Below are 56,612 nucleotides of genomic sequence, written 5' to 3' on the forward strand. Positions count from 1 at the left end.
CACCGCCTGGACCGCGCCACCAGCGGCTGCCTGCTGCTGGCCTTTGATCGCGAAAGTGCCAGCGTGCTGGGCAAATCGCTGATGGGCGGCGACGTCACCAAGGATTACCTGGCGATCTGCCGCGGTTGGCCGGCCGAAGATGCCTTCACCGTCGACCACGACCTCGATGGCGGCCCCGGCAAGCCGGTCAAGAAGCAGGCGATTACCCACTTCCAGCGCGTCGCCGCGGGCGAGATCGCCATTCCGATGGGCGGGTTCGAGACCTCACGCTACGCCCTGCTGCGTTGCCAGCCGCAGACCGGCCGCTTCCGCCAGATCCGCCGCCACCTCAAGCACCTCTCGCATCACCTGATCGGCGACACCAGCCACGGCGATGGCCGCCACAACCGCAGCTTCCGCATGCAGGGCATCCACCGCATGCTCCTGCACGCCGAGCGCCTGCGCTTCCCGCACCCGGACGGCACGCCGATGGACATCAGCGCGCCGGTGGACGGCGAGTTCCGCAAGGCCATGGATCTGTTTGGCTGGGAATTGGGCTGACGGCGCACGCCGCACGCCTCGCGACAGCCGACCAACGGTCGGCTCTACTTTTTTGCTGGTGTTGGCTCATTCACGATCGCCTCCAGGTCCTTCTGCAGATCCACGAACAGTGGCTGCATCTTGGCCTGGATCGCCACCATCACGTTCTGCATCAGCGCCGGCGTCTTGTCCAACAGGCTCTGCCCGGCCGAGCTCTCATAGAACTCCGCCATCGCCAGCACGTCTTCCTTGCTGAAGGTCTGCTTGTACAGATCCACATACATCGGCCGCAGCTCCTTCCAGGACAGCGCCTGGCGCACTGTCTGGCTGGTCCGCTGCTCGATCCGCTGCAGCTGCGCCTGCTGTGTCGCATCCAGCTGACGCTGCTGGGCCACCTGCTGGAACTGCTGGCGCTGCATCGCCTCGATCTGCGGCAGCATCGTATCGAGCGTGCTCTGCGCGCGCGAGGCGGCCAGCAGGCGGTTGATGTCGGCATCCGACGGCGGTGCGGCCACGGCCGGCGCGATCGCGCCCAGGCCCAGCGCCAGGGCGAATGTCATGCGGATCAGGCCACGGCGGGCCATCGGGCGGATCGGGAACATTGCGGAGCATCCTGCGTTGCGGGACACCGGAGAATACCTGCGATGACGTCATCAGGCCGTATTTGAGGACGTTATCGGCGACATCCACGCACGTTGCAGTCACCCGGCCGGCGGGTCCTCCCCTTACAATGCCGCCCATGGGCAACGGGCCAGTCACCATCAGCGCGCACCTGACGATTCCGGATACGGAACTCGTCGAGCGGTTCGTGCGCGCCAGCGGCGCCGGTGGCCAGAACGTCAACAAGGTCTCCACCGCCGTCGAACTGCGCTTCGACGTGGCCGGCTCGCCCTCGTTGCCCGAGCCGTTGCGTGCGCGCCTGCTGGCCCGCCGCGACCGGCGCATGACCGGCGAAGGCGTGCTGGTCATCGATGCACAGCGTTTCCGTACCCAGGACCGTAACCGCGAGGACGCGCGCGATCGACTGGCCGCCTTCATCCAGGCGGGGCTGAGCGTGCCCAAGGCACGCGTGGCCACCAAGCCGACCCATGGGTCGAAACTGCGTCGTCTGGACGCCAAAAAGGGGCGCGCGCAGATCAAGCGCGGGCGCACCACACGCAATTGGGAGTGATTGCTTGAACAACCGAAGTCCGTTGCTGCCGGTGGTTCCGCCGAACATGCCGCAGGTCAAACCGAACCGCTTCCTCCGCTGGCTGGCCCGCTGCACGTTGCGCCTGGGCGGCTGGAAAGTGACCGGCACCCTGCCGGACGTACCCAAGCTGGTCTTCATCATCGCCCCGCATTCCTCCAACTGGGACGGCTTCTGGGGCATGGCGGCGAAGATCGCGCTGGGCATGCAGGTCAAGGTGCTGGGCAAGGCCTCGCTGTTCTGGTGGCCACTGGGCCCGCTGCTGCGCAGGCTCGGCGTCATCCCGCTGGACCGCAGCTCGCCGCAGGGCACCGTGGAGCAGGCGGTCAGCCTGATCCGTGGCTCGGACCGCCTGTGGTATGCGATCACCCCGGAGGGCACGCGCAAGGCGGTGCAGCACTGGAAGGCCGGCTTCCTCAAGATCGCGCGCATGGCCGACGTGCCGGTGCTGGCCGCGTATTTCCACTACCCGGAAAAGACCATCGGCATCGGCCCGCTGTTCCATCCCACCGGCAACGACGTGGCCGACATGGCCGCGATCCGCGAGTACTACCGCCCCTGGCAGGGCAAGACCCGCGGCACCGTCTGAGCGCCGCCGGGCGGGCCGCATGGGGTAGCCCCCACGGCCCGCACAGCCACGCGCCACGTCCGGCACATGCCGCCTGCGGGCTTTGGGAGTAGGGTGACCGGCTGCGGGATTTTCCGTCCCGCGCCCTCATCCAAGGAGCCCGTTTCATGTCGCGTACCGTAGTTTTGGCCGCTGCCATCAGCCTGGCGCTGGCGGCCTGTTCCGGCAAGGAGTCCACCCCCGTGACCGATACCCAGCCCGCCCCGACCCAGCAGCCGGCCGATGCGTCCGCCAACCCCCTGTTGAGCGCCAGCACGCTGCCGTTCCAGGCGCCGCCGTTCGACAAGATCAAGGACAGTGACTACCTGCCGGCCTTCAACGAAGGCATGAAGCAGCACCTGGCCGAAGTCCGCAAGATCGCCGACAACCCCGAGCCGGCCACCTTCGACAACACCATCGAAGCGCTGGAGCGCAGCGGCGAGACCCTGACCCGCGTGTCGCGCATCTTCTTCGGCCTGGTCCAGGCCGACACCAACGATGCACGCCAGAAGGTGCAGGAAGAAGTCGCCCCGAAGCTGGCCGAGCACCAGGACGAGATCAACCTCGACCCGAAGCTGTTCGCCCGCATCAAGACCATCTACGACCAGCGCGACGCGCTGGGCCTGGACCCGGTGCAGAAGCGCCTGGTCGAGCGTGACTACCAGGAGTTCGTGCGCGCCGGCGCGCAGTTGAAGGATGCCGACAAGGCCTCGCTGCGCAAGCTCAACGTGGAAGAAACCACGCTGGCCACGCAGTTCCACACCCGTCTGGTGGCCGCGACCGCTGCCGGTGCCGTGGTCGTCGATGACAAGGCCAAGCTGGCCGGCCTGGACGAGGATGCGATCAACACCGCCGCCGCCGATGCCAAGGCCCGCAACCTCGAGGGCAAGTACCTGCTGCCGCTGCAGAACACCACCCAGCAGCCGGTGCTCGGCTCGCTGAGCGACCGCGAGCAGCGCGCCGCCGTGCTCAAGGCCTCGGAAACCCGTGCCGAAAAGGGCGACGCCAACGATACCCGCCAGACCATCCAGCGCCTGGCCCAGCTGCGCGCGCAGAAGGCCAAGCTGCTCGGCTTCGAGAATTACGCCGCCTACAGCCTGGCCGACCAGATGGCCAAGACCCCGGCCGCCGCGCTCAAGCTGCTGACCGACACCGTGCCGGCCGCGACCGCCAAGGCGCGTGGCGAGATCAGCGAAATGCAGAAGGTGATCGACGCACAGAAGGGCGGTTTCAAGCTGGCCGCATCGGATTGGGATTTCTACGCCGAACAGGTGCGCAAGGCCCAGTACGACCTGGACGAATCGCAGATCAAGCCGTACTTCGAGATGGACAACGTGCTGCAGAACGGCGTCTTCTACGCCGCCACGCAGCTGTACGGCATCACTTTCAAGCCGCGTACCGACATCCCGACCTACCACCCGGACATGAAGGTCTACGAAGTATTCGACAAGGACGGCACCTCGCTGGCCCTGTTCTACACCGACTACTTCAAGCGTGACAGCAAGTCCGGTGGCGCCTGGATGGACGTGTTCGTCGAACAGGACGGCCTGACCGGTGCCAAGCCGGTGGTCTACAACGTGTGCAACTTCACCAAGCCCGCCGCCGGCCAGCCCGCGCTGCTGAGCTTCGATGACGTGACCACGATGTTCCATGAGTTCGGCCATGCGCTGCACGGCATGTTCTCGAAGGTGAAGTACCCGTCCATCGCCGGTACCAGCACCTCGCGTGACTTCGTCGAGTTCCCCTCGCAGTTCAACGAGCATTGGGCGCTGGACCCGAAGGTCTTCGCCAACTACGCCAAGAACTACAAGACCGGCGAGCCGATGCCGCAGGCGCTGGTCGACAAGATCCTCAAGGCCCGCACCTTCAACCAGGGCTATGCGACCACCGAGTACCTCTCGGCGGCCCTGCTCGACCTGGCCTGGCACACCCAGCCGGCCGACGCCAAGCTGCAGGACGTGGCCCCGTTCGAAGCGGCCGCGCTGAAGAAGTTCAAGGTCGACCTGCCGCAGGTGCCGCCGCGCTACCGCACCAGCTACTTCGATCACATCTGGGGCGGCGGGTATTCGTCCGGCTATTACGCCTACTTCTGGGCCGAAGTGCTGGACCATGACGCCTTCGAGTGGTTCAAGGAGAACGGCGGCCTGACCCCGGAGAACGGCCAGGTGTTCCGCGACAAGATCCTCTCGCGCGGCAACAGCGTGGAGCTGGCCGATCTCTACCGCGAGTTCCGCGGCAAGGACCCGTCGGTGGAGCCGCTGCTGGTCAATCGTGGCCTAAAGTAATCGCGGCATCCCGGTAGGTACCGACCGTTGGTCGGTACGCCTGCCACCGGTACACGCTGAAACGAAAACGGCAGGGGAGACCCTGCCGTTTTTCTTGGATTGCCGCCCCAGCGACCCGGCGCATCACGTCCCCACGTGCACGCCTTCGGCGATCTCACTGCACCCCAGGTGATCCAGCGCGATCTCCAGCGCGTGCATGTAACTCTGCGCGCAGTAGCCGCGCGCCACCCCGATGCGCTGGCCCACATCCGCCGGCAGGCAGGCCTCCGGGGCGCGCGCATCATCGTCGTGCACTTCCACGTAAGCATTGTGCAGATGCGGCAGCAGGCGCTGCAGGCGCGCGCTGTCCACGCATGCACCGGGATCGAGCAGGGTGACTTCGCCGCGGCTGTGGTCGGCCACGCGCAGGGCATCCAGCAGTTCCTGCTCCGAGCCACAGGCGCGGATCGCCACCGTGGTGCCCGCATCGATCGCACGGTGCACGAGGGATTTGAGAACGAGCGGAGGCAGCGGCTGCGCCGTACGGATCAGCTGTCCGGCCGCTTCCGGCCCCCGGATGATGAAGATCGACATGGCTCAGCCCTCCACGGCCTGCAGGCGATGGGCGGCGATCGCCAGCGACAGGCGACACGCATCCTGGCGGCCGCTGCTGCATACCACCCGCGCGGCCGGGGCGTGCTGCGGATGCAGGTGCTCGTCCAGCGCGTCGTCGTCGTTGCTGGCCATCTCGATGTACGGCACCGGCAGGTCCTCCAGCGCGGTGCGCAGCGCCTGGCCGTAGCGCGCCCACTGTGGTGCATCAACCGCTGCGGTGGCGATCAGGACCAGCGCCGGGCGGCTGCGCTGGGCACGCTGCAGGCAGCGCACCAGCGCCGGCAGGGAGTCGCAGTCGCGGCAGGCCAGACGGTGCCCGGCGACCCGCGCAGGCAGCGGCGACGCGTCCGGCACGGCGTTCGACGGTGTGTGCCGGATCAGCAGGATGGTCATGGAACGTCTCTTCGAAGCGCCCTTCGGCGCGGTGTCGCCATGATGCGGCCGCGCCCCGTAAAACCGCGATGCCGGCCGGGCCGGCCCGGCGTAAACAGTGCGTAGCTTTTTCAGGCCCGGGCAGGGAACTTGCCCATCGCCTGCCCGGTCACAGCCCCACCCTCCCTGGAGCGCCCGTATGGACACCCCCGCCGCCGCTGCCCCCGCCGACCACCGCCTGCTGCGCTGGCTGAAGAAGGAGGCCCTGCCGCTGCTGGTGATGCTCGGCCTGCTTGCCGCGGCGCGCGACACCCTGGCCAACCACTACCAGGTGCCCAGCGGCTCGATGCAGCACACGCTGATGCCGGGCGACCGGGTGGTGGTGGACATGCGCGCCTATGGCGTGCGCCTGCCGTTCACCTCGCTGGAGCTGCTGCACACCGGCCAACCGCAGCGCGGTGACGTGGCGATCTTCGATTCACCGCAGGACGGCACCCGCCTGATCAAGCGCATCGCGGCGGTTGGCGGGGATCGGGTCGAGCTGCACGACGGTCACCTGAGCATCAACGGCCATCCACTGGCCCAGGCCGGCGTGGGTGAGATCGAAGACTTCGGCCAGCATCTGGCCCAGCTGGATCTGGGTCAGGGCGGCGGTCCGGACATCACCGGCCTGACCGTGCCGGCCGGGCAGGTGCTGATGCTCGGCGACCACCGCGGCAACAGTGCCGACGGCCGCTTCTTCGGCCTGGTCCAGGCCAGCGCGCTGTACGGCAAGGCCTCGCATGTCTACTACCGGCGCGGTGAAGGCCTGACCTGGCAGGCGCTGTAATCTCGCCCGCGAACTGAATCGATATCTGAAACGTCTCGATCAAGACCTATCAGGTTATAGATCGACCTGTCGGCGCTGCTTATCTTGAGCGCTGACTCCTCGCTCCGGCCCATCCACGCGGGCCTTACCGGCATGAATGGCGACACCGCAGCGGTTCTTGACCGCAGCTCCCCGGCGACCACCACCGCAGTGGCGGCCGGCGACCAGATCCAGCAGGGCACCCCGGCCTTCCGGCGCACGGCGGCCGCGCTCTTCCTGGCCGGCTTCTCCACCTTCGGGCTGCTCTACACGGTGCAGCCGTTGCTACCGGAATTCAGTCGCCACTTCGGCGTCTCCGCGGCCAACAGTGCGCTGACCCTGTCACTGAGCACCGGTCTGCTGGCGGTCTCCATGCTGATCGCGGGATTGATCTCCGACCGCGTCGGCCGCCGCAGCGTCATGGTCGCGGCGCTGCTGGCGTCCAGCGTGTTGTCTGTGGCCACCGCGATGGTGGATGACTGGACCACGTTGCTGGTGCTGCGCACGCTGCTCGGCATTGCGCTCAGTGGCGTACCGGCGGTGGGCATGACCTACCTCGCCGAGGAAATGGACAGCCGCGCGCTGGGCCTGGCGATGGGCCTGTACATCGGCGGCAACGCGATCGGCGGCATGAGCGGCCGCCTCATCGCAGGCATCGTCGCCGACCATTGGGGCTGGCGCTGGGGCATCGGCGTGGTCTCGCTGATCGCGCTGCTCAGCACCGTGCTGCTGTGGATCCAGCTGCCGCCCTCGCGCCACTTCCAGAGCCGCCGTGGTGGCCTGCGAGAACTGCCCGCGCGCTGGCGCAGCCTGTTCGGCGACCCCGGTCTGCCGTGGCTGTTCGCTACCGCCTTCGTGCTGATGGGCGTGTTCGTCACCCTCTACAACTACCTCGGCTTCCACCTGCTCGCGCCGCCGTATGGCCTCAGCCAGACCGTAGTCGGGCTGATCTTCAGCGTGTATCTGGTCGGCACCTTCAGCTCGGCCTGGATGGGGCAGCAGGCCAATCGCCATGGCCGCAGCCGTGTGCTGGCGATCTGCTACGGGCTGATCGCGCTGGGTATCGTGCTGCTGGCGATGCCATGGCTGGGCTGCATGGCGGCCGGCATCGCCTTGGTGACCTTCGGCTTCTTCGGCGGCCACTCGGTGGCCAGCAGCTGGGTCGGCAGCCGCGCCGGTGCGATGCGTGCCGAAGCGTCCGCGCTGTACCTGTTCGCCTACTACCTGGGTTCCAGCGTGGCCGGCGTGCTCGGCGGCGTGTTCTACACCCGCTGGGACTGGCTGGGCGTGTGCGGCTTCGTCGGCGTACTGACCGTGGCCGGTGGCGTGATCGCCTGGCGCCTGGGCCAGCGCGTGCAACCGGCCGCCGCGCTCGCGCTCAGCCGCTGACGCCCTGCAGCAGCCGGGTGAAGTGACCGATCAGCGGCGACGCCGCACCGCGTCGGCAGGCCACGTGTACCTCCGAACTGGCGGCACGATCACTGAGTGCGACGAAGCGCGCGCCGTCCACCTGGATATGGCTGCACGAGGCGGGCAGCACCGTCACGCCCAGGCCCGAGGCCGCCAGGCTGATCAGTGTCGAGGCTTCCCCGGCTTCCTGCACGATGCGCGGCGTGAAGCCGGCGCCCCGGCACAACGCGATGAAGTGATCGTGGATGCCCGCACCGACCTCGCGCAGGAACCCGACGAACGGCTCATGCGCGAACAGCCGCAGCGCCACCGCCGCATCGGCCGGCAACTCACGCACCAGCGGATGCTGATCGTGCACCACCAGCGCGAGTGGATCACTGAACAGTTTGCGTGACATCAGCGGCGCGGGCAGGGCACGTTTGCGGATCAACCCGACATCCAGCTCGCCGGCCATCAGCGCATCGATCTGCTGCAGGGTGTTCATCTCGCGCAGCGTCAACTGCACCTGCGGAAACTGCTGGCGGTAGGCGAAGATCGCACGCGGAATCTGCGTGGACAGCGGCGTCGCCCGGGTCAGCCCGATGCGCAGCTCACCGGTTTCCCCGCGCTGCGCGCGCTGGGTCAGATCGATCGCGGTATCCACCCGCGCCAGCACCTCGCGCGCCTGTTCCTGCAGTACGCGCCCGGCATCGGTGAGTTCCACGCGGCGGTTCGCGCGCAGGAACAACCGCGCGCCGAGCAGTGTTTCCAGCTGGCGGATCTGCTGGCTGAGCGGCGGCTGCGACATCCCCAGCCGCTCGGCCGCGCGGCCGAAGTGCAGCGTCTCGGCGACGGCCAGGAAGTAGCGCAGGTGGCGGAGTTCGATGGACATGGGGGGATTATGACCCTGCCAGGGTCTGAGGGGGCCAAGAGAACCTATGGCTGGCAGGTAGGCGGACATCGGAAAAATTGCTGTACGTGCTTAACGTGAGTGAATATGGTCCTGGAGTGTGACTTCACTGCTCCCGTCAGTGAGCAGAAAATCAGAAATACTTCGAAGGCAGTCAACGAGGAGATTACAGATTGTGGACTCAACCAGGTGCTTTGTTGCGCTAGCGTTGGCGGTTCTTTCTGGGTGCCACGCTGATCAAAGCGTCACTACCCTCAGCGAGCGCTATCGTGTTTGTGCAAACCTTCCGCTCACTACTTCTTTCCTGCCTGCCGCGCCTGGCCCGGACTTCGATATGGGTGAGTTGAAGGCAGAAGGGTTGACTGTTGATGTCTTTATTGGCGGTCACCCAAGCTTCTCTCACCGGGTTATCAAGACGGGCGTGGCGGCAAGAGGTGGGTTCAAGCTGCTGGGCAGGGAGACAAGCGATGAGCAGGACAAAGTGCTGTTCGCCAATGAGCGGGGTGACAGGGAGGGGCCGATGTATGTGATGTTCATGGCGCCCGATCTGGGGCCAGTTGAGCAGGTTTTGAAGATGGAAAACTTGCTTGTTAGCTGCAAATAGGGCAAACCAACAGCCTCCGATGCGTGCGTTCGGGGGCGGCCGAAAAGGCGGAGCCAACTTGCAAGGAAATGTCTCAGGTGGAAGTGGGGGACATCATCAAGAAAAGGCCATGGATCTGCCTCCGTAGAAATCTTCGGATGCGCATCATGTCTTCGAGTGCACTGAGCCGGCAGCCTTAGCCCCGTACGTGGAAGCAGGAGCTTGCTTCCCTGGAGATCTGGTACGCGAGTTCAGGAGCGGTCCATGAGTGCATGGTTTTTCACTGCTTTGATTTACGTGTTTGGCTTCGTTGGCCTTGCTTCGATTGGCATACTTCCACTCCGGGCTTGGAAAGCTCTGAGAAGCGTGTTTGAGGGCAGCCTAGCTCCAACACCAAGAACGGCATCGCTTGTCTTCATTGCATTGATGGCAGCAGTAGCTCTCTGGGCTGAGATGCAGATCACCATCCGAATTTTCAGATGCCTGACTGAAAGCTACTGCGGTCCCGGTGTTGCAAGCGGCTGGGCGTATCTGGCAATGCTTGGCGCGGTGTACTTTGCTTTTGAGGTCGTGGTCTTCGTGATGCAGAAGATCAGTCGAGCTGGAACCGGCTCGGCCAGCTCTTCGTAGACTGGTGCACTCGGAGCAAGGAAGCCAGCTCACCAGCGACGATTAGTGCTCTTCGACCACATCGAGATGTTCTACGACCCAGTCCGCCGGCAGAGTTCGATTGGCGACCTGTCACCGGTAGAGATCGAGCGGCGCTAAGCGCAGAACGGCTCCTGAGTGTCCATGAAACTCTGGCCGGTCCAACGATCACGATCACTCGTACTGGAGTCGGACCTACCCCACCAATCAACAATGCGACAGGGGTACGATAGGGTGCGTTTTCTTGGTCATGCGGCGAGCTCGGATTCTTGCCATTGGTTGCTCGGCGCGGGGTGGGGCGGATGATTCGAATGAATTGGGTTTCAGGTTATAGGAAATTGTTTGTGTTCCCCATTCTATTCTTGGCGTTGAGCTGTGCCAGGAGTCATCATGTCGGGCCTAGTATGTTGCAGCTGTGCTTTGATGATGAGCGGGGCGTCGATGAGCTGATTGGGATTCTCGAAAAGATCGCTTCAGACAATTCCCTGGGCTTTGTTGATCGGAGTTCTGGTATCCAGCGGGAGATGCGAACGCTTGGCATGGACCCCGGTTACAGAGTCATCGGAATTTCCGTAACTGGAGAGGACGGTGTGGGGCTCGCAGCAGGGAACTTGAGCTTGGGTCCTTATCAAGCGGTAGTAGGCTTTACACAGGGTGCTGACGCCGAAGCATCTGAAGCGTTTGCCAAGGACGCGATTGCCACTTTGGAAGCGAAATGGACATTGCGCGCGGTAGCCAGCGGCCAAGGTGCGTTCAAGTTGCCCGACTGCCGCTGAGAGCGCGACCGGTTTCTTCCGCCGTTTTCCTCACCGCTCGGAATGCCCACTCTCATCATAGCTGCGCGGACTGAACAGATCCGGCTGGATCAGCTCGATGAACGCCCGCGCCTGCGGTGACAGAAAACGTCCGCGGCGTACGATCACGCCATAACTCCGCTCCGGGAACCACGCACTCATCGAGCGCGTCACCAGCTTTTCGCGGTCGGCATCGTGGAGGCAGAGCGCCGGCACGATCGAGATGCCCATGCCCATCGCGACGTACTGCTTGATCACTTCCCAGCCGCCCACCTCCAGCGCGACGGTGTAGGGCAGCCGATGCCGCTGGAACACCTGGTCCACCAGCCGGTAGGTGATCTGGCGTTTGGGCGGCAGCACCAGCGGGTACTGCGAGATCGCCTGCAGGCTCAGCTCGCCGTGCGCCAATGGGTGCTCGGGCGGGGCGATCAGCACCTGCTCGAAGCGGTAGGCCGGGGCGTAGCTGAGGTCGACCGGCACGTCGGTCATCGAGCCCACCGCCAGGTCGGCCGCATCGCTGCGCAGCAGGTCGGTGCCGTCGGCGCTGATCGCGTTGTGCAGGGTCAGGCGGACGTCCGGATGGCGCTGGCGGAAGCGCTCCACGATGCGCGGCAGCAGGTACAGGATGGTCGAGCTATTGGCCGCGATGTTGAGCTCGCCGGCATCCAGCCCCTTCACTTTGTCGCGGAAGCTGGCCTCCAGCCCGTCCAGGTTCTCCACCAGCGGCAGCGCCATCTCATACAGCAGCTGGCCTTCGCGGCTGGGCACCAGGCGGCGGCCGCTGCGCTCGAACAGATTGACCCCCAGTTCGCGCTCCAGCGCCTGCAACTGCTGGCTGATGGCCGGCTGGCTGACGAACAGCGCCTCAGCTGCCCGTGAGACTGAGCCGAGGCGGACGGTCTGGCAGAACGCCCGGAGCGGCTTGAGCCGGTCGGATTTGTAGGAAAACCGGGGACTTGGCGTGCGCGGCGTGGTCATGGCGTCATGAGTATAAGCCCACCTTATGTAAGCCATTGCAATAACTGCTTTGTCAAATATCGGCACGGCGGCGCACGGTGGAGCTCAACCGCACCGCAGGAGCCCGCCATGTCCGCCGTCGCTTACGCCACCGCCCAGCCCACCCCCGCCGATGCACCGGCCACCCCCGGGATAGCCCTCACCACCCAGCTGGCCGGCCAGTCCTCGCTGCTGCCGGCGGGGGTACTGGCGCTGCTGGTGTCGCTGCACCGGGCGGTGGAGCCGGAGCGTCAGCGCCGGCTGCAGGCACGGGTTGCGCGCCAGGCGTTCTTCGATGGCGGCGGCCTGCCGGACTTCCGTGCCGATACGGCCGAGATCCGCGCCAGCGACTGGCACGTCGCCCCGCTGCCGGAGGCACTGCAGGACCGCCGGGTGGAGATCACCGGCCCCACCGACCCCAAGATGGTCATCAACGCACTGAACTCCGGCGCCAAGGTGTTCATGGCCGACTTCGAGGATTCCACCGCCCCGGCCTGGCGCAACCTGCTGGCCGGCCAGCAGGCGCTGATCGGCGCGGTGCGTGGCGACCTGACCCACACCGGGCCGTCCATCGATGGGAAGCCGGGCAAGCAGTACACGCTGCGCCCGTTCAACGAGCAGGCCGTGCTGATCGTGCGCCCGCGTGGCTGGCACCTGGATGAGAAGCACGTGCGCATTGATGGCCAGCCGATCGCCGGTGGCCTGTTCGATGCGGCGGTGTTCGCCTTCCACAATGCCCGCACCCTGATGTGCAAGCAGCGTGGCCCGTACTTCTACCTGCCCAAGCTGCAGAGCATGGAAGAGGCGGCGCTGTGGGAGACCGCGCTGTCGCACATCGAAGGCATGCTCGGCCTGCCGCATGGGCAGATCAAGGTCACGGTGCTGATCGAAACGCTGCCGGCGGTGTTCGAGATGGACGAGATCCTGCACGCGCTGCGCGACCGCATCGTCGGCCTGAACTGTGGCCGCTGGGATTACATTTTTTCCTACCTCAAGACCTTCCGCCGGCACGCCGACAAGGTGCTGCCCGAGCGCGGCCAGGTGACGATGACCCAGCCGTTCCTGAAGGCGTACTCCGAACTGCTGATCCGTACCTGCCACCGCCGTGGCGCGCATGCGATGGGCGGCATGGCCGCGCAGATTCCGATCAACCACGACGCGGCCGCCAACGAGCAGGCGATGGCGCGGGTGCGGGCGGACAAGCTGCGCGAAGTCACCGCCGGCCATGACGGCACCTGGGTCGCGCACCCCGCGCTGATCCCGGTCGCGCAGGCGATCTTCGACGAACACATGCCCGGGCCGAACCAGCACAGCGTGCTGCGCAACGACGTGCAGGTCAGCCGCGATGATCTGATCGCCGCGCCCACCGGGACGATCACCCGCGCCGGTTTCGAGGGCAACGTCGAAGTCTGCGTGCGTTACCTGGCCGCCTGGCTGGACGGTAACGGCTGCGTGCCGATCCACCACCTGATGGAAGACGCGGCCACCGCCGAGATCAGCCGCAGCCAACTGTGGCAGTGGCTGCATACCCCCGGCCAGCACTTGGACGACGGCACCGCCATCGACCTGGCCCTGCTCGACGCCACCCTGGCCCAGCTGCCGGCGCGGCTGGGCGACACCTCCGCGCTGCCGGGCGGCGCGCGCATCCCCGAGTCCATCGCGCTGCTGGCCGAACTCAGCCGCCGCGACGCGCTCACCGACTTCCTGACCCTGCCCGCCTACGACCGTCTCGACTGAGCGCCATCCGTCCATCCATCCACCTGCCGTAACCGCATCCGTTCCCTTTGGAGATTCGACATGAGCACCCTGCAGACCGCCGAACAGATCCAGCACGCTTGGAACACCGACCCGCGCTGGGCCGGGATCACCCGCAACTACACCGCCGCCGACGTGGTGCGCCTGCGCGGCACCGTGCACGTGGAGCACTCGCTGGCACGGCTGGGCGCGGAGAAGCTGTGGACGTACCTGCAGGAGAAGGACTTCGTCAACGCGCTGGGTGCGCTGACCGGCAACCAGGCCATGCAGCAGGTGAAGGCCGGCCTGAATGCGATCTACCTCTCCGGCTGGCAGGTCGCCGCCGATGCCAACCTGGCCGGCCAGATGTACCCGGACCAGTCGCTGTACCCGGCCGATTCGGTGCCAGCGGTGGTCAAGCGCATCAACAACACCCTGCTGCGCGCCGACCAGCTGCACCATGCCGAAGGCAAGGATGACATCGACTTCCTGCAGCCGATCGTGGCCGATGCCGAAGCCGGGTTCGGCGGCGTGCTCAACGCCTTCGAACTGATGAAGGCGATGATCGAGGCCGGTGCGGCGGGCGTGCACTTTGAGGACCAGCTGGCCTCGGTCAAGAAGTGCGGGCACATGGGCGGCAAGGTGCTGGTGCCCACCCGCGAGGCGATCGAGAAGCTCAACGCCGCCCGCCTGGCCGCCGACGTGATGGGCGTGCCGACCCTGCTGGTGGCACGCACCGATGCCGAGGCCGCCGACCTGCTGACCAGTGATGTGGATGGCAACGACCAGCCGTTCACCACCGGCGAGCGCACCGTGGAAGGCTTCTACAAGACCCGCAACGGCCTGGACCAGGCGATCAGCCGCGGCCTGGCGTATGCGCCCTATGCCGACCTGATCTGGTGCGAAACCGGCAAGCCGGACCTGGAGTTTGCCCGCAGGTTCGCCGAGGCGATCCATGCGAAGTTCCCCGGCAAGCTGCTGGCCTACAACTGCTCGCCCAGCTTCAACTGGAAGAAGAACCTGGACGACGCCACCATCGCGACCTTCCAGAAGGAGATCGCCAAATATGGCTACAAGTTCCAGTTCATCACCCTGGCCGGCTTCCACGCCCTGAACTACTCGATGTTCAACCTGGCCCACGGCTACGCCCGCCGCCAGATGAGCGCCTTCGTAGAGCTGCAGGAAGCCGAGTTCGCTGCCGCCGACCGGGGCTTCACCGCGGTCAAGCACCAGCGCGAGGTCGGCACCGGCTACTTCGACGCGGTGACCCAGGCGATCCAGCAGGGCCAATCCTCGACCACCGCCCTGAGCGGGTCCACCGAGGAAGAACAGTTCAACGCCGAACGGGCGGCCTGAGCCGGCGAGGGGAGGCCAGGGAAGGCCTGCAAGGCGGCCGGTCGGGGGACCTGCCGCCCCGGTGTCGTCTTCAGACCCGGGTCTTCACATCGTCTAACACGGGAGAACCCGTGTCTTTTCACGATGTTGGGGGCCGAAAGTCGGAAATGGGATAGGGCGCACAGTTTTGAGGAGTGCTATCCTCCATCGCTCACCAGGGGGCGCTGGAAAGCGGGTGTTCGGAAATGACCGGCAAGGGTGCGGCGGCGATCATGTGCGAACAGGAACCAGACATCGACCGAAAGGCGATGGCTGAGATCGTGCACGCCATCCTGAGCAATGGCGAGTCCGCATTGTTCTCCGAATTCGGCCGGCAACGCAAGCTGCCTTCAGGCACGCATCTGTTCCACCGCGGGCACGCCGGCAACACGATGTATGTGATCGTCAGCGGCTGCATCGAACTGGACTTCGGCGAAGACCTCGTCGTGAAGTCGCTCGGTCCCAATGAATTCTTCGGCGAGCTGGGCCTGCTGATCGGCGATCACCAGCGCACGGCCGGCGCGCGTGCGGTCCAGGACAGCATCGTGCTGGAACTGGACCACGAGGATTTCCAGCGCCTGGTCGACCGCGACCCCGGCCTGCTGGCCTACTTCCTGCGCCGCACGATCATGCGCGTGGTCAGCAACGAGCAGGTGCTGATCCGCCAGCTGCGCCGCCGCAACCATGATCTCGAAACCGCGCTGGACAACCTCTACGTCACCACCCATCAGCTCACTCATACCCGCGAGCTGGTGCGCACCGATGAACTGACCGGCCTGCACAACCGGCGTGGTCTGGCGCTGTACCTGCAGGAATGCCGTGCGCAGGAAGACAGCGCGCCGCAGGGCCTGCTGCTGATCGATTGCGACCAGTTCAAGCAGGTCAACGATGTGCATGGCCACCAGGCCGGCGACCGCGTGCTGCAGAGCGTGGCCAACATCCTGCGCTCGGTGGCCACCGAGCCGGACGTGGCCTGCCGCCTCGGTGGCGACGAATTCTGCCTGCTGCTGCGCAGCGCCGACCAGGACAGCCTGCAGCACGCCGCCGAGTTCATCCTCAGCGCAGTGCATGGCCTGATCGGCCGTGCCCACGGCGTGCCGCATGTGTGCCCGGTCAGCATCGGCGTCTGCCTGATCGACCCGCAGACCGACTGGAGCGAGTGGTACGCCCGGGCCGACAATGCGCTGTATCAAGCCAAGCGGCTGGGCGGCAACCGATTGCACTGGTCGCGATCAGCGACCGCCACACCCTGATCGGGAGATCGGCATGAACGGCGACAACGGAACGTCGACCCAGGCCCCGCAGATGCGGGCACTGTTGTTCACCGATCTGTGCGACTCGCTGATCCTGGTGGAGCGCATCGGTGATGCGGCGGCGGCGGAGCTGTTCCAGGAGCATGACCGGCTGGTGCTGGCGTTGCAGCAGCAGTGGAATGGACACCAGATCGATCGCTCGGACGGCCTGTTTCTGTTGTTCGAGCGCACCATCGATGCGTTGGGTTTTGCCCTGGATTACCAACAGCAGCTGCATGCACTGGGGCAAACACTGGGCGTGCCACTGCGCGTGCGCGCGGGCTTGCATGTCGGCGAAGTCATTCTGTGGAGCAACAGTGCCGAGGCCGTCGCGCACGGAGCGAAGCCGATCGAAGTCGAAGGCTTGGCCAAGCCGATGGCCGCCCGGTTGATGCAGCTTGCCAGGCCAGGACAGATCCTGCTGTCCGCACTTGCCGAGTCGCTTGCTCGCCGAAGCAGCTCGGATATTGGTGAACGCGCCAACGCATTGAAATGGAAGTCGCACGGTCGCTGGCGCTTCAAGGGCATGGCCGATCCCCAGCAGATCTGGCAGGTCGCCGCTGATGACACGTCACCCACGCGACGACCCTCAAGTACCAAGAAGGCGTGGCTGGATCGACCGCTGTGGTTGCACCCGGGTGCGCTTTTTGCGGAGATGGCATTCTTCGGCATTCTCGGCATCGTGCTCTGGACACTCATCCGTCCGGACCCAGCCATTGCCTTTGCCGAGCGCGACTGGGTCGTCGTCGGCGACATGCGTAACCTGACCGGCAACACCGTGCTGGACGATTCGCTGCAACAGGCTTTCCGGATCAGCCTGGAGCAGTCCCGCTACGTCAATGTCATCAGCGACATGAAGGCGCGCAGTGTCATCGAGATGATGCGTCGCGATGCGGCCACTCCACTGGATGCACCGCTTGCCTCCGAAGTTGCGATCCGGGTTGGCGCACGGCTGGTGCTGCTTCCCTCGGTTGCCGAAGTAGGCGGTCGCACGCGTATCAATGTGCAGGTCCTCGAGCCGAACTCGCAACGAACGGTCGCCGTCGTTGCCGCAGAAGGAAAGGGGATGGCGTCGCTACTGGCGTCCATCGATAGCGTCACCACACAGTTGCGCGACCAGCTGGGTGAGCAGGAGAGCAGCGTCAAGGAAGCCTCTGCACCACTGCCGTTGGTGACCACGTCGAGCATGGATGCCCTTCGCGCCTACGCGCTGGGCCAGCGACGGTATGCGGACGGTGATTACGTGGGTGCCCTATCCATGTACGAGCAAGCGGTGGCGCTCGATGACACGTTCGCCTTGGCCTGGATGGGGTTGGTGCGCGCACATGTCGCCAACGTGGACAATGATGCCGCGTTCGCCGCCCTTGAACGGGTAAAAGGACTATCGAATCGCTTGCCTACGCGTGAAGCGCTGTACGTGCAGGCATGGTCGACGACACTGACCAACCAAGGCAACGCCGCACAGGGCTGGATGCGCTTGGCGGGGCTCTATCCGGATTACTTCCCGGCGCAACACAACGCGGCAATGTGGCTATTTGTCGACAATCGGTTCAAGGAGGCGCTGCCCTTTGCGGTTCGTGCGGCGGACGGTCGCTTCGAGTTGTCCAACGTCGCCTACGACCAGCTCGGCCGGATTGCACTGGCCAATGGCGACTTCCCGGCGGCCCGGCGTGCACTGGAGATGGCAGTGTCCGGCGGTCGCGCGACCAGCCATCGCTACCTTGCGACTGTATCGGCCAGCCAACGCAACTACGCCGCTGCCGAGGCGGAGCTCGCCAAAGCGCGTGACAATAAGTACGCGGGAATTGAGAGAACTTCCATTGCAGCGGACCAGGGCCATTGGGCCCGCGCAGTGCTGGCGGCGAGCACAGGTTTGAACGCCATGGCGCGGGACACTGGCTTTGCACGCCAGCTGTACCTGTTGCCTCTGGCCACCGCGCACTGGGCGAGCGGTGACGAGCAGGCCACCAGGACGAGCATCCAGCTTGCAGTGGATAGTTCGCTGCACAGAATTGCAGATCCGGGAAACCCGGACATCAGTGATGACGCCATGGTCGCATTGGGAGCGTCCATTCTGGCGCTGCGCCTGAACGACACGAAGACTGCCGAGCGCGTGCTGCACGCTGTGCGTACCCGCAGAGGCAGCACGAGCGGTCGACTGCTTGATGAAATGGAAGCGGTCGTCCAAGCCGAACGTGCCCGGTTGGGTGGAGATGCTTCGGGGGCCCTGCGCGGACTCCAGCCGTTTCTTCAGGGCAGCGCCCGCTTCCAGACGCGCGTAGCGGCCATGAGGGCGTACATGGCATTAGGTCGGGAGGAGGAGGCGCTGGAACAAGCCGATTTCCTTCGTACCCAACGTGGCATGGCCTACGCCGAGTTGGACTGTGGCTACTGCATGCAGACCATGAACGTCGTGGATAGCAATGACGCTGCCAGACTCGCGCAGGAACTGCGGGGCGGCCGCACGAAACACGCCGCCACCGCAGCGATCATCAGGGGCCTTTGAGGGTGTGGCCGCCATCCGGGTTGGCATCCAGCGCCGGGACGATCTGGTTCACTTTCGCCGTCAGCATCATCTGGAGATCCTGCTTGGCCTGAAGAATGTCGGCCTTGGAAGCCAGTTCGTTGACCTTGCAGCAGACTTCCAGCGCGGTGGCATCGTCCAAGGACAGCCCGACTTCGATCAATGCCGCGGCGGGGTCCGTCGAGAAGAGCGTACGGAATGCATCATCACTGCCCAGTCGGGAGATGAGTTCCAGGGCGATGGTGGGTTCAATGGACGGCAAAGACATCGGAGTTCCTTGAGTAGGGACGGATATTCATCAACGTTTTCAGGTTCACAGGCCAACATCGACCTGTCGGGCGCAGTCTTTAGTGTCGATTCGAGCCGGGTGCCTCATGAAGATGGCGCCCGGTTGGTCGATATGGATCAAAGTGCTGGCCGAGGTCCAGCGAACGGGGAGAAGCGTGGTGCGTGTTCGTCGTTGTGAAATTCTGATGTTCGAATCTCAAGAACAAGTGGCGTTCAAGCTTGAGAGCCTGCTGGAGGGTGGCAACGGGATGGTACGCACTCTCCAATGGCTGGCGCTGGCGCCGCATCTGGGTGATTCGGTCATGGTTTCCTCTGCACAACGGGAGGTGCTGGGAACGCTCAGTCCGAGTCTGTGGACAGATGTTGACACACTTGGCAGTGCGACCCGCCTGGAGTTGGACGCGCTGATAGACCATGGCCTGGTGGTGATGGAAGCGCCTGCGGTCGGTAGTGTCGCTGAGCGTCAGCGTCGCGATGACGATCGCCTGCGGGCTGCCCATTGGCACCCCCTCGGCGCCATCCTGCACGCCTTCACCCGCTGGGATTCGGTTGACGCGGTGAAGAACACACAGGATTCCGGAACGGAAACCGCGGCAGGCATGCGCGACGTATTGGGACCTCCGCCTGCCGTGACGAGATCAGAAGGCCAGGGCGATGCGGTTGCGTTGCCGCACGCCGAACCCGATGCCTTCGATGCCCTCCTGCAGCGGCGCGCAACCTGTCGCAATTTCGATGACAGCCGGCCGCTTCCCATGGCCTTGTTTACCCGCATGCTGGGGCGCGTGTTTGCCGCCCAGGCGAAGATCAGGGTAGGCGATGATCTCGTCTTCCACAAAAAGAACAGTCCTTCCGGCGGCGGCCTCCATCCAATGGAGGCCTACCTGATCGTGCAGCAGGTTGAAGGTATCGCATCGGGTCTGTACCGGTACCTCGCCGACTCCCACAGCCTGTTGCCGCTGACCGCGCCGGACCAGCCTCTGCGTGACTTCATCATGGAAAGTGTCGGCCAGCAGCATTGGTTCGCCAACGCCCATTGTCTGGTGACGATGGTTCCCCGCTTCGACCGCAGCTTCTGGAAGTATCGCCGGCACGCCAAGGGTTACCGCGTAGTAACCCTCGAGGCCGGCCACCTGTCGCAGACCCTTTATCTGTCTGCGACGGATCTGGGCCTCGGTGCTTTCATCACTGGCGCCATCAATGAGAAGCACCTGGAGAGGGGATTCGGTCTTGATCCCATCCAGCAAGGGGCATTGGCCGTCTGCGGCTTTGGATGGCGCGCACAGCACATGGAAACCGCCGAACTGGATCCGCTCGAGCAGGTCTGGCAGCGGGTGGGATGAGCGACCACGAGGCGGGCCTCAGCCCGCCTCGAAATCCACCAGCACCGCCCCATCACCCACCTGATCCCCGGCCTTGACCCGGTAACCCTGCACGGTGCCATCGGCCGGTGCCTGCAGCGTGTGCTCCATCTTCATCGCTTCGAGCACCAGCAGCGGCGCGCCGCGTTTGACCGCCGTGCCCGGCGCCACCAGCGTGGCAACGATACGGCCCGGCATCGGTGCGACCAGGCTGCCGGCATCGGCGACGGACTGGTCCGCTTCGCTGACCGGATCATGCAGCGTGAAGCGCTGCACGCCTTCGCTGCCGAACAGATAGAGGTCGTTGCCGTCGCGGATGACGGTGGCACGGTGCAGCTGCTCGCCGATCTGCACGCGCAGCGCGTCACCGGCCAGGCGGCCGCTGCCCTGCAGCGTGTTACCGTCCATGTGGACGGTCCACTGTTCGCCCGCACCCTGCACGGCCACGCTGCGCTGGGTACCCCGGTGCTCAAGCGTCAGCGCGCGCGCGGCCGCCGCGCCCAGGCGCCAGCCATCCTGGGCCTGCCACGGCGAGTGTGGGTCACGCGCATCACGGCTGGCAGCCTCGCTGGTCGCTACGCCGGCAATCGCGGCCAGCGCCCAGAGCGCCGGATCGCTGTCGCCGTCGTTGGGCGCCAGGGCGGCCTGCTCGCGCTCGATCAGCGCGGTATCCAGCTTGGCCTGGCTAAACGAATCGGTCATGACCAGCCGGCGCAGGAAGGCCGCATTGGTGGTCACGCCGACCACTTCGCACTCGGCCAAGGCCTGCTGCATGCGGCGCAGCGCGGCATCGCGGTCGACATCCCAGACGATCAGCTTGGCGATCATCGGGTCGTAGAACGGGGTGATCGCATCGCCCTGTTCGACACCGGCATCCACGCGCACGTGCGCGGTGTTGGCCGGCAGGCGCAGGTGGCGCAGGGTGCCGGTGGACGGCAGGAAACCGCGGTCGGCGTCTTCGGCGTACAGGCGGGCTTCCAGGGCGTGCCCGCGGATCTGCAGCTGATCCTGCTGCAGCGGCAGCGGCTCACCGCTGGCCACGCGCAGCTGCCAATCGACCAGGTCGGTGCCGGTGATGCACTCGGTGACCGGGTGCTCCACCTGCAGGCGGGTGTTCATTTCCATGAAGTAGAAATCGCCATCGGGGCCGGCGATGAACTCCACCGTGCCCGCGCCGACGTAGTTGACCGCGCGCGCGGCATCGACGGCGGCCTTGCCCATTGCGGCGCGGCGCTCGGGCGTCATGCCGGGGGCAGGCGCTTCTTCGAGCACCTTCTGATGGCGGCGCTGCACCGAGCAGTCGCGCTCGAACAGGTACACCACGTTGCCGTGGCTGTCGCCGAACACCTGGATCTCGATGTGGCGCGGGCGCTCGACATACTTCTCGACCAGCACGTGCGCGTTGCCGAACGCCGACTGCGCCTCACGCTGGCAGCTGGCCAGCGCCTCGGTGAAGGTCGCGCTGTCGTCCACACGGCGCATGCCCTTGCCACCGCCGCCGGCGCTGGCCTTGATCAGCACCGGGTAGCCGATGCTGTCGGCCTGCTTGCGCAGGAATTCGGGGATCTGCTCGTCGCCGTGGTAGCCCGGGGTCAGCGGCACGCCGGCCTGCTGCATCAGCGCCTTGGCCGCGCTCTTGTCGCCCATCGCGCGGATCGCCGCAGCGGAGGGGCCAATGAACACGATGCCGGCCTCGGCGCAGGCCTGCGCGAAACCGGCGTTCTCCGAGAGGAAGCCGTAGCCGGGATGGATCGCCTGCGCGCCGGTGCGGCGGGCGGCGGCCAGGATGGCGTCGCCACGCAGGTAGCTCTCACGCGCCGGTGCCGGGCCGATCGCAATGGCCTCGTCGGCCAGGCGCACGTGGCGCGCGTTGCGGTCGGCGTCGGAATACACCGCCACGGTGGCGATGCCCAGGCGCTGGCAGGTGGCGATGACGCGGCAGGCGATTTCGCCACGGTTGGCGATCAGGATCTTGGTGAACATGGTGGTCTCGTTGCGCGGGCCAGGGGCGGCGGTGCCAGGCGGCACCGCCCGTGCATTACATGCGGAACACGCCGAAGTCGGTCTTCTTCGCCGGAGCGTTGAGGCTGGCCGACAGCGCCAGGCCCAGCACACGGCGGGTGTCGGCCGGATCGATCACGCCGTCATCCCAGAGCCGGGCGCTGGCGTAGTACGGGTGGCCCTGCGATTCGAACTGCTCGCGGATCGGCGATTTGAAGCCGTCTTCTTCCTCGGCCGACCACTGCCCGCCCTTGGCTTCGATGCCATCGCGCTTGACCGTGGCCAGCACGCTGGCGGCCTGCTCGCCACCCATCACCCCGATGCGCGCGTTCGGCCACATCCACAGGAAGTTGGGCGAGTAGGCGCGGCCGCACATTCCATAGTTGCCGGCGCCGAACGAGCCGCCGATCACCACGGTGAACTTGGGCACCTTGGCGCAGGCCACGGCCATCACCAGCTTGGCCCCGTCCTTGGCGATGCCGCCGTGCTCGTACTTGCGGCCGACCATGAAACCGGTGATGTTCTGCAGGAACACCAGCGGAATGCCGCGCTGCGTGCACAGTTCGATGAAGTGCGCGCCCTTCAGCGCGGACTCGGAGAACAGGATGCCGTTGTTGGCGATGATGCCCACCGGGTAGCCGTGCAGATGCGCGAAGCCGGTGACCAGGGTGTTGCCGTAGCGCGGCTTGAACTCGTCGAAGCGCGAATCGTCGACCAAACGCAGGATCACTTCGCGCACGTCGTAGGGCTTGCGCGTGTCGGCCGGGATCACGCCGTACAGCTCGTGGGCCGGATGCCGTGGTTCCACCGGGGCCTGCACCGCCAGCGCCGGCTCGGGCTTGCGCCAGTTGAGCTGGGCGATGATCGCGCGGACCCGGGCCAGCGCCTGCAGGTCGTTGTCGGCCATATGGTCGGCCACGCCGGAGATGCGCGTGTGCACATCGGCACCGCCCAGTTCTTCGGCGGTGACCACTTCACCGGTGGCCGCTTTCACCAGCGGCGGGCCGCCGAGGAAGATGGTGCCCTGCTCGCGCACGATCACCGTTTCATCGCTCATCGCCGGCACGTAGGCGCCACCGGCGGTGCAGCTGCCCATCACACAGGCGATCTGCGGGATGCCCTGCGCGGACAGGTTGGCCTGGTTGTAGAAGATCCGGCCGAAATGATCGCGGTCCGGGAACACCTCGTCCTGCAGCGGCAGGAACGCACCGCCCGAATCCACCAGGTAGATGCAGGGCAGGCGGTTCTGTTCGGCTACTTCCTGCGCGCGCAGGTGCTTCTTGACCGTCATCGGGTAGTAGGTGCCACCCTTGACCGTGGCATCGTTGGCCACGATCACGCACTCCACACCCGAGACCCGGCCGATGCCGGCCACCACGCCGGCGCTGGGGATCGGATCGCCGTACATGCCGTGCGCGGCCAGCGGGGCGATTTCCAGGAAGGCGCTGCCCGGGTCGAGCAGGGCATCGATGCGGTCGCGCACCAGCAGCTTGCCGCGCGCGGTGTGCTTGGCGCGTGCCGCTTCGCTGCCGCCCAGCGCGGTCTGCGCCAGGGTGGCGCGCAGGTCGTCGACCACCGCCTGCAGCGCGGCGCGGTTGGCCTCGAAGGTGTCGCTGCCCGGTTGCAGCTGGGTGCTCAGTACGGTCATGGCAGGGCCCTTACTTGGTGCGCTGGAACAGTTCGCGGCCGATCAGCATGCGGCGGATCTCCGAGGTGCCGGCGCCGATTTCATACAGCTTGGCATCGCGCCACAGCCGTCCGGTCGGGTACTCGTTGATGTAGCCGTTGCCGCCCAGGATCTGGATCGCCTGGCCGGTCAGCCAGGTGGCCTTCTCGGCCGAATACAGGATCGCGCCGGCTGCGTCCTGGCGCGTGGTGCGGCCCTGGTCGCAGGCGCGTGCCACCGCGTAGACATACGCACGGCAGGCGTTGAGGCCCACGTACATGTCGGCCAGCTTGGCCTGGATCAGCTGGAAGGTGCCGATCGCCTCGCCGAACTGCTTGCGCTCGTGCACGTACGGCATCACCACGTCCATCGCCGCAGCCATCAGGCCGAGCGGGCCGCCGGAGAGCACCACGCGCTCATAGTCCAGACCGGACATCAGCACCTTGACGCCACCGCCGACCACGCCGAGCACGTTGGCTTCGGGCACTTCGCAATCCTCGAACACCAGCTCGCAGGTGTTGGAGCCGCGCATGCCCAGCTTGTCCAGCTTCTGCGCAGTGGAGAAGCCCTTCATGCCCTTCTCGATCAGGAACGCGGTGATGCCCTTGGCACCTGCATCCGGATCGGTCTTGGCATAGACCACCAGTACATCGGCATCCGGGCCGTTGGTGATCCACATCTTGTTGCCGTTGAGCACGTAGTGATCGCCGCGCTTGTCCGCGCGCAGCTTCATCGAGACCACGTCCGAGCCGGCGCCCGGCTCGCTCATCGCCAGCGCGCCGACCAGCTCGCCGCTGCACAGGCCGGGCAGGTAGCGCTGCTTCTGGTCTTCGTTGCCGTTCTTGCGCAGCTGGTTCACGCACAGGTTGGAGTGCGCGCCGTAGGACAGCGCGATGCCGCCGGAGGCGCGCGAGATCTCTTCCATCGCCACCACGTGCGCGAGGTAGCCCATGCCGCTGCCGCCGTATTCCTCTTCCACGGTCAGGCCGAGCAGGCCCTGTTCGCCGAGCTTGCGCCACAGCGCATTGGGGAACAGATTCTCTTCGTCGGCCTTGGCCGCCAGCGGGGCGATTTCAGCGGAGGCAAAATGGGCCACGCTCTGGCGCAGCAGGTCGATCTCTTCGCCGAGATCGAAGTTCATGGTCGGGACGTGCATGGGCGACTCCGCAACAACAAGGGATGGGACGCGCCGGGAGGGATGGACGGGCTGACAGGGCCGTCCCGCGGGCGATGTACCCCCAGCGTAGCCGGGTTCGACAAAGAAGTGAATACAAATTCAAAAATTGAACATAGAATCAACAAATGGCCTATAAACGCTCCGCCCTGATGGAAGAACGCCTTGCCGGCGCCCGCGAACGCATCCTGCTGGCAACCCGTGCGCTGGTAGCGGCCGGCGGCTACCGCAATGCGCCGGTGACCGCCGTGGCGGCCGAAGCCGGGGTCTCCACCGGCCTGATCTACCGGCACTTCCCCTCCAAGGCCGAACTGTTCGTGGAGGTGCTCACCGCCGCCGTCGAGCACGAGCTGCGCATCTTCGAGGGGATCGCGGCCGAGCCGCTGCCCGCGCCCGAGCGCCTGCGCCGGGCGATCACCGCCTTCGTGCGCCGCGCGCTGGCCGGCCCCGGGCTGGCCTATGCCTTCATCGCCGAGCCGGTCGACCCGGAAGTGGAAGCCGAGCGCATCCGCTGCCGCCGTCTGTTCGGCGATGTGTTCCGGCGCATCGTCGCCGATGGCGTGGAGGCGGGCACCTTCCCGCAGCAGGACACGCATGTCGCAGCGGCCTGCATCGTGGGCGCGTTCACCGAGGCGCTGGTCGGCCCGACCGCGCTCAGCCGCGACGCGCATGGCGACGAAGACGCGCTGGTCGAGTCGATCTGTATTTTCTGCCTGCGTGCCGCCGGCGCCTGAGCCGCGCCGATGCTGCATTGCGACACCGGCGGGTCGCTTGCGCAGCGCCGCCGACGCTGGTCATACTCGGCCGACAAGCCGTGGTCCAACGACTACCAGCCAGGGGTATAGATAGTGCGGAATTACGACCTCGAGTTCCTGAAACGCTTTTCCATGGTCATCGCGCTGCTGATGGCCATCACACTCGGCCTCATCCTCTTTGCGGCCTACCTGCATACCAGCATTCCCCCTGAAGTTTCGCCGATGGCGGCCAAACGTACCGAGCAGCGCATCGCGCCGGCCGGTGCGGTCTATGCCGGCAGCACCGGTGCCGCCGCGCAGGCCGCGGCCCATGCCGCGGCGCTGGTCAAAGCCGCCTCGCAGGTCGCCTATGGCGGCACCACCGATGGCAAGGTGATCTTCGACAACCTCTGCACCGCCTGCCATACCAATGGCGTCGGCAATGCGCCCACGCTGGACCACAGCCATTGGGATGCGCGCATCGCCCAGGGCAAGGACACGCTCTACAAGCATGCCGTGGAGGGCTATACCGGCCCGGACGGTGGCATCATGCCGCCCAAGGGCGGTAATCCGGCGCTGACCGAGGAGCAGATCCATGCCACGGTCGATTGGATGCTCGCCAACCTGAAATGACGGCTTTGCCGGATCAGGCCACCGACGCCGCCGAAGGGCGGCGTTTCACGTTATGTGGTTAGCCTTGTCGCACTTCCCTGGAGTCCTGCTTCCGATGCGCCGTACCCCCCTCGTGTTCGCTCTCGCGCTGGCGTTGTCCGGCGCGGCCCATGCCGCCCAGCCGCAGCCCGCCACCGCGCCGCAGGTGCGCCCGGCGCCGACCACGTCGGCCACGGTCACCCTGACCGCGCCGCCCACCGACTGGCGCACGCTGGATGGCCAGCAGGTGCGCATCGCCGCACCGCTGACCCTGGCCGGCACCGATGGCCTGTCGCGTTTCGGTGAGTTGACCGTGGCCTTCGGCGGCCGCCTCTGGCAGCCCAGCGAAGTGGCCGCACCCGGCACTGCCGGGCATGCCCAGGTGGTGGCCGACAACCTGCACCGCCGGCTGGTGCTCGACGATGGCAGTGACGCCCGCGACCCGGGCCCGGTGGCCTACCTGCCGGCGGCCGCGAACCTGCGCACCGGGATGGTGTTGCGCAATGTGGAAGGCGTCGTCCGTATCGATCCCAAGGGCAACCCGCGTCTGCAGGTGACCCGCCCGCTGAACCTGCCGGCGCTGGAGCGCCCGGCGGTGCCGGTGGTGGCCGGCGCCCTGCACGTGGCGGCGTTCAACCTGGAGAACTTCTTCAACGGCGATGGCCAGGGCGGCGGCTACCCGACCCTGCGCGGTGCCCGCACCCTGGCCGAACACCAGGCGCAGAAAGCCAAGCTGGTCGCCACCATCAACGCGCTCGGCGCCGATGTCGCCGCACTGATGGAACTGGAGAACGACGGCTACGGCCCGCAGTCGGCGATCGCCCAGCTGGTCGATGCGCTCAATGCCGATCGAGGCGACGGGGCCGATTGGCGCTTCATCGACGCAAAGCAGGGCCCGGGCGACAACCCGATCCGGGTCGGCATCATCTACCGCGCCACGCGCGTGAGCCCGGTGGGCGCCCCCGCCGTGCTGGAAAAAGAGCCCTTCGGCGAGCGCAGTCGCGTGCCGCTGGCGCAGGCCTTCCGTGCCGGCAAGGGCGCCCCGTTCGTGGTCGTGGCCAACCACTTCAAATCCAAGGGCTGCTCGGACGCGACCGGCGCCGATGCCGATCAGAAGGACGGCCAGGCCTGCTGGAATGCCACCCGGGTCGCCTCGGCCATGCTACTGGACCAGTGGCTGGCGACCGACCCGACCGGCGCCGGCACCCGCGATGCGGTGCTGCTGGGCGACTTCAACGCCTACGGGATGGAAGACCCGATCCGCACCCTGCACGCGGCCGGCTGGCGGGATGCGTTCGCGGTGGCCAAGGTCGAACGGCCTTACAGCTACGTCTACAACGGCATGACCGGTCGGTTGGACCATGCGCTGTTGAGCCCGGGCATGGCCAAGCGCCTGCGCGCGGCGGCGGAGTGGCACATCAATGCCGATGAAGCCGACGATGTCGGCTACCGCGACCGCAACGAAGCGGGCCCGTGGCGCAGTTCGGACCATGATCCGTTGCTGCTGGGGTTTGATCGCTGATCCCGCACGGGTGCGCCGGCACGCCGGTGCGCCCGGTCACCGGCGCGTTGCCTTGGTAGTGCTGGCCGCTGGCCGGCAGCTCATCAACCAGTCACCACGTTCCCCACGCGATCAACCCGATCGCCACCACGGCCAACCCCAGACCCACCCGGTTCCAGACACTGGTGCGCTCGCCGAAGCCGACGATGCCCACCAGCGCACCCAGCACCACCACGCCGATGTTCATGCCGGCGAACACCACCGCCGGGCTGTCCGGCAGGTGCTGGTGCGCGCGCACGTAGAACAGGATGTTGCCGAAGTTGAGCAGGCCGAGCAGGGCGCCACCGGCCAGGTTGCGCCACCGCAGGCGTGCGATGCCGCGCAGGTGGCGCCATAGCTGCAGGATGAGCATCAGCACGAAGGCCAGGCTGAAACTGGCCAGCAGTGCGGCCATCGAGGGCGTGCCCGACAACGCCACCTGCTTGAGCAGGATGTCGACCAGGGCATAGCCCACCCACACCGCCAGCAGCCATGGCCAGGCCCGCCCACCGGAGGGCGCGGCCGCACCGGCGCGCGGGCGCACGCTGATGCCCAGAATCGCCAGCAGGCCCAGCCCCAGGCCGGCCAGCTTCCAGCCGTTGGCGGTCTCCCCGAACACCAGGAACGCAGCCAGCAGCGACAGCAGCAGCGACAACCGCTGGGCCACATCGCTGCGCACGATCCCGGCGCGGGTCACCGCGCGGGCCATCATCAGGAAGATCGCCGGCAGCGCCACGGCCAGGCAGAGCAGGGCGGCCCACGGCGCATGCGCGGTCTGCAGCGAGGCCAGCGAGGGCTGCAGCAGCACCGCGCTGAGCACGCTGGCGACCAGGTAATTCCAGGTCACCACCTGCGGCATGTCCAGCCGCTGGCGCGGCGCCAGCTTCAGCAGGACCGAGACCAGCACGCTGCAGAGAACGCTGAAAACCAGATAGTGCATGTACGGATCCGGCGGGGGCGGCGGTGAAGCACGCGGAGGGACGGTATTATGACGCCATGCACAATCCCCCATTTCCCCAAGAAAGCGGTGCGCTGACGCTGGACGGACCGGTCGGTCCGCTGGATGTCGTGGTTGATCTGCCCGAGGCCGGTGTCGCGGTGCAGCCGGTGGTGGCGATCGTCTGCCACCCCCTGTCCACCGAGGGCGGCAGCATGCACAACAAGGTGGTGACCATGGCCGCGCGCTCGCTGCGCGACCTGGGCATCGCCACCGTGCGCTTCAACTTCCGCAGCGTCGGCGACTCGGCCGGCACGTTCGACAACGGCGTGGGCGAGCAGGACGACCTCAAGGCCGTCGCGGCCTGGGTCCGTGCGCAGCGGCCCGGCCAAGCGCTGTGGCTGGCCGGTTTCAGTTTTGGTGCGTATGTCTCGTTGCGCGCCGCGGGCGACCTGCAGCCGACCACGTTGATCTCGATCGCGCCGCCCGCCGGGCGCTGGGATTTCGAGGGCATGCAGCCGCCGGCCCAATGGCTGGTGATCCAGGGCGAGGAAGACGAGATCGTCGATCCGCAGGCGGTCTATGACTGGCTGGATGGCCTGGATGCACCGCACGAACTGGTGCGCATGCCCGATACCAGCCACTTCTTCCACCGCAAGATCGTCGACCTGCGCGGCGCGCTCATCCATGGCCTCAAGCAGTGGCTGCCCAACCCCGCCCCCGACGCGGCATGAGCGAGACCGTGATGACCCCGTCGCAGCGCTACGCCGATGGCGTGGCCCGGGGTGAATGGCAGAACGACCCGGCCCAGCATGCCGCCCTGGCCGAGCTGGACCGCATCCACCTCGCGCTGGTCGACAGTGCGCAGGATGGCTGGCTGGATCGCCTCTCCGCATTCTGGAAGAAGCCCGAGCCGGTCAAGGGCCTGTATTTCTGGGGCGGGGTGGGGCGCGGCAAGACCTTCCTGGTCGATCTGTTCTACGACGGCCTGCCGATCGAGCAGAAGTACCGCACCCATTTCCACCGCTTCATGCGCGGCATCCACGAGCGCCTGCGCGAGCACCAGGGACAAAGCGATCCCCTGGCGAAGATCGCCCAGGAATGGCGCAGCAAGCTGCGCGTGCTGGTGCTGGATGAATTCTTCGTCACCGACATCGGCGATGCAATGCTGCTGGCGCGCCTGCTCGAGCGCATGTTCGCCGAGGGCGTGACCCTGGTGACCACCTCCAACACGGCGGTGGAGAACCTGTATCTCAATGGGCTGCAGCGCGACAGCTTCCTGCCCGCAATCGGGCTGCTGCAGACCTACTGCGTGGAGCTGTACGCCGAAGGCACAGAGGATTACCGCATGCGCGCGCTGACCCGCTCGCCGGTGTACCAGTCCCCGATCGATGCCGGCAGCGATGCCTGGCTGGCCGGCCGCTGGGCCGAGCTCAGCGGTGGGCAGCCGGCGAAGGCGGGCAACATCGAGATCGAAGCGCGCAAGATTCCGGTGCGCGGCCGCGGCAAGAGCATCGTCTGGTTCGATTTCAAGGCACTGTGCGAAGGCCCGCGCGGCCCCTCGGATTACATCGAGATCGCGCACGAGTTCAACACCGTGCTGCTGGGCGACATCCCACACTTCGACAAACTCAACGAAGACGCTGCGCGCCGCTTCGTCAATCTGATCGACGAGCTCTACGACCGCCACGTCAACCTGGTCTGCACCGCGACCGATTCACCGGTCGGGCTGTATTCCGGCGTGCGCCTGCAGGGCGCGTTCGAACGTACCGCCTCGCGCCTGATCGAAATGCAGAGCGCCGAGTACCTGGGCACCCCGCACCGCGCGTAGCTCCACGCCGGGCCTGGATAGGCCGTGATGTAGATCCACGCCATGCGTGGATGCTTGCTACAACGGGGGCAGCACCAGCGCGTCCCCGCGCGGCTGTTCGTGCGCGATCGGCACCGCTGCATCTTCGTCGCGGTCCATCACCATCATCGCCAGCGGCTTGCCCTGGTAGCGCACCTCCAGCGACTGCTGGATCGCATCCAGTGCCAGCACCTGGGTGCACAGCGACTGGGCCTGCGCCTCCAGCGCCTGCCCGCGCGCCTCCATGCGGCGCTCCAGGTCGGCCTCCATCTTCTCGGCGCGGGCCTCGATCCGGTCCGAGCCGCCGGTCAGCATCGTCCACATCACGCCGCGGGCCAGCGAGGCCGACATCGACTCGGCGGCCTGCTCGATCCGGGCTTCAAACTGCTCGCCGAACAGATCCTGCTCCCAGATCCCGCGGCCAAGGGTACGGCCGACGTACTCGTGGGCATCCTTGCGCAGCCCATCCACCTCGCGCGCCTTGCGGCGGCTGCCGGTCATGATCTCCACCGTGGCGCCCAGCGCATCGAAGGCGATGTCCGTGGCTTCCCCGGCTACTCCGGCCACCGCAGGCACCAGCTGGCGGGTGCCCCATTCGAGCTGGCGCAGGCGCTGGGCATCGGCGTCGCTGACGGGGATCGGCTGCCGGTCGATGTTCAGCTCGCCATCGTGGAAGAAGATTTCTGCCGGCACCTGCTCACGGTTGCGCAGCCAGATCCCACCACTGTCCACCAGCACGTTGTAAGGCGTGCTCACCCCGCACTGGCGGGAGGAGAGCTGCGGGGCCTTGCTCTCGCCCGCCGCGGCGGTACCGGCCACGGTCAGGCCCACCATCAGACAGCCGATCAGGGGCAGGCGCATGGTCGCGTTCATATAAAGGAGACAACCGGAGCGTGGCACCCCGGAGCGCCCCCGGCGCGGGTCGGAAGTCACCCTGACCGGCGGCCATTCGTTAGGGCTGCGTGAGCGGGCGTTGTTCTGTTTTCGAGGAGGACAATCCGGCCATTTGCCCTTGACTGCGCACTCGCTTTCGACAGGTCCAGACCGTTCGTCGGACGCTTTTCCGGCCCGGTCCTTGCGCCGCAAGGGATTGGGGAAATTCACTACATTTGGCGTTGACGACACCTGGTACCCCCACTATCTTGTGGCCGTCGGTACCGCCGACCACAAGTCGACGGGAGTATTGCCTTCACGCCGATGGCCTGAAGACCTACTGACAACCGCACGAAGTACAGCGTGTGGTGCCGGTCGCAGGATTCTCCGGGGGGAGAGGACCGGTGACGCAGGGGAACCGCCCGCAGGCTTGCCTGCCCGGGTCGCGGCTCCTGCGACGCCGATAGTCCACCCTTGAGCATCTCTGCATCGGTTCCGGCGCCTGCCAGGCAGACCCACGCTGTACCACCCCAAATCACGCCAAGAGGAAAACGCCGTGAGCACCGAAACCAGCGCAGCTATCGATAAGGAAAGCGAATTCCTGCTGACCTCGCCGCCCACGGCGACCGCCATGAGCGTGACCAAGCGCAATGGCACGACCGAACTGGTGGACCTGAACAAGATCGTGCGCGCCGTCCAGCGCTGCTGCGAAGGTCTGCATGCGGTGGATCCGATGCGCGTTGCGACCCGCACCATCTCCGGCCTGTACAACGGCGCGACCACCCAGGAGCTGGACGAGCTGTCCATCCGCACCTCGGCGCTGCTGATCGGTGAAGAGCCCGAGTACGGCCGCCTCGCCGCGCGCCTGCTGGCCAACTTCATCGCCAAGGAAGTGTCCGGCCAGGAAATCCATGCGTTCTCGCAGTCGGTCGGCCGCGGCCACGAAGTGGGCCTGATCAACGCGCGTCTGCTCGAGTTCGTGCAGATCAACGCCCGCAAGCTCAACGACGCGATCGATCCGTCGCTGGACCTGCACTTCGATTACTTCGGTCTGCGTACCCTGTACGACCGTTACCTGCTGCGCCATCCGCACACCCGCAAGGTGATCGAGACCCCGCAGCAGTTCTTCCTGCGCATCGCCAGCGCGCTGAGCGAAGACGTGCCGGAAACCCTGGCGCTGTACAAGCGCATGGGCAACCTGGATTACCTGCCGTCCAGCCCGACGCTGTTCAACTCCGGCACCACGCATGAGCAGCTGTCCTCGTGCTTCCTGCTGGATTCGCCGCAGGATTCGCTGGAGTCGATCTACGCCAAGTACGGCGATATCGCCCAGCTCTCCAAGTTCAGCGGCGGCATCGGCGTCAGCTACAGCCGCGTGCGTTCGCGTGGTTCGCTGATCAAGTCGACCAACGGCCATTCCAACGGCATCGTGCCGTGGCTGAAGACCATGGATTCGTCCGTGGCGGCGGTGAACCAGGGCGGCAAGCGCAAGGGCGCGGCCTGTGTGTACCTGGAAACCTGGCACGCCGATATCGAGGACTTCCTCGAACTGCGTGACAACACCGGTGACGAATCGCGCCGCGCGCACAACCTGAATCTGGCCAACTGGATCCCCGACCTGTTCATGCAGCGCGTCGAGGCCGACCAGGAATGGTCGCTGTTCGATCCGAGCGTGGTGCCCGAGTTCACCGATCTGTTCGGCGAAGCCTTCGAGCAGGCCTACCTGCAGGCCGAAGCCCAGGGCAAGGCCCAGCGCACCATCTCCGCACGCAAGCTGTACTCGCGGATGATGCGTACCCTGGCCGAGACCGGCAACGGCTGGATGACCTTCAAGGACAAGTGCAACCGCGCCAGCAACCAGACGCTGCGCCCGGGCAACGTGATCCACCTGTCCAACCTGTGCACCGAAATCCTGGAAATCACCTCGGCCGAAGAGACCGCGGTGTGCAACCTGGGCTCCATCAACCTGGGCAACCATTTCGATACCCACGGCGAGTTCGATTTCGACAAGCTGGCCGACACCGTGCGCCTGGCCGTGCGTCAGCTCGACCGCGTGATCGACCTGAACTTCTACCCGATCGAAACCGCCCGCCGCGGCAACCTGCGCTGGCGTCCGGTCGGCCTGGGCTGCATGGGCCTGCAGGACGTGTTCTTCCGCAAGCGTCTGGCCTTTGACAGTGCCGAGGCCCGCGCGCTGTCCAAGCAGATCGCCGAAACGATCTACTTCCACGCGCTGGAAACCTCGTGCGAGCTGGCCCAGGAACGCGGCAAGCACCCGTCCTTCGCCGACACCCGTGCGGCCAGCGGCGAGCTGCAGTTCGATGCCTGGAACGTGGTGCCTGAGGACACCGCGCGTTGGGACGCCCTGCGTGAGCGCATCAAGGAACACGGCCTGCGCAACTCGCTGCTGATCGCGATCGCCCCGACCGCGACCATCGCCTCGATCGCCGGTTGCTACGAGTGCGTCGAGCCGCAGGTGTCCAACCTGTTCAAGCGCGAAACGCTGTCCGGCGACTTCCTGCAGGTCAACCGTTACCTGGTGAACGAGCTCAAGAAGCTCGGCCACTGGACCCCGGAAATGCGCGACGCGATCAAGCTGGCCGAAGGCTCGATCCAGGGCATCACCCAGATCCCGGAAACGCTGCGCCACGTGTACCGCACCGCCTGGGAACTGCCGATGCGTTCGCTGATCGACATGGCCGCCGACCGCGGCGCGTTCATCGACCAGTCCGCCTCGCTCAACCTGTTCATGGAAAGCCCGAACATCGGCGCGATGTCCTCCATGTACATGTACGCCTGGAAGCAGGGCATCAAGACCACGTACTACCTGCGTTCGCGCCCGGCGACCAAGATCGCCAAGACGACCGTCAGCAGCTACACCCCGGTCGAAGCCGTCGCCTGCTCGCTGGAAAATCCGGAAAGCTGCGAGGCGTGCCAGTAAAAACAAGGCGTGCCGGCCCACCGGGCCGGCACCGCCGGGTACGCCGACCAACGTTGGCGCCTATCCGGGAACACCGGTTCCGCCGGAAAAATCACACATCCGGTAGCGACCGACCGTTGGTCGGTCGTTGCCAAGAAGGACGAAACACCATGGCCGACAAGCCTCGTCAAATGCTGCTCGATCCAGGTTTCGAACTGACGTTGCGCCCGATGCGCTACCCGCAGTTCTATGACATGTATCGCAACGCCATCAAGAACACCTGGACGGTCGAGGAAATCAACTTCCAGATCGACATCAGCGACCTGCACGGCAAGATGTCGCCGGGCGAGCGCCACCTGATCCACCGCCTGGTCGCGTTCTTCGCCACCGGCGATTCGATCGTGTCCAACAATCTGGTGCTGAACCTGTATCAGCATCTGAATGCGCCGGAAGCGCGCATGTACCTGTCGCGCCAGCTGTACGAAGAAGCGCTGCACGTGCAGTTCTACCTGACCCTGCTCGACAACTACCTGCCCGATCCGGACGAGCGCGCCAAGGCGTTCGACGCGGTGGAGAACATCGACTCGATCAAGAAGAAGGCGGACTTCTGCTTCAAGTGGATCGACTCGATCCAGAACCTGAAGCGCATCGAGACCCGTGACGAGCGTCGCCAGTTCCTGCTCAACCAGATCTGCTTCGCGGCGTGCATCGAGGGCCTGTTCTTCTTCGCGGCCTTCGCCTACGTGTACTACTTCCGTTCGCGTGGCCTGCTCAACGGTCTGGCCTCGGGCACCAACTGGGTGTTCCGCGACGAGAGCGCGCACATGGAGTTCGCGTTCGAGTGCGTGGATGTGATCCGCGAGGAAGAGCCGGACCTGTTCGACGATGCGATGAAGCAGCAGGTGTACGACATGCTGGCCGAGGCGATTGAGTGCGAAGTGCAGTTCGCCGAGGACGTGCTGTCGGGCGGTGTGGCGGGCATTTCGACGCGTGACATGCGCCAGTATCTGCAGCATTGCGCGGACAATCATTTCCATCGCCTGGGCATGGAGAAGAAGTACAACGTGCGCAATCCGCTGAGCTTCATGGAGCTGCAGGATGTGCAGGAGTTGACCAACTTCTTCGAGCGCCGTTCGTCGGCCTACCAGGTGGGCGTGAAGGGCGAAGTGTCGTTCGACATGTCGTTCTGATCTGACGCTGACGTCCTGATTCCGAAAAGCCCCGGACCTGTTCCGGGGCTTTTTCGTTTCCCGCTTTACTCGCTTAAGCGTTGAAGCGTTGAAGCAAGAGCGTTGGCGTCCTGATATTGCGAGTAGAAGTGATCCGGGCAGGCAAATGCTGGACCCGCCGTAAACACGTCCTTGTGGGCTCGTGGGCCGCATCCATGCGGCCCCAACGGTCCTGCATTCGCCTGCCCGGGTCACTTCCCATGGATCTCCCATTGCGGTTGGAGAGGCGGTTGCTACCAACGTGCCATGACCATCAATGCACCCCTTGGTATCCACATACATCGTGTAAAGCAGAGCCATGCTCGGCTCCTCTTCCCCCCCACCAAGTCGCGTAAGCACCCGCCAAAGCCGCTCTCCCTACCGCGCAACGACGCACTATCCAGAGGAGGTCGGGGGCCCCTTTGCAGGACCGTTAAGCGGCATGGATGCCGCTTACGAGCCTACAGGGACGTATTTACGGCGCGTCCAGCAAAGGGGCCCCCGACCTCCTCGAACCGATGGAGATAAAAGCGCCAAGAATGCTCTACGCGACCAGCCCCCCTGGCGTATCATCCGCGCCACCCCACCATTCCCGGCCCCCGCCATGACCCCCATCCCCGAGACCATCCCGCCCATCGAAGTCCGCATGGCCGAGATCGTGTTCCCCAACCACACCAATCACCTGGGCACCCTGTTCGGTGGCCAGGCGCTGGCCTGGATGGACAAGGCGGCGTTCCTGGCCGCGGCCCGCTATTCGCGCCGTACCGTGGTCACCGCGCGCTCGGACCAGGTCGATTTCAAGCTGCCGATCCGCATCGGCCAGATGGTGGAGACCGTCGGCCGCATCGTCGAAGTGGGCCGCAGCTCGATGAAGGTGGAAGTGGAACTGATCGCCGAAGATCTCCACACCGGTGAGCGCAAGCTGTGCACGCGCGGGCACTTCGTGATGATCGCGCTGGATGCCGACGGCCACCCGACCAGCGTCCCGTCGCTGCCGGGTGACATCCCGGGCCCGTAAGCGGCTGCCGATCTCCCGATTGCCTCACTGTCCCTGCGCCCCCATCTGTTGTCCATGAGCACCCCCCTCGCCGAATTCATCGACCGCGCCCAGCGCCTGTTCGTGCTGACCGGTGCGGGCTGCAGCACCGATTCGGGCATCCCGGATTACCGCGATGCCGATGGGCAGTGGAAGCGGACACCGCCGGTCACCTATCAGGCTTTCATGGGTGAGCTGGCCACGCGCCAGCGCTACTGGGCGCGCAGCCTGCTGGGCTGGCCGCGGTTCGGTTGGGCCCAGCCGAACGGCACGCATGCTGCGCTCGCCGCGCTGGAAGCCCGTGGCCAGGTCGAGCTGCTGCTCACCCAGAATGTCGACCGCCTGCATCAGCGGGCGGGCAGCGAGGCGGTGATCGATCTGCATGGGCGGCTGGACCAGGTGCGCTGCATGGGCTGCGAAGCACGCACGCCGCGCGAGGCGTTCCAGCACCGGCTGTTGGCGCTCAATCCGGGCTGGGAGCATCTGGAGGCTGCACAGGCGCCAGACGGCGACGCCGATCTGGACATGGATTTCTCGTCCTTCCAGGTGCCGGCCTGCCCGGCCTGCGGCGGCGTGCTCAAGCCGGACGTGGTGTTCTTCGGTGAAAGCGTGCCGCACGAACGGGTCGCCGCCGTTCACGAGCATCTGCAGCGCGCCGATGCGGTGCTGGTGGTCGGCTCCTCGCTGATGGTCTATTCCGGCTTCCGCTTCGTGCAGGCCGCCGCGCAGGCCGGGTTGCCGATCGCTGCGCTCAACCGTGGGATTACCCGCGCCGACGCGCTGCTGAGCCTGAAGGTCGACCAATCCTGCGCCGAGTCACTGGCCTTCCTGCTGCCGGGAACCGCCACCGCCTGAGCCGCTGCGAAACACTGATCCACTGGCACGGTTGCCTCCGCCGCCGCACAGGAGTGCAATGGCGCCCGGTTCCATTTCCTCTTCCCGAGTTCCCCCCTTGAGCCAGCTCTTCTCCTCCATTTCCTTCGGCCCGCTGTCGCTGCCCAACCGCATCGTGATCGCGCCGATGTGCCAGTACTCCTGCACCGACGGCCTCGCCAATGACTGGCACCGCATCCACCTCGGGCAGCTGTCGCAGTCCGGCGCCGGCCTGCTGATCCTGGAAGCCACCGCCGTGCTGCCGGAAGGCCGCATCAGCTGGGCCGATCTGGGCCTGTGGGATGACGCTACCGAAGCCGCGCTGGCCTCGGTCGTGGCCTCGGTCAGGCAGTGGTCGCCGATGCCGCTGGGCGTGCAGTTGGGCCATGCCGGCCGCAAGGCCTCGGTCAACAAGCCGTGGGAAGGCGGCGGCGCGATGGACCCCTCCGACCCGCGCGCGTGGCCCACGGTCGCGCCGTCCGCGCTGCCGTTCGCCAAGACCGATCCGACCCCGACCGAACTGGATCTGGCCGGCATCGATGCCATCGTGGACGCCTTCGCGGCGGCGGCACGTCGTGCCGAACGGGTCGGCATGGACCTGATCGAACTGCATGCCGCGCACGGTTACCTGCTGCACCAGTTCCTGTCGCCGCTGAGCAACCGCCGCGAGGACGAATACGGCGGTTCGCTGGAGAACCGCATGCGCCTGTTGGTGCGCGTGTTCGATGCAGTGCGCGAAGCGGTGTCCGATCGCATCGCGGTCGGTGTGCGCATCTCGGCCAGCGACTGGGTGGCCGGCGGCTGGGATATCGAGCAGACCACGACCCTGGCGCACGTGCTGGACGCGCGCGGGTGCCAGTTCCTGCATGTCTCCAGTGGTGGCAATGATCCGCGCCAGCAGATTCCGCTGTCGCCGGGCTACCAGGTGCCGTTCGCGCAGGCGATCAAGGCGCACAAGCTGCGCATGCCGGTCATTGCGGTGGGCCTGATCACCGAGCCCTCGCAGGCCGAATCGATCCTGCGCCATGGCCATGCCGATGCGATCGCGCTGGCCCGCGGCATCCTCTACGACCCGCGCTGGCCGTGGCATGCCGCCGCCGCACTGGGCGATTCGGTGGCACCGGCACCGCAGTACCTGCGCTGCGAACCGCGCGAAGCCCGCGGTGTGTTCATCGCCCCGGAACGCTGAGGCGCTGGGATCGGCAGGGGCGGCGGCCTACCGCGGCTGTCCCTGCGCTCAGCGGGCGTCCACCCGCCACGCCGGCGGCAGCCCTTCGATGATGTGCTGCATCAGCGCCCGCACCTTCGGCGTCAGGTCGCGGCGATCACTGACGCACAGGAACAACCGCATCGGCTCCGGTGAGGCTTGCGTGCTCTGCGCATCGCCGGGCTCGAACAGCGCCTGCAGCTCGCCGCGTGCGAGATAGGGCGCGGCGACGAACGCGGCCAACCGGGTGATGCCGCCGCCGGCGACTGCCATCGCGGCCAGCGCATCGATGTCGTCGCTGACCAGCGCCGGGGCCACCTCGGCATCGAAACGCATGCCGTCGCGCACGAAGCCCCACGGCAGGTAGCGCCCGTCCAGCGGGTAGCGCAGCAACAGGCAGCGGTGCTCGCGCAATGCCTCCGGCGTCAGCGGAATACCAGCGCGTGCGAGATAGGACGGGGCGGCGCAGAACACGAACGGCACCTGGGCGATCGGCCGCGCCACCAGACCTTCCTCCAACTGCGGCTCGATCCGGATGCTGACGTCCACGTCTTCGTGCGCGTGGTCCACGCTGCGGTCGGTGAGCAGCAGTTCGATCGCCAGGCGCCGGAAGCGTGCCTGCAGCGAAGGCAGCAGGGGCGCCAAGGCGTGCCGGCCGAATGCGGTGCTGCTGGCGATCCGCAGCCGTCCTTCGGGCGTGGCATCCAGATCGGTCACGGCGGCCTGGGCGCGCTGCAGGTCGCGCTCGATATGGCGCACCTGGGCCAGGTACAGCGCACCGCGCTCGGTCAGGGCCAGGGTGCGGGTGGTGCGGTTGAGCAGGCGCACGCCCAGGTGGGCCTCCAGCCGGGCGATGTTCTGTCCGACCGCCGCCGGGCTCACCCCCAGCGTCCGCGCGGCGGCGGCCAGGCTGCCGGCGTCGGCGGTCCGGATGAAGCTGCGGATTGACTGGAGAATGTTCATGCTGGCCGCCATTCTCGCGCTCCATTGGAAAGAATTTCTTTATAAAGCGCCAAGGCCATCCGGTCTACCCGCCCTGCGGGGGCCTGCTTATCGTGCCTGTCCCGCAACCGCCAGGTTGCCTGCTCGCCCGGGTCTGCTGCCCGGGCGACGCCGCTTCCGCGTTGTGCCGCCCCCGCTGCCGTCGCGTCCTGCGCACGGCCTGGCAGCCTTCCCCGGAGATGGACATGAACCCAGCGCTCGCCCCCCTCGATACCGACCCGCAGGAAACCCAGGAATGGCGTGAGTCGCTGGAGGCGGTCATCCACGCCGCCGGCCGCCCGCGCGCGCATTACCTGATGGACCAGCTGACCGAGCTGGACACGGCCCGCCATGGCGACCTGCACGGCCGCGTGTGGACGGCGTACACCAACACCATTCCCGTGGAACGCCAGCCGGCCTACCCGGGCGACCTCGGCATCGAGCGCCGGCTCAACGCGATGATCCGCTGGAACGCGATGGTGATGGTGCTGCGCGCCGGCAAGCACTCCAACGTGGGCGGCCACATCGCCACGTATCAGTCCGCAGCGGTGCTGTACGACGTCGGCTTCGATCACTTCTTCCGCGGCCGCACCGACACCTTCGATGGCGACATGATCTACATCCAGGGCCACTCGGCGCCGGGCATCTACGGCCGTGCATTCGTCGAAGGCCGCATCGCGCCGGAACGGATGGACAACTTCCGCCGCGAATCCGATCGCGATGGCCTGTCCTCGTATCCGCACCCGCGCCTGATGCCGGACTTCTGGCAGTTCCCCACCGTTTCGATGGGGCTGGGGCCGCTCACCGCCGCCTATCAGGCGCGCTACATGCGCTATCTGGAATACCGCGGGTTGAAGGAGCACCAGGGCCGCAAGGTCTGGGCCTTCCTTGGTGATGGCGAAATGGACCAGCCCGAATCGCTGGCGGCGATCTCGGTGGCCGGCCGCGAGCGCCTGGACAACCTGGTGTTCGTGGTGAACTGCAATCTGCAGCGCCTGGACGGCCCGGTGCGCGGCAACGCCAAGGTGATCCAGGAACTGGAAGGCACCTTCCGCGCCGCCGGCTGGAACGTCATCAAGGTGATCTGGGGCGGTGGCTGGGACGCGCTGCTGGCCAAGGACAGCACCGGCCTGCTGCGCCAGCGCATGATGGAATGCGTGGATGGCGACTACCAGACCTTCAAGTCGCAGAACGGTGCCTATGTGCGCGAGCATTTCTTCGGCAAGTATCCCGAGCTGCTGGCGCTGGTCGCCGACCTGAGCGATGACGATATCTGGGCACTGGCCCGCGGTGGTCACGATCAGCAGAAGGTCTACGCCGCGTACGCGCAGGCGGTCGCCGGCAACGGCCGGCCGAGCGTGATCCTGGCCAAGACAGTGAAGGGCTTCGGCATGGGCGAGGCCGGCGAAGGCCAGAACATCAACCACCAGCTCAAGAAGATGAGCGCCGATGCCGTGCGTGCGTTCCGTGATCGGTTTGATCTGCCGGTCAGTGACGACCAGCTGGAGGAGATGCCCTACCTGCGCCCGGCGCCGGGCAGTGCCGAAGCGCGTTATTTCGCGCAGCGTCGCCAGGCCCAGGGTGGCCAACTGCCGGCGCGCGTGACCCACGTCGATCCGTTGCCGGTGCCAGCGCTGTCGGCGTTCGCCACCCAGCTGCAGGGCAGCGGCGAACGTGGCCAGTCCACCACGATGGGCTTCGTGCGCATCCTCACCACGCTGCTCAAGGACCCCGAACTGGGCAAGCTGATCATTCCCATCGTGCCCGATGAGTCACGCACGTTCGGCATGGAAGGCCTGTTCCGCCAGATCGGCATCCACTCCTACCTCGGCCAGTTGTACACCCCGCAGGATGCCGGCCAGCTGAGCTATTACAAGGAAGCCAAGGACGGCCAGATCCTGCAGGAGGGCATCAACGAATCCGGTGCGATCTGCTCGTGGATCGCCGCCGGCACCGCCTATAGCAACCACGGCCTGGCGACGATTCCGTTCTACATCTTCTATTCGATGTTCGGCCTGCAGCGCGTCGGCGATCTGGCCTGGGCCGCCGCCGATGCCCGCACCCGCGGCTTCCTGCTGGGTGCCACCTCCGGCCGCACCACGCTGATGGGCGAGGGCCTGCAGCACGATGACGGCCACAGCCACGTGCTGTCTTCGGTGATCCCCAGCTGCGTGTCCTTCGATCCCACCTACAACTTCGAACTGGCGGTGATCATCCAGGATGGCCTGCGCCGGATGTACGTGGACCAGGAAGATATCTACTACTACATCACCGTGCTCAACGAGGCCTATCCGCACCCGGCACTGCCCGAAGGCAGCGAAGCAGGCATCCTCAGGGGCCTGTACCTGCTGCACCCCGCCGCCGCCGACAGCGACCCTGCGCTGCGCGTGCAGCTGATGGGCAGCGGCGCGATCCTGCGCGAAGTCGAAGCCGCGGCGACGCTGCTGCAGCAGGACTTCGGCATCGCCAGCGACGTGTGGAGCGCCACCAGCCTCACCGAACTGCGCCGTGATGGCCTGGCGGCCGAGCGCTGGAACCTGCTGCATCCGGTGCAGGAGCCGCGGGTGCCGTACGTGCAGCAGTGCCTGGCCGCGCACCCGGGCCCGGTGATCGTGGCCACCGACTACATGAAGATCGTCGGTGACCAGATCCGCCCCTTCATCGAGGGCCGCCGCTTCACCGCGCTGGGCACCGATGGCTTCGGCCGTTCGGACACGCGCGAGTCATTGCGTACGTTCTTCGAGGTGGACCGCCACTTCATCGTGCTCGCCGCGCTCAAGTCGCTGGCCGATGAGGGCCGGATCGAACGTGCCCAGCTGCAGGTGGCGATCGACCGGTACGGGATCGATGTGGAAAAGGTGGACCCGACGGCGGTGTAATTGCTGGGAGGCACCCTTGGTTGCATCTGAGAGCATCGACCGCAGCCCGGCGGTGCTCGCTTACACTGGCCGGATGCGCCCTGATTCCATCCTCACCCTCTCATGCCCGGACCGTACCGGGATCGTCTACCGTGTGTCCGGCCTGCTGTTCGAGCTGGGCTGCAACATTCTCGATGCCCAGCAGTTCGGCGACGACGAGAGCGGCCGGTTCTTCCTGCGCGTGCATTTCGATCGGGCCGCCGAGCAGTCACTGGGCGACGTGGAAGCCCGCATGGCCACGCTGGCCGCCGAGTTCGGGATGGACTGGCAGCTGCATGACGCCCGCCGCCGGGCACGGCTGCTGGTGCTGGTGAGCAAGCAGGGGCATTGCCTCAACGACCTGCTGTTCCGTGCGCACAGCCGGCAACTGCAGGTGGACATCGCGGCGGTGGCCTCCAATCACGAGGACTTCGCTGCCTTGGCCGGCTCCTATGGGGTCCCCTTCCATCACCTGCCGGTCAACGCCGACAACCGTGCCGTACAGGAGCAGCAGATCATCGACCTGGTCGAGCGCGAGCAGATCGATCTGGTGGTGCTGGCGCGTTACATGCAGATCCTGTCGCCGCGGCTGTGCGAGGCCCTGGCGGGGCGGGCGATCAACATCCATCACAGCTTCCTGCCCAGCTTCAAGGGCGCGCAGCCGTATCACCAGGCGCACGCGCGCGGGGTCAAGATCATCGGGGCGACCGCGCACTACGTGACGCCGGATCTGGACGAAGGCCCGATCATCGAGCAGGACGTGGCGCGCGTGGACCATGCGATGACGCCGCGCGATCTGGTGCGGCTGGGCAGCGATACCGAATCGCAGGTGCTGGCACGCGCGGTACGCCGGCATGTGGAGCACCGCATCCTGCGCAACGGTCATCGCACCGTCGTGTTCCGCTGAACTGCGGCGCCGGTGCCGGTGCCGCCTGTCAGACAACCGCGATCTTCGCCTTCGCCAACGCCTCACGCACCATGCCGTCATTGGCCTCGGTGACCGGCCGGGTCAGGTCCCACAGGAACGTGACCCGGAACCCGGACTTCACCGCGTCCTGTGCACTCCACAACACGCAGTAGTCGCGCGCCAGGCCGCATACATGCACCTCGCGGATGCCGCGCTCATGCAGCCAGCCGGCCAGGCCGGTGGCCGGGCGGGTGCCATCGGGACCGTGGTTTTCGCGGAAGGCACTGTACGAGTCCACCTCACGGCGGGTGCCTTTGCGCAGGATCAGGTCGGCGCCCGTCCAGTCCACCCCGGGGTGCAGCACGGCACCGGCGCTGCCCTGCACGCAGTGGTCCGGCCACAGGGTCTGCGGCTGGGCGTGCAGCAGGATCGCTTCGAACGGGAGGTGGCCCGGGTGCTGGCTGGCGAGGGAGGCGTGGTCGGCCGGGTGCCAGTCCTGGGTCGCCACCACGGTGCGGTAACGGTGTTCGGCCAGCAGTGCCGCGATGTCCGGCACGATCGCATCGCCGTCCACGCAGGCCAGCGCACCGCCGGGCATGAAATCCGGCTGCAGGTCGATCACGACCAAGGCGACATCGGCGGGGTAACGGCTCATGGCGGCTTCACAACGGTGGGGGCGCCCCAGTCTAGCCGACGCCCCCGCAACGGTCAGTCGGCGTCGCCCTGCCTGGAGGTGCCATCGCCGTAATACAGCACGCCCAGTTTGATGCGCTCGCGGCCGGTCTCGCGGCGGTGGCGGTTGGCGTCACGCAAGGAGTACACGCAGCCGCAGTACTCCTGCTGGTAGAACTGCTCGCGCTTGCTGATCTCCACCATCCGCGCGGCACCGCCGCCCTTGCGCCAGTTGTAATCCCAATACTGGATGCCCGGATAGTGTGCGGCGGCACGGTGGCCGCAGTCGTTGATCTGGTTCATGTCCTTCCAGCGTGAGATGCCCAGCGAGCTGCTGATCACCGCAAAGCCGTTCTCGTGCGCATACAGCGCGGTGCGCACGAAGCGCATATCGAAGCACATCGTGCAGCGGATGCCGCGCTCGGGCTCGTTCTCCATGCCGCGGGCGCGCGAGAACCAGTTGTCGGTGTCGTAGTCGGCGTCGACGAACGGCACGCCATGTTTCTCGGCGAAGCGGATGTTCTCCTGCTTGCGCAGTTCGTATTCCTTCACCGGGTGGATGTTGGGGTTGTAGAAGAAGATCGTGTAGTCGATGCCGGAGGCGGTGATCGCTTCCATGACCTCGCCCGAGCACGGCGCGCAGCACGAATGCAGCAGCAGTTTGGTGTGCCCGTCGGGCAAAGAGAGGGTAGGGCGGTCGATCGGCGTCAGGTCATGCGGTTTCATGCGTTTCTCGTCGACCCCACCGCCGGCAACGGCGGCGATGGGGTCCTTGGGGCGGTCTACAAAGGGTCCATCACGCGGCGTTGGCGTCTGCCGTTTCCTCACGCAGTTCGCGCGCGGCGGCCACCAGCGCTTCCAGCGCGGCACGGGTTTCCGGCCAGCCACGGGTCTTCAGGCCGCAGTCCGGGTTGACCCAGATCTGCTCCGGGCGCAGCACTTCGGCGGCTTTGCGCAGCAGTGCCAGCATCTCGGCCTTGTCCGGCACGCGCGGGGAATGGATGTCATACACGCCCGGGCCGATCTCGTTGGGATACTGGAAACGCACGAAGGCATCCAGCAGTTCCATGCGCGAGCGCGAGGTCTCGATCGAGATCACGTCCGCATCCATCGCGGCCACCGAGTGGATGATGTCGTTGAACTCGGAGTAGCACATGTGGGTGTGGATCTGGGTCGCATCGCGCACGCCGCTGGCACTGATCCGGAACGCTTCCACCGCCCAGTCCAGGTAGTCGCGCCATTGCGCGCGGCGCAGCGGCAGGCCTTCGCGGATCGCCGGCTCGTCGATCTGGATCACGCCGATGCCGGCCGCTTCCAGGTCGGTCACTTCATCGCGCAGCGCCAGCGCGATCTGGCGGCAGGTGTCCGCACGGGACTGGTCATCGCGCACGAACGACCACTGCAGCACCGTCACCGGGCCGGTCAGCATGCCCTTCATCGGCAGCTGGGTGAGCGACTGCGCGTACTGCGACCAGCGCACCGTCATCGGCTGCGGACGGGTCACATCGCCGAAGATCACCGGCGGCTTCACGCAGCGCGAGCCGTAGCTCTGCACCCAACCGTTCTTGGTGAAAGCGAAGCCGTCGAGCTGCTCGCCGAAGTACTCGACCATGTCGTTGCGTTCGAACTCGCCGTGCACCAGTACGTCCAGCCCGATCTGCTCCTGCACGCGCACACAGTGTTCGGTCTGGGTGGCCAGGAAGGCATCGTAATCCGCATCGGAGAGCTTGCCGGATTTGTTGCGGGCACGCGCCTCACGGACCTCCAGCGTCTGCGGGAATGAACCGATCGTGGTGGTCGGGAAGCGCGGCAGTTTCAGCGCGGCGGCCTGGGCCAGGTGGCGCTGCGGATAGCGGCTGTGGCGCTGTGCATCGGCCGGGGTCAGCGCGGCCAGGCGCGCGGCGACGGCCGGGTTGTGCACGCGCGGCGAACGACGGCGCGATTCGATGCATTCGCGCGAATGGGCGAGCGGCGCTTCGGCCCGCGCCGGTGCATCGATCGCATCGGCCAGCACGCGCAGCTCGCCGAGCTTCTGCCTGGAGAACGCCAGCCAGCTGCGCAGTTCGTCATCGAGCTTCTTTTCGTGGTCCAGATCGACCGGCGTATGCAGCAGCGAACACGATGGCGCCAGCCACAGCGCATCGCTGCCCACGTGACCGTGGGCGTAGCGCGCCAGCACCAGCGCGTTGTCCAGATGGGTGCGCCAGATGTTGCGGCCGTTGACCAGGCCGGCTGACAGCACGCGACCGGCCGGCAGCGCCTTGATCACCGCATCGAGTTGCTCCGGCGCGCGGACCAGATCCACATGCAGGCCATCGACCGGCAGCGAGGCGGCCAGCGTGAGGTTGTCTTCCAGCGCACCGAAGTACGTCGCCACCAGCACCTTGGGGCGCGTAGCCTTGGCCAGCACCGCATAGGCATGTTCGAACGCGGCGCGGGTGGCCTCATCCAGATCCTGCACCAGCAGTGGCTCATCCAGCTGCACCCACGCCGCGCCGGCCGCCTTGAGCTCGGCAAGCAACTGCACATACACCGGCAGCAGCGCATCGAGCAGATCCAGCGCGTTGCTGCCATCGGTGGTCTTGGACAACCGCAGGAACGTGACCGGCCCGATCAGCACCGGCCGGGTTTCGATCCCCAGCGCCTTGGCCTGGCGGTATTCGGCCAGCGGCTTGTCGCCGCGCACCGTGAAGGTCTGGCCGGCCTGCAGCTCGGGCACCAGGTAGTGGTAGTTGGTGTCGAACCACTTGGTCATCTCCAGCGCATGCAGGTCGATGCCATCGCGCTGCAGGCCACGCGCCATCGCGAAGTAGCCGCTCAGCGGCTCGGCATCGGCAAGCGCGCGGTAACGGGCCGGGATCGCATCGAACAGGAAGGCGGCATCCAGCACCTGGTCGTACAGGCTGAAGTCGTTGCTCGGCGGCACATCCACGCCGGCCTCGCGCTGCAGCTGCCAGTGGCGTTCACGCAGCTCGGCCGCGGTGTCCTGCAGCGACGCGGCGCTGCTTTCGCCGGACCAGAAGGCTTCGAGCGCGCGCTTGAGTTCGCGCTTGGCGCCGATGCGCGGAAAACCCAGGTTGGTAACAGTGGTCATTGGAACGTGTCCTCATTGCGTAGGGGCATTGAGGAACGAAGGAACCGCGCGCCGTCCGGGGCCTTGCAGCCCGTTCCGCCCCGCCAGCGACCTTCGCCCCCGCGGGCGAACCGGATGCCGTGAAGCGGGCGCACGGGGGCAGCGCCATGCAGGCGGCATGGCGGCAGGCCCCGGCAACCTCCCCGCGGACGTTCCAGGTCGAATCGGAGGACGGTCATGTCCTCCGGCCGGGGCCGGTATTCGGGCTGATGGACACGGGCGCGGGCGCCCACCTACTCCCTGCCGCTTCCCAGGCCCCAGGGCCCAGTGCTGTTGGCAGGTGTCGTTTCCATTCACCGCTGCGGGGCAGCTCCGGAATGGGCGCGCGAGGCGCCTTCACCGGATTCCCGTTTAAATCCATCCCTTCATCTGCATGAAGCGATGGATACCTTCGGCGAGCACAAGGTAGGCCGAAGGCGGGCGATGGTCAAGTCGTCTGCGCGATCCGCCCACTGCATCCAAACCACCGCCGCCTGCGTATCTCCCTGCAAGCCCGCCCGTTTGGACCCCCATGCGCCAGCCCTTGCCCTGCCTGATCCTGCTGCTGTCGGTGAGCGCCGCCCCCGTAAGTGCCGCCGATCAGACCGTGCAGCGTCAGGAAGGCCGCGCGTACGCCACCGCCGATGGCCGCCTGCTGTATCGCGAGACGCATTGGCTGCAGGGGCCGGCGAGTGCGCAGTCGCGGCTGGTCCTGTACCGCTGCAGTGACGGCCGCCCGTTCGCGCGCAAGTGGATGACGCCGCAGGGCAGCCCGCAGACACCGGATTTCACCCTGGACGATGGCCGCGATGGCTATCAGGAAGGGGTGCGCGGCAATGCCGCTACCCGCCAGGTATCGGTCCGCGCCAGCGCCCAGGCCCCCACCTTCAGTCGCGCCATCACCCTCCCCTCGGGGGCGGTCGTCGATGCCGGTTTCGACGCGGCTGTACGCAGCCATTGGGCCGCGTTGCAGGCCGGACAGAGCGTGGCATTCCAGTTCCTGCTGCCCAGCCGCCAGCGCCTGGTGACGCTGAAGTTGCAGCGCACCGCCGCGGTGAGCTGGCAGGGCCAGCCGGCCGAGCAGCTGCAGATGAAGCTGGATGCGTGGTTCGGCTTCGCGGTGCCGGCTGTCACCTTGGTCTATGCCACGGCCGATCAGCGCCTGCTGCAGTTCACCGGCACCGGCAACGTCCGCGATGAGAAGGGCACGTACCCGCAGGTGCGGGTCGAGTTTCCGGCCGCACCGGTCGCCACGTCTGCGGCCGAGGTGTCCGCTGCGCGCACGCAGCCGTTGGTGAAGACATGCGGTGCCTGAGCGCCCCCTTGCGGACAGCGGCTGGAGCAACGAGGATGCCGGGACGCCCGTTATCGACATTGAGCCTGCAATGCCCGAGCTGGACGCCGCCGCCGCTGCATCACACCGCCTGGACGAACTGCTGGTCCGGGTCGCCGGCGGCGATCGCCAGGCGTTCGAGTCGGTCTATCAGCTGGCGTCCGGACGCCTGTTCGCGATCTGCCTGCAGGTACTGCGCGACCGCGGTGATGCCGAAGAGGTCCTGCAGGACGTCTTCACGACGGTCTGGCACAAGGCGGGGCAGTTCGACCGCGCCAAGGCGGCGGCCATGACCTGGCTGTCGATGATGGCGCGCCACCGCGCGATCGATCGCCTGCGGGCGGCGCCGCCGCGGGCGCTGGATGATCTGTCGGTGGCCGAGGAACTGCCCGATTTCGCGCCGCAGCCGGCCCAGGTGGCCGAGCAGGCCTCGGATCACGAGCGCCTGCAGGACTGCCTGGAAACACTGGAGCCGCGCCGCCGCTCGCTGATCCGGCTGGCCTTCCTTGATGGCGCCAGCTATGAAGAACTCGCGCGCCGCATCGGCTCGCCGCTGGGCTCGGTGAAAAGCTGGATCCGCCGCGGGCTGGGCCAGCTTCGGGTGTGCCTGGAACGATGAACGTGCGCGACCTCCATGATCTGCAGGACGACGGCGAACCGCCGAGCGCCGACATCCTGGCCGGCGAATACGTGCTCGGCGTACTCGATGCCACCCAGCGCGCCGCTGTTGAGCGGCGGATCGCGGGTGATCCCGGCTTCGCCCGGCTGGTGACCCAATGGGAGAACCGCCTTGCGCCGCTGCTGGAGTCACTGGGCAGCGAAGCGGTTCCCGCGCATCTGTGGCCGCGCATCCGGACGTCGCTGGGCTGGCCGTCGGTGAGCACTGCCTCGCCACGGCTCTGGCAGCGCACTGGTTTCTGGCAGGGCATGACCGCGTTGGCCGCCGCCTTGGCACTGGTAGCGGTGTTCAGTCGCCGCGATCTGGAGCCGCCGGCCCCTTCGCCCACGCCGGTGGCAGTCACGCCGACCACGCCACCGCTTCCGGCCGAGCCGGAGCAGGCGACCAAGCCGGTCACCCCGCTGCTGCACGACGACGGCACGCCGGGCTGGCTGGCTTCGGTCGATAAGGCCCAGGGCAAGGTGCTGATGGTGCCGGTCCCGGCCGCAGCCGATGCGGCCGGGCGTGCGCCGGAACTGTGGCTGATCCCGGCCGGCGGCGAACCGCGTTCGCTTGGCCTGGTCTCCATCGATCGCGCACACACGGTTGCCGTACCGGACACGTTGCGTGATGCGCTTGTGAACGGCTCGGTGCTGGCGATCACGCTGGAACCGGCGACCGGTGCGCCGCAGGGCGTTCCGACCGGTCCGATCATCGCCAAGGGCGACATCGCCAACCTGTAACCGCACCTGCCCGGCGTTTTTTTCCGGATCCGTGCATCCAAACGCGGCCCGCTCCCGTATCTCCTGTTAACGCCTCAGGAGAAGCGAGTCATGTCGGTCAGCCCCACCCCGGACGCAGGACGCACCGCACCGCGACGCCGCTGGGCCACGCTGCTGCGCTGGTTCGACACCAGCACGGATGCGGCAGCCCCGGCAGGCGAGCCGCAGCGCGTGGACTGGGTGCGGGCGATCTCCTTCGCGGCGATGCACCTGGCCTGCCTGGCGGTGATCTGGGTGGGTGTCTCCTGGGTCGCGGTGGGTGTGGCGGTGGGGTTGTACGCGGTGCGCATGTTCGCAATCACCGCCTTTTACCATCGCTACTTCTCGCACCGCACGTTCCGCACCTCGCGCGCCGTGCAGTTCATCTTCGCGCTGATCGGCGCCTCCAGCGTGCAGCGCGGGCCACTGTGGTGGGCCGCGCATCACCGCAATCATCACCGCCACACCGACACCGCCGCCGATCCGCATTCGCCGTCGGTGCATGGCTTCTGGTGGAGCCACATGGGCTGGTTCCTCACGGTGGAAGGTTTCCGCACCGACTGGTCGCGCATTCCCGACCTGGCCAGGTATCCCGAGCTGCGCTGGTTGGACCGTTTCGACACCCTGGTGCCGGTCGCGCTGGCCGCTGCCCTGTTCGGCCTGGGTGCCCTGCTGGAGCGTATCGCGCCGTCGTGGGGCACCAGCGGCGGGCAGATGCTGGTGTGGGGTTTCTTCATTTCCACCGTGGTGCTGTTCCACGCCACGGTGACGATCAACTCGCTGGCGCACCGCTTCGGCCGCCAGCGCTTCAACACCGGAGACGACAGCCGCAACAACCTGTGGCTTGCCCTGCTGACCTTCGGTGAGGGCTGGCACAACAACCACCACTTCTTCCCGGGCACCGCGCGCCAGGGCTTCTACTGGTGGGAAGTGGATGTCACCTGGTATGGCCTGCGTGCGATGGCCGCGCTGGGGCTGGTGCGTGATCTCAAACCCGTGCCGGCCTGGGTGCTGGCCAAGGCGGAGCACTGACATGCGTATCGCCGTGATCGGATCGGGCATCGCCGGCCTCTCCAGTGCGTGGTGGCTGAGCCAGCAGCACGAAGTGACGCTGTTCGAAGCCAATGACTACCTGGGGGGCCACACCCATACGCACGAGGTGGAGGTCGATGGCCGCACACACGCGGTGGACACCGGCTTCATCGTGTTCAACCCCGCGCACTACCCGCTGCTTACCGGGCTGTTCGAGGAGCTGGGCGTCGCCTCGCAGCCGACCACGATGAGTTTCTCGGTGCACAGCGAGCGCAGCGGGCTGGAGTACAACGCGACCTCGCTGGATACGCTGTTCTGCCAGCGCCGCAATCTGGTCTCGCCGCGCTTCTGGGGAATGCTGCGCGATCTGCGCCGGTTCTACCGCGAGGCGCCGGCGCTGCTGGAGCGCGAAGACGACGGCCCTTCGCTGGGTGAGTTCCTGGCCAAGGGCCGCTATGGCCGCACCTTCATCGACGAGCACCTGCTGCCGATGGCCTCGGCGTTGTGGTCTTCGCCCACGGCCAGCCTGGCCGCCTTCCCCGCGCGCTACCTGGTGCAGTTCATGGCCAACCACCAGATGCTGCAGATGACCGGGCGCGCGCCGTGGCGGGTGGTGCAGGGCGGTTCGGCACGGTATGTCGAGGCGCTGCGCAGTCGCTGGCAGGTCCGCGAGCGGCTGGAGTGCCCGGTGTTCGGGGTGGAGCGCCACGAGCATGGCGTGCGCGTGCACAGTGCTGCCGGGCTGGAGGGCTTCGACCAGCTGGTGCTGGCCTGCCACAGCGATCAGGCCCTGGCCTTGCTGTCCGATGCCGATCTCACCGAGCGTGCGGTGCTGGGTGCGATCCGGTACCAGCCCAACGAGGTGGTGCTGCATACCGATGCCAGCCTGCTGCCGCGGGACCGCAAGGCCTGGGCCGCCTGGAACGCGCACGTGCCGCGCGATCCGCTGGCGCCGTGCACGGTGAGCTACTGCATGAACCTGCTGCAGGGCATCGATACGCCCACGCCCTTGGTGGTCACCCTCAACCGCAGCAGTGCGATCGATCCGGCCACCGTGCTGCGTCGCCTGCAGTACGCCCACCCGGTGCACGATCACGCGATGGTGCGGGCACAGCAGCGCTGGGCGGAGATCCAGGGCCATCGCCGTACCTGGTTCGCCGGCGCCTACTGGGGCTGGGGCTTCCACGAAGACGGCATCCGCAGTGCGCGGCGCGTGGTCGATGCGCTGCAGGCGCTGGATGCGGAGTCTTACTGGCCGCTGGCCGAGGCACTGCCGGCATGACCGCCAGTGCGATCTACCGTGGCTGGATGCGCCACCGGCGCCACGCACCACACGCGCACGCGTTCGGCTATCCGATCGCGCAGCTGTTGCTGGACCTGGACGAACTGCCGCGCCTGTTCGCGCGGCGCTGGTTGTGGTCGGTCGGCCGCCGCAACGTGGTGGAGTTCCGCCGCAGCGATTATCTCGGCGCGCCCGATCAGCCGCTGGCCGATGCGGTGCGCGCCCGCATCACGCAGGCGCTGGGGCGTGCGCCGACCGGGCCGATCCGCCTGCTGACGCATCCGCGCTACGCCGGCCATGTGTTCAATCCGGTGAGCTTCTACTACTGCTATGCCGCCGACGGCACCACGCTGGACAGCATCGTGGCGGAGATCACCAATACGCCGTGGAAGGAGCGCCACGCCTACGTGCTGCCGGTGGCGCAGGCCGATGCCCACGGCCGCGCGCTGTGCTGGTCGTTCGATAAGCAGTTCCACGTGTCGCCCTTCATGCAGATGGACTGCGAGTACCGCTGGCGCTTCACCGCGCCTGGCGAGGACCTGCACGTGCACATGCAGGTCTGGCGCGAGGGGGTGTGCCAGTTCGATGCCGATCTGGTGATGCAGCGCCATCCGCTCACCGGGCGTGGCCTGGCCGGCGTGCTGCTGCGCTACCCGCTGATGACCCTCAAGGTGGTAGCCGCGATCCACTGGCAGGCGCTGCGCCTGTGGCTCAAGCGCAACCCCGTCCATGACCATCCTTCTCTTGCCGGGAAATCCCCATGAACGACATGACCCGCGCGGTGGCCCTGCCGCAGCCATCCGCCCTTGAAGGGTTCCTGCGCGGGCGCCTGCTGGCGCAGCTCGCCCCGCTGCGCGGCGGCCATCTGCGCCTGCGCGATGCGCTCGGCGATGTGCTGATCGGTGATCCACAGGCCACGCCACAGGTGACGGTCTGGGTGGATGATCCCGGCTTCTATCGCGCGGTGGCCGCGCAGGGCAGTGTCGGTGCGGGCGAGGCCTACATCCGCGGTGACTGGCGCTGCGATGACCTGGTCGCGCTGGTGCAGCTGCTGGTACGCAACCGGGATCTGCTCGATGGCATGGAGCGCGGCCCGGCACGCCTCGGCGGCTGGCTGCTGAAAGGCTGGAACCGGCTGCGCCGCAACACGCGCGAAGGCAGCCGCCGCAACATCGCCGCGCACTACGATCTGGGCAACCCGTTCTTCTCGCTGTTCCTGTCCGGCGACCTGATGTACTCCTCGGCGCTGTATGCGAGCCCAGACGACACGCTGGAGGCAGCCTCCGAGCGCAAACTCGCGCGCATCTGCGAGCAGCTGCAGCTCACCGCCGCCGATCGCGTGGTCGAGATCGGCACCGGCTGGGGCGGCTTCGCGCTATACGCGGCGCGGCACATCGGTTGCCACGTCACCACCACCACCATCTCGGTCGAGCAGTACACGCTGGCCAAGCAGCGGGTGGAGGCGGCCGGCCTGCAGGACAAGGTGACCCTGCTGCTCAAGGACTACCGCGATCTGGAGGGCCAGTACGACAAGCTGGTCTCCATCGAGATGATCGAGGCGATCGGTGCGCAGTACCTGGACACCTACTTCGCCACGCTCACCCGCCTGCTCAAGGACGATGGTTTGGCGCTGCTGCAGGCCATCACCATCGAAGACCAGCGTTACGAGCAGGCCCGGCGCAGCGTCGACTACATCAAGCGCTTCGTGTTCCCCGGCAGCTTCATCCCCTCGATCAACGCGATCGTTGCGGCCAAGACCCGCAGCAGCGACCTGCAGCTGATCGGCCAGCATGATTTCGGCCCGTCCTATGCGCTCACGCTGCGCGCGTGGCGCCAGCGCTTCCTGGCCCAGCTGCCGGCAGTGCGCGCGCTGGGCTTCGATGCACGCTTCATCCGTCTGTGGGAGTTCTATCTGGCGTACTGCGAAGGGGGCTTCCTGGAGCGCTCCATCGGCGTTTCGCACCTGCTGATGGCGCGCCCGGGCTACCGGCCCGCGCTGATCGCGGCGGAGGGCTGAGGTGCCACGTTTCTGGGCCAACGTGATCGGCAACCAGCTGGTCTGGCTGTGCGCCGTGATCGGTGCCGCTCATGGGCTGCGCTGGCCCGCGCTGGTGGCAGCGGCCGTGTATGTAGGCAGCCAGCTGGCGTGGTCGGCGCAGCCCTCGGTGGAGGTCAGGCTCCTGCTGGTGGCGGTCGGGTGCGGCCTGGTCGTGGATGGGCTGGCGGGTGCCTCCGGGTGGGTGACGTACGCGGCCGGCAACGATCCCGCGTGGATCGCCCCGGTCTGGATTCTTGCCCTGTGGGCCGCCTTCGCGATGACGCTGACGGTGTCGTTCGCGGTGCTGCAGCGGCACCTGATTGCTGCTGCGCTGGTCGGCCTGCTGTTGGCCCCGTTGGCGTACCTGTCCGCCGCACGGGGCTGGTCCTCGGTGGTCTTCACCGCACCGCCGTGGCACGGCGTGCTGCTGCTCGGCCTCGGCTGGGCGGTCGCGCTGCCGCTGCTGGCCGCCTGCGCCCGTCATTGGCAGAGCCGCACGGCACCCCTGACCACACTCGCTCCTGGAGAGACACGATGAAGATGCTGTGGGTGGTGTGGCTGTATGCCGCCGTGATCATGACCTGGGGCTGGTGGTGGCAACGCCGGCACCAGAACATCGGCGTGGTCGATGTGCTCTGGGCCAAGGGTGTGGGCGCGTCTGCCCTGTTGCTGGCACTGCTCGGCGATGGCGCGGCGATGCCGAGGATCGCGCTGGCGGTGCTGGGCGGTCTGTGGGGTTCACGGCTGGCGCTGCACCTGTGGCACCGCGTGCGCAGCGAGCCCGAGGATGGTCGCTACCAGCACCTGCGCAAGCATTGGAACGGCCATCAGGGAAAGATCTTCGGCTTTTTCCAGTTCCAGGCCCTGCTGATCGTGCTGTTCGCGCTGCCGTTCGTGGCCGTGTCGGTCAATCCGCAACCGCAGGGCTGGGGCTGGCTGCTCGCGGCGGTGGCGATGTGGCTGCTGAGCGTGGGCGGTGAATCCATCGCCGACCGCCAGCTGGCGCGCTTCCGCGCGAATCCGGCGAACAAGGGCAAGACCTGCCGGGACGGGCTGTGGCGCTACTCGCGGCACCCCAACTATTTCTTCGAATGGCTGCACTGGTTCACCTACGTGCTGCTGGCCGTGCAGTCGCCGTTGTGGTGGCTGGCCTGGGCCGGCCCGCTGGTGATGTACGTATTCCTGCGCTGGGTCAGCGGCATTCCCTTCACCGAGGCGCAGGCGCTGCGCTCGCGCGGTGAGGACTACCGGGAGTACCAGCGCACCACGCCGATGCTGTTTCCCTGGTTCCCCTCCCGCTCGTCGCACGCCCGCAAGGAGTCTTCCCCATGAATGTCGCCAGTGACCGCCTTCCGCTGCCGGACTACGCGCCGGGCCTGACCGGCCTGGCCGAACGCGGGCTGCTGCCCGATGCGCTGTTGCGGCTGGGCATCCGCCGCCAGTGCGAGCAGCGCCTGCGCGAAGAGCTTGCGGGCGGCCAGCAGGTGCAGTCGCAGCGCTTTGCCGCGCGCATTGCCGGGCTGGCCAGCAGCGCGGTGGCGCTGCATGTGGATGCGGCCAATCGCCAGCACTACGAAGTGCCGGCAGAATTCTTCCATCGCTGCCTGGGCAAGCGCCTGAAGTACAGCAGCTGCTACTACGCCACCGGCACTGAAACGCTGGACGAAGCCGAAGAGGCGATGCTCGCGCTGTACGGCGAGCGCGCGCAGCTGGCCGATGGGCAACACATCCTGGAGCTGGGCTGCGGCTGGGGGTCGCTGACGCTGTGGATGGCCGAGCGCTACCCGAACGCGCAGATCACCGCCGTCTCCAACTCCAACAGCCAGCGCGAGTACATCCTGGGGCAGTGCCGTGCACGTGGCCTGATCAACGTCACCGTGCTGACCCGTGATGTGAATCATCTGATGCTGGATGCGGAGACCTTCGACCGCTGTGTCTCCATCGAGATGTTCGAGCACATGCGCAAC

At 66.7% G+C, this 56,612-nt stretch carries 51 protein-coding genes and 1 riboswitch (2 of these 52 only partly in view); of the genes, 36 read left to right on the forward strand and 15 right to left on the reverse strand.

Translation table 11 applies throughout. The features are described 5' to 3' along the window. Nucleotides 1-540: the 3' portion of a pseudouridine synthase gene (locus ACTT2I_RS18960; protein ID WP_421100089.1), read on the forward strand. 201 nt of this gene lie to the left of the window's left edge; only the last 540 of its 741 coding nucleotides appear in the window; its start codon lies beyond the left edge, outside the window; the stop codon is at nt 538-540. A gap of 44 nt (nt 541-584) precedes the next feature. Here the strand turns inward: ACTT2I_RS18960 and ACTT2I_RS18965 are convergent, their stop codons facing one another. Continuing rightward, entirely contained in the window at nt 585-1,079 is a 495-nt protein-coding gene (locus ACTT2I_RS18965; RefSeq protein WP_443096863.1) for a DUF2059 domain-containing protein, read from the reverse strand. A 179-nt stretch (nt 1,080-1,258) separates the two neighbouring features. On the opposite strand from ACTT2I_RS18965, the gene arfB reads away from it, so the two are divergent. The 3 genes from arfB to dcp all read left to right on the forward strand — a co-directional run bounded on the left by arfB (nt 1,259) and on the right by dcp (nt 4,600). Beyond that, the gene (arfB, locus tag ACTT2I_RS18970) at nt 1,259-1,690 is read left to right on the forward strand and encodes an alternative ribosome rescue aminoacyl-tRNA hydrolase ArfB (protein WP_293983559.1); all 432 of its coding nucleotides are present in this window, start codon (nt 1,259-1,261) and stop codon (nt 1,688-1,690) included. Nucleotides 1,691-1,736: 46 nt separating this feature from the next. Then, entirely contained in the window at nt 1,737-2,297 is a 561-nt protein-coding gene (locus tag ACTT2I_RS18975; RefSeq protein WP_253247775.1) for a lysophospholipid acyltransferase family protein, read from the forward strand. Between the two features lie 146 nt (nt 2,298-2,443). After that, nucleotides 2,444-4,600, forward strand: a complete 2,157-nt coding sequence (gene dcp / locus ACTT2I_RS18980; protein WP_421100090.1) for a peptidyl-dipeptidase Dcp — start codon at nt 2,444-2,446, stop codon at nt 4,598-4,600. A 123-nt stretch (nt 4,601-4,723) separates the two neighbouring features. Here the strand turns inward: dcp and ACTT2I_RS18985 are convergent, their stop codons facing one another. Further along, complete coding sequence (locus tag ACTT2I_RS18985) at nt 4,724-5,173, reverse strand: 3-dehydroquinate dehydratase (protein ID WP_019184864.1); 450 nt, start codon at nt 5,171-5,173, stop codon at nt 4,724-4,726. Between the two features lie 3 nt (nt 5,174-5,176). Further along, complete coding sequence (locus ACTT2I_RS18990; RefSeq protein WP_259260570.1) at nt 5,177-5,587, reverse strand: hypothetical protein; 411 nt, start codon at nt 5,585-5,587, stop codon at nt 5,177-5,179. A 178-nt stretch (nt 5,588-5,765) separates the two neighbouring features. On the opposite strand from ACTT2I_RS18990, the gene lepB reads away from it, so the two are divergent. Together lepB and ACTT2I_RS19000 are read left to right on the forward strand one after the other, a co-directional pair. Then, nucleotides 5,766-6,395, forward strand: a complete 630-nt coding sequence (gene lepB / locus ACTT2I_RS18995) for a signal peptidase I (protein ID WP_421100091.1) — start codon at nt 5,766-5,768, stop codon at nt 6,393-6,395. Nucleotides 6,396-6,527: 132 nt separating this feature from the next. Next, on the forward strand, nt 6,528-7,802 hold the full coding sequence (locus tag ACTT2I_RS19000; RefSeq protein ID WP_421100092.1) for an MFS transporter: 1,275 nt from the start codon (nt 6,528-6,530) through the stop codon (nt 7,800-7,802). On the opposite strand, the gene ACTT2I_RS19005 is transcribed toward ACTT2I_RS19000, so the two are convergent. Continuing rightward, on the reverse strand, nt 7,792-8,694 hold the full coding sequence (locus tag ACTT2I_RS19005) for a LysR substrate-binding domain-containing protein (RefSeq protein WP_088434797.1): 903 nt from the start codon (nt 8,692-8,694) through the stop codon (nt 7,792-7,794). The genes ACTT2I_RS19000 and ACTT2I_RS19005 overlap by 11 nt on opposite strands. 352 nt (nt 8,695-9,046) lie before the next feature. Between ACTT2I_RS19005 and ACTT2I_RS19010 the strand changes: the two genes are divergently transcribed. From ACTT2I_RS19010 to ACTT2I_RS19020, 3 genes are all read left to right on the forward strand, one after another. Continuing rightward, a complete protein-coding gene (locus ACTT2I_RS19010) occupies nt 9,047-9,316 on the forward strand; it encodes a hypothetical protein (RefSeq protein ID WP_088434796.1) in 270 nt (89 codons plus the stop codon). A 243-nt stretch (nt 9,317-9,559) separates the two neighbouring features. Next, a complete protein-coding gene (locus tag ACTT2I_RS19015) occupies nt 9,560-9,925 on the forward strand; it encodes a hypothetical protein (RefSeq protein WP_143592192.1) in 366 nt (121 codons plus the stop codon). Between the two features lie 320 nt (nt 9,926-10,245). After that, nucleotides 10,246-10,719 (forward strand): hypothetical protein, encoded by a 474-nt coding sequence (locus ACTT2I_RS19020; RefSeq protein ID WP_421588919.1) that lies wholly within the window; start codon nt 10,246-10,248, stop codon nt 10,717-10,719. A gap of 30 nt (nt 10,720-10,749) precedes the next feature. On the opposite strand, the gene ACTT2I_RS19025 is transcribed toward ACTT2I_RS19020, so the two are convergent. Next, nucleotides 10,750-11,715, reverse strand: coding sequence for a LysR family transcriptional regulator (locus ACTT2I_RS19025; RefSeq protein ID WP_421100095.1), 966 nt, complete (start codon nt 11,713-11,715; stop codon nt 10,750-10,752). Between the two features lie 108 nt (nt 11,716-11,823). Here ACTT2I_RS19025 and aceB point away from each other — a divergent pair, with 108 nt between their 5' ends. The 4 genes from aceB to ACTT2I_RS19045 all read left to right on the forward strand — a co-directional run bounded on the left by aceB (nt 11,824) and on the right by ACTT2I_RS19045 (nt 18,639). After that, entirely contained in the window at nt 11,824-13,470 is a 1,647-nt protein-coding gene (aceB, locus tag ACTT2I_RS19030; protein ID WP_421100096.1) for a malate synthase A, read from the forward strand. 60 nt (nt 13,471-13,530) lie between these two features. Beyond that, nucleotides 13,531-14,823, forward strand: a complete 1,293-nt coding sequence (gene aceA, locus ACTT2I_RS19035; protein WP_421100097.1) for an isocitrate lyase — start codon at nt 13,531-13,533, stop codon at nt 14,821-14,823. A 224-nt stretch (nt 14,824-15,047) separates the two neighbouring features. Continuing rightward, nucleotides 15,048-16,094 carry a GGDEF domain-containing protein gene (locus ACTT2I_RS19040; protein WP_421100098.1) on the forward strand — a complete coding sequence of 349 codons (1,047 nt, stop codon included), beginning with the start codon at nt 15,048-15,050 and terminating at the stop codon, nt 16,092-16,094. Between the two features lie 13 nt (nt 16,095-16,107). Then, nucleotides 16,108-18,639: a putative peptide modification system cyclase gene (locus tag ACTT2I_RS19045; RefSeq protein WP_421100099.1), complete on the forward strand. Its 2,532-nt coding sequence runs from the start codon at nt 16,108-16,110 to the stop codon at nt 18,637-18,639. Here the strand turns inward: ACTT2I_RS19045 and ACTT2I_RS19050 are convergent. Beyond that, nucleotides 18,626-18,925, reverse strand: a complete 300-nt coding sequence (locus tag ACTT2I_RS19050) for an NHLP-related RiPP peptide (protein WP_088434790.1) — start codon at nt 18,923-18,925, stop codon at nt 18,626-18,628. The genes ACTT2I_RS19045 and ACTT2I_RS19050 overlap by 14 nt on opposite strands. Nucleotides 18,926-19,103: 178 nt before the next feature. Here ACTT2I_RS19050 and ACTT2I_RS19055 point away from each other — a divergent pair, with 178 nt between their 5' ends. Next, a complete protein-coding gene (locus ACTT2I_RS19055) occupies nt 19,104-20,285 on the forward strand; it encodes a putative peptide maturation dehydrogenase (protein WP_421100164.1) in 1,182 nt (393 codons plus the stop codon). An 18-nt stretch (nt 20,286-20,303) separates the two neighbouring features. On the opposite strand, the gene ACTT2I_RS19060 is transcribed toward ACTT2I_RS19055, so the two are convergent. From ACTT2I_RS19060 to ACTT2I_RS19070, 3 genes are read right to left on the reverse strand one after another with little or no spacing between them, the layout of a single operon-like run. After that, on the reverse strand, nt 20,304-22,286 hold the full coding sequence (locus ACTT2I_RS19060; RefSeq protein WP_421100100.1) for an acetyl/propionyl/methylcrotonyl-CoA carboxylase subunit alpha: 1,983 nt from the start codon (nt 22,284-22,286) through the stop codon (nt 20,304-20,306). A 55-nt stretch (nt 22,287-22,341) separates the two neighbouring features. Then, a complete protein-coding gene (locus ACTT2I_RS19065; protein WP_070474306.1) occupies nt 22,342-23,952 on the reverse strand; it encodes a carboxyl transferase domain-containing protein in 1,611 nt (536 codons plus the stop codon). A gap of 10 nt (nt 23,953-23,962) precedes the next feature. Continuing rightward, nucleotides 23,963-25,126, reverse strand: a complete 1,164-nt coding sequence (locus tag ACTT2I_RS19070) for an isovaleryl-CoA dehydrogenase (protein WP_019184850.1) — start codon at nt 25,124-25,126, stop codon at nt 23,963-23,965. A 146-nt stretch (nt 25,127-25,272) separates the two neighbouring features. On the opposite strand from ACTT2I_RS19070, the gene ACTT2I_RS19075 reads away from it, so the two are divergent. The 3 genes from ACTT2I_RS19075 to ACTT2I_RS19085 all read left to right on the forward strand — a co-directional run bounded on the left by ACTT2I_RS19075 (nt 25,273) and on the right by ACTT2I_RS19085 (nt 28,051). Further along, on the forward strand, nt 25,273-25,878 hold the full coding sequence (locus ACTT2I_RS19075) for a TetR/AcrR family transcriptional regulator (protein WP_088434788.1): 606 nt from the start codon (nt 25,273-25,275) through the stop codon (nt 25,876-25,878). Between the two features lie 114 nt (nt 25,879-25,992). After that, nucleotides 25,993-26,511 (forward strand): c-type cytochrome, encoded by a 519-nt coding sequence (locus ACTT2I_RS19080; protein ID WP_088434787.1) that lies wholly within the window; start codon nt 25,993-25,995, stop codon nt 26,509-26,511. A gap of 94 nt (nt 26,512-26,605) precedes the next feature. Beyond that, nucleotides 26,606-28,051, forward strand: a complete 1,446-nt coding sequence (locus ACTT2I_RS19085; protein WP_421100101.1) for an ExeM/NucH family extracellular endonuclease — start codon at nt 26,606-26,608, stop codon at nt 28,049-28,051. Between the two features lie 91 nt (nt 28,052-28,142). Here ACTT2I_RS19085 and ACTT2I_RS19090 read toward each other — a convergent pair whose 3' ends face one another. Beyond that, on the reverse strand, nt 28,143-29,009 hold the full coding sequence (locus ACTT2I_RS19090; protein ID WP_421100102.1) for an EamA family transporter: 867 nt from the start codon (nt 29,007-29,009) through the stop codon (nt 28,143-28,145). A 56-nt stretch (nt 29,010-29,065) separates the two neighbouring features. Here ACTT2I_RS19090 and ACTT2I_RS19095 point away from each other — a divergent pair, with 56 nt between their 5' ends. Together ACTT2I_RS19095 and zapE are read left to right on the forward strand one after the other, a co-directional pair. Beyond that, entirely contained in the window at nt 29,066-29,740 is a 675-nt protein-coding gene (locus ACTT2I_RS19095) for an alpha/beta hydrolase (protein ID WP_019184845.1), read from the forward strand. Beyond that, nucleotides 29,737-30,837, forward strand: coding sequence for a cell division protein ZapE (zapE, locus tag ACTT2I_RS19100; RefSeq protein WP_293983499.1), 1,101 nt, complete (start codon nt 29,737-29,739; stop codon nt 30,835-30,837). Before ACTT2I_RS19095 ends, zapE begins: the two co-directional genes overlap by 4 nt. A 57-nt stretch (nt 30,838-30,894) precedes the next feature. Here the strand turns inward: zapE and ACTT2I_RS19105 are convergent, their stop codons facing one another. After that, on the reverse strand, nt 30,895-31,716 hold the full coding sequence (locus tag ACTT2I_RS19105) for a DUF2884 family protein (protein ID WP_421100103.1): 822 nt from the start codon (nt 31,714-31,716) through the stop codon (nt 30,895-30,897). Nucleotides 31,717-32,284: 568 nt separating this feature from the next. Between ACTT2I_RS19105 and ACTT2I_RS19110 the strand changes: the two genes are divergently transcribed. The 5 genes from ACTT2I_RS19110 (at nt 32,285) to ACTT2I_RS19130 (ending at nt 38,954) form a co-directional block, all read left to right on the forward strand. After that, nucleotides 32,285-34,669, forward strand: coding sequence for a ribonucleoside-diphosphate reductase subunit alpha (locus tag ACTT2I_RS19110; RefSeq protein WP_088434782.1), 2,385 nt, complete (start codon nt 32,285-32,287; stop codon nt 34,667-34,669). Between the two features lie 149 nt (nt 34,670-34,818). Continuing rightward, nucleotides 34,819-35,838, forward strand: a complete 1,020-nt coding sequence (locus ACTT2I_RS19115; RefSeq protein WP_019184840.1) for a ribonucleotide-diphosphate reductase subunit beta — start codon at nt 34,819-34,821, stop codon at nt 35,836-35,838. A gap of 622 nt (nt 35,839-36,460) precedes the next feature. Further along, nucleotides 36,461-36,874: an acyl-CoA thioesterase gene (locus ACTT2I_RS19120; RefSeq protein ID WP_019184839.1), complete on the forward strand. Its 414-nt coding sequence runs from the start codon at nt 36,461-36,463 to the stop codon at nt 36,872-36,874. Between the two features lie 54 nt (nt 36,875-36,928). After that, nucleotides 36,929-37,747, forward strand: a complete 819-nt coding sequence (locus ACTT2I_RS19125) for an NAD-dependent protein deacetylase (protein WP_421100104.1) — start codon at nt 36,929-36,931, stop codon at nt 37,745-37,747. Nucleotides 37,748-37,805: 58 nt separating this feature from the next. Further along, complete coding sequence (locus ACTT2I_RS19130; RefSeq protein WP_421100105.1) at nt 37,806-38,954, forward strand: NADH:flavin oxidoreductase/NADH oxidase; 1,149 nt, start codon at nt 37,806-37,808, stop codon at nt 38,952-38,954. A 48-nt stretch (nt 38,955-39,002) separates the two neighbouring features. Here the strand turns inward: ACTT2I_RS19130 and ACTT2I_RS19135 are convergent, their stop codons facing one another. Then, the gene (locus ACTT2I_RS19135; protein WP_421100106.1) at nt 39,003-39,935 is read right to left on the reverse strand and encodes a LysR family transcriptional regulator; all 933 of its coding nucleotides are present in this window, start codon (nt 39,933-39,935) and stop codon (nt 39,003-39,005) included. A 224-nt stretch (nt 39,936-40,159) separates the two neighbouring features. Here ACTT2I_RS19135 and aceE point away from each other — a divergent pair, with 224 nt between their 5' ends. Together aceE and purU are read left to right on the forward strand one after the other, a co-directional pair. Next, complete coding sequence (gene aceE, locus ACTT2I_RS19140) at nt 40,160-42,832, forward strand: pyruvate dehydrogenase (acetyl-transferring), homodimeric type (protein WP_421100107.1); 2,673 nt, start codon at nt 40,160-40,162, stop codon at nt 42,830-42,832. A gap of 73 nt (nt 42,833-42,905) precedes the next feature. Then, a complete protein-coding gene (purU, locus tag ACTT2I_RS19145) occupies nt 42,906-43,757 on the forward strand; it encodes a formyltetrahydrofolate deformylase (RefSeq protein ID WP_121044317.1) in 852 nt (283 codons plus the stop codon). A 28-nt stretch (nt 43,758-43,785) separates the two neighbouring features. Here the strand turns inward: purU and ACTT2I_RS19150 are convergent, their stop codons facing one another. From ACTT2I_RS19150 to metE, 3 genes are all read right to left on the reverse strand, one after another. Then, nucleotides 43,786-44,412 (reverse strand): nicotinamidase, encoded by a 627-nt coding sequence (locus tag ACTT2I_RS19150; RefSeq protein ID WP_421100108.1) that lies wholly within the window; start codon nt 44,410-44,412, stop codon nt 43,786-43,788. 53 nt (nt 44,413-44,465) lie between these two features. Next, nucleotides 44,466-45,155 (reverse strand): epoxyqueuosine reductase QueH, encoded by a 690-nt coding sequence (locus ACTT2I_RS19155; protein ID WP_421100109.1) that lies wholly within the window; start codon nt 45,153-45,155, stop codon nt 44,466-44,468. A gap of 70 nt (nt 45,156-45,225) precedes the next feature. Next, on the reverse strand, nt 45,226-47,523 hold the full coding sequence (gene metE / locus ACTT2I_RS19160) for a 5-methyltetrahydropteroyltriglutamate--homocysteine S-methyltransferase (protein ID WP_421100110.1): 2,298 nt from the start codon (nt 47,521-47,523) through the stop codon (nt 45,226-45,228). 214 nt (nt 47,524-47,737) lie between these two features. Further along, nucleotides 47,738-47,971, reverse strand: a riboswitch (cobalamin riboswitch). Nucleotides 47,972-48,073: 102 nt separating this feature from the next. Between metE and ACTT2I_RS19165 the strand changes: the two genes are divergently transcribed. The 10 genes from ACTT2I_RS19165 to ACTT2I_RS19210 form a co-directional block, all read left to right on the forward strand. Continuing rightward, nucleotides 48,074-48,856, forward strand: coding sequence for a hypothetical protein (locus ACTT2I_RS19165; protein WP_421100111.1), 783 nt, complete (start codon nt 48,074-48,076; stop codon nt 48,854-48,856). 70 nt (nt 48,857-48,926) lie between these two features. Continuing rightward, nucleotides 48,927-49,493 carry a sigma-70 family RNA polymerase sigma factor gene (locus ACTT2I_RS19170; protein ID WP_421100112.1) on the forward strand — a complete coding sequence of 189 codons (567 nt, stop codon included), beginning with the start codon at nt 48,927-48,929 and terminating at the stop codon, nt 49,491-49,493. After that, nucleotides 49,490-50,275, forward strand: a complete 786-nt coding sequence (locus ACTT2I_RS19175) for an anti-sigma factor (protein WP_421100113.1) — start codon at nt 49,490-49,492, stop codon at nt 50,273-50,275. The genes ACTT2I_RS19170 and ACTT2I_RS19175 overlap by 4 nt, the downstream gene beginning before the upstream one ends. 90 nt (nt 50,276-50,365) lie before the next feature. Beyond that, a complete protein-coding gene (locus tag ACTT2I_RS19180) occupies nt 50,366-51,325 on the forward strand; it encodes an acyl-CoA desaturase (RefSeq protein ID WP_421100114.1) in 960 nt (319 codons plus the stop codon). Between the two features lies 1 nt (nt 51,326). Beyond that, the gene (locus tag ACTT2I_RS19185) at nt 51,327-52,607 is read left to right on the forward strand and encodes an NAD(P)/FAD-dependent oxidoreductase (protein ID WP_293985019.1); all 1,281 of its coding nucleotides are present in this window, start codon (nt 51,327-51,329) and stop codon (nt 52,605-52,607) included. After that, nucleotides 52,604-53,371, forward strand: coding sequence for a DUF1365 domain-containing protein (locus ACTT2I_RS19190; RefSeq protein WP_421100115.1), 768 nt, complete (start codon nt 52,604-52,606; stop codon nt 53,369-53,371). The genes ACTT2I_RS19185 and ACTT2I_RS19190 overlap by 4 nt, the downstream gene beginning before the upstream one ends. Next, nucleotides 53,368-54,624, forward strand: a complete 1,257-nt coding sequence (locus ACTT2I_RS19195; RefSeq protein ID WP_421100116.1) for a class I SAM-dependent methyltransferase — start codon at nt 53,368-53,370, stop codon at nt 54,622-54,624. The genes ACTT2I_RS19190 and ACTT2I_RS19195 overlap by 4 nt, the downstream gene beginning before the upstream one ends. A 1-nt stretch (nt 54,625) precedes the next feature. After that, nucleotides 54,626-55,183, forward strand: a complete 558-nt coding sequence (locus ACTT2I_RS19200; RefSeq protein ID WP_421100117.1) for a DUF2878 domain-containing protein — start codon at nt 54,626-54,628, stop codon at nt 55,181-55,183. Further along, nucleotides 55,180-55,977, forward strand: a complete 798-nt coding sequence (locus tag ACTT2I_RS19205) for a DUF1295 domain-containing protein (RefSeq protein ID WP_421100118.1) — start codon at nt 55,180-55,182, stop codon at nt 55,975-55,977. Before ACTT2I_RS19200 ends, ACTT2I_RS19205 begins: the two co-directional genes overlap by 4 nt. Next, a protein-coding gene (locus tag ACTT2I_RS19210) for a class I SAM-dependent methyltransferase (RefSeq protein WP_421100119.1) crosses the window boundary here: on the forward strand, nt 55,974-56,612 show its 5' portion. 435 nt of this gene lie beyond the right edge of the window; only the first 639 of its 1,074 coding nucleotides appear in the window; the start codon lies at nt 55,974-55,976; its stop codon lies off the right edge, out of view. The genes ACTT2I_RS19205 and ACTT2I_RS19210 overlap by 4 nt, the downstream gene beginning before the upstream one ends.

Origin of the sequence: Stenotrophomonas sp. PUT21 (assembly GCF_052232875.1) — a bacterium.
GTDB lineage: Bacteria > Pseudomonadota > Gammaproteobacteria > Xanthomonadales > Xanthomonadaceae > Stenotrophomonas > Stenotrophomonas maltophilia_N.

Coding starts and splice junctions, on each gene's coding strand:
- ACTT2I_RS18975 (WP_253247775.1), top strand. CDS start 1,737: ATGCCGCAGGTCAAACCGAACCGCTTCCTCCGCTGGCTGGCCCGCTGC.
- aceB (WP_421100096.1), top strand. CDS start 11,824: ATGTCCGCCGTCGCTTACGCCACCGCCCAGCCCACCCCCGCCGATGCA.
- ACTT2I_RS19175 (WP_421100113.1), top strand. CDS start 49,490: ATGAACGTGCGCGACCTCCATGATCTGCAGGACGACGGCGAACCGCCG.
- ACTT2I_RS19190 (WP_421100115.1), top strand. CDS start 52,604: ATGACCGCCAGTGCGATCTACCGTGGCTGGATGCGCCACCGGCGCCAC.
- aceE (WP_421100107.1), top strand. CDS start 40,160: ATGAACCCAGCGCTCGCCCCCCTCGATACCGACCCGCAGGAAACCCAG.
- ACTT2I_RS19195 (WP_421100116.1), top strand. CDS start 53,368: ATGAACGACATGACCCGCGCGGTGGCCCTGCCGCAGCCATCCGCCCTT.
- ACTT2I_RS18990 (WP_259260570.1), bottom strand. CDS start 5,587: ATGACCATCCTGCTGATCCGGCACACACCGTCGAACGCCGTGCCGGAC.
- purU (WP_121044317.1), top strand. CDS start 42,906: ATGCGCCCTGATTCCATCCTCACCCTCTCATGCCCGGACCGTACCGGG.
- arfB (WP_293983559.1), top strand. CDS start 1,259: ATGGGCAACGGGCCAGTCACCATCAGCGCGCACCTGACGATTCCGGAT.
- ACTT2I_RS19085 (WP_421100101.1), top strand. CDS start 26,606: ATGCGCCGTACCCCCCTCGTGTTCGCTCTCGCGCTGGCGTTGTCCGGC.
- ACTT2I_RS19040 (WP_421100098.1), top strand. CDS start 15,048: ATGACCGGCAAGGGTGCGGCGGCGATCATGTGCGAACAGGAACCAGAC.
- ACTT2I_RS19095 (WP_019184845.1), top strand. CDS start 29,066: ATGCACAATCCCCCATTTCCCCAAGAAAGCGGTGCGCTGACGCTGGAC.
- dcp (WP_421100090.1), top strand. CDS start 2,444: ATGTCGCGTACCGTAGTTTTGGCCGCTGCCATCAGCCTGGCGCTGGCG.
- ACTT2I_RS19070 (WP_019184850.1), bottom strand. CDS start 25,126: ATGCACGTCCCGACCATGAACTTCGATCTCGGCGAAGAGATCGACCTG.
- ACTT2I_RS19150 (WP_421100108.1), bottom strand. CDS start 44,412: ATGAGCCGTTACCCCGCCGATGTCGCCTTGGTCGTGATCGACCTGCAG.
- zapE (WP_293983499.1), top strand. CDS start 29,737: ATGAGCGAGACCGTGATGACCCCGTCGCAGCGCTACGCCGATGGCGTG.
- ACTT2I_RS19135 (WP_421100106.1), bottom strand. CDS start 39,935: ATGAACATTCTCCAGTCAATCCGCAGCTTCATCCGGACCGCCGACGCC.
- ACTT2I_RS19075 (WP_088434788.1), top strand. CDS start 25,273: ATGGCCTATAAACGCTCCGCCCTGATGGAAGAACGCCTTGCCGGCGCC.
- ACTT2I_RS19005 (WP_088434797.1), bottom strand. CDS start 8,694: ATGTCCATCGAACTCCGCCACCTGCGCTACTTCCTGGCCGTCGCCGAG.
- ACTT2I_RS19065 (WP_070474306.1), bottom strand. CDS start 23,952: ATGACCGTACTGAGCACCCAGCTGCAACCGGGCAGCGACACCTTCGAG.
- ACTT2I_RS19205 (WP_421100118.1), top strand. CDS start 55,180: ATGAAGATGCTGTGGGTGGTGTGGCTGTATGCCGCCGTGATCATGACC.
- ACTT2I_RS19115 (WP_019184840.1), top strand. CDS start 34,819: ATGGCCGACAAGCCTCGTCAAATGCTGCTCGATCCAGGTTTCGAACTG.
- ACTT2I_RS19155 (WP_421100109.1), bottom strand. CDS start 45,155: ATGAAACCGCATGACCTGACGCCGATCGACCGCCCTACCCTCTCTTTG.
- ACTT2I_RS18965 (WP_443096863.1), bottom strand. CDS start 1,079: ATGACATTCGCCCTGGCGCTGGGCCTGGGCGCGATCGCGCCGGCCGTG.
- ACTT2I_RS19060 (WP_421100100.1), bottom strand. CDS start 22,286: ATGTTCACCAAGATCCTGATCGCCAACCGTGGCGAAATCGCCTGCCGC.
- ACTT2I_RS19170 (WP_421100112.1), top strand. CDS start 48,927: ATGCCCGAGCTGGACGCCGCCGCCGCTGCATCACACCGCCTGGACGAA.
- ACTT2I_RS19165 (WP_421100111.1), top strand. CDS start 48,074: ATGCGCCAGCCCTTGCCCTGCCTGATCCTGCTGCTGTCGGTGAGCGCC.
- ACTT2I_RS19010 (WP_088434796.1), top strand. CDS start 9,047: ATGGGTGAGTTGAAGGCAGAAGGGTTGACTGTTGATGTCTTTATTGGC.
- ACTT2I_RS19130 (WP_421100105.1), top strand. CDS start 37,806: ATGGCGCCCGGTTCCATTTCCTCTTCCCGAGTTCCCCCCTTGAGCCAG.
- ACTT2I_RS18985 (WP_019184864.1), bottom strand. CDS start 5,173: ATGTCGATCTTCATCATCCGGGGGCCGGAAGCGGCCGGACAGCTGATC.
- ACTT2I_RS19120 (WP_019184839.1), top strand. CDS start 36,461: ATGACCCCCATCCCCGAGACCATCCCGCCCATCGAAGTCCGCATGGCC.
- ACTT2I_RS19125 (WP_421100104.1), top strand. CDS start 36,929: ATGAGCACCCCCCTCGCCGAATTCATCGACCGCGCCCAGCGCCTGTTC.
- ACTT2I_RS19025 (WP_421100095.1), bottom strand. CDS start 11,715: ATGACCACGCCGCGCACGCCAAGTCCCCGGTTTTCCTACAAATCCGAC.
- ACTT2I_RS19050 (WP_088434790.1), bottom strand. CDS start 18,925: ATGTCTTTGCCGTCCATTGAACCCACCATCGCCCTGGAACTCATCTCC.
- ACTT2I_RS19015 (WP_143592192.1), top strand. CDS start 9,560: ATGAGTGCATGGTTTTTCACTGCTTTGATTTACGTGTTTGGCTTCGTT.
- ACTT2I_RS19045 (WP_421100099.1), top strand. CDS start 16,108: ATGAACGGCGACAACGGAACGTCGACCCAGGCCCCGCAGATGCGGGCA.
- ACTT2I_RS19090 (WP_421100102.1), bottom strand. CDS start 29,009: ATGCACTATCTGGTTTTCAGCGTTCTCTGCAGCGTGCTGGTCTCGGTC.
- ACTT2I_RS19000 (WP_421100092.1), top strand. CDS start 6,528: ATGAATGGCGACACCGCAGCGGTTCTTGACCGCAGCTCCCCGGCGACC.
- ACTT2I_RS19185 (WP_293985019.1), top strand. CDS start 51,327: ATGCGTATCGCCGTGATCGGATCGGGCATCGCCGGCCTCTCCAGTGCG.
- metE (WP_421100110.1), bottom strand. CDS start 47,523: ATGACCACTGTTACCAACCTGGGTTTTCCGCGCATCGGCGCCAAGCGC.
- ACTT2I_RS19180 (WP_421100114.1), top strand. CDS start 50,366: ATGTCGGTCAGCCCCACCCCGGACGCAGGACGCACCGCACCGCGACGC.
- lepB (WP_421100091.1), top strand. CDS start 5,766: ATGGACACCCCCGCCGCCGCTGCCCCCGCCGACCACCGCCTGCTGCGC.
- ACTT2I_RS19105 (WP_421100103.1), bottom strand. CDS start 31,716: ATGCGCCTGCCCCTGATCGGCTGTCTGATGGTGGGCCTGACCGTGGCC.
- ACTT2I_RS19020 (WP_421588919.1), top strand. CDS start 10,246: ATGATTCGAATGAATTGGGTTTCAGGTTATAGGAAATTGTTTGTGTTC.
- aceA (WP_421100097.1), top strand. CDS start 13,531: ATGAGCACCCTGCAGACCGCCGAACAGATCCAGCACGCTTGGAACACC.